At 46.2% G+C, this 57,671-nt stretch carries 53 protein-coding genes and 1 pseudogene (1 of these 54 running past the window's edge); 27 read left to right on the forward strand and 27 right to left on the reverse strand.

Translation table 11 applies throughout. The features are described 5' to 3' along the window. The 3 genes and pseudogenes from H6F77_RS18025 to H6F77_RS18035 all read left to right on the forward strand — a co-directional run. A pseudogene (locus H6F77_RS18025) lies at positions 1–305 on the forward strand (ABC transporter substrate-binding protein); the annotation flags it as partial. Positions 306–339: 34 nt separating this feature from the next. Continuing rightward, positions 340–1,341 carry an ABC transporter substrate-binding protein gene (locus tag H6F77_RS18030; protein WP_190489933.1) on the forward strand — a complete coding sequence of 334 codons (1,002 nt, stop codon included), beginning with the start codon at positions 340–342 and terminating at the stop codon, positions 1,339–1,341. A gap of 2 nt (positions 1,342–1,343) precedes the next feature. After that, a complete protein-coding gene (locus H6F77_RS18035) occupies positions 1,344–3,941 on the forward strand; it encodes an ATP-binding protein (protein WP_190489934.1) in 2,598 nt (865 codons plus the stop codon). Position 3,942: 1 nt separating this feature from the next. Here the strand turns inward: H6F77_RS18035 and H6F77_RS18040 are convergent, their stop codons facing one another. Both H6F77_RS18040 and H6F77_RS18045 read right to left on the reverse strand, forming a co-directional pair. Continuing rightward, the gene (locus tag H6F77_RS18040; protein WP_190489935.1) at positions 3,943–4,431 is read right to left on the reverse strand and encodes a GNAT family N-acetyltransferase; all 489 of its coding nucleotides are present in this window, start codon (positions 4,429–4,431) and stop codon (positions 3,943–3,945) included. Positions 4,432–4,595: 164 nt separating this feature from the next. Continuing rightward, positions 4,596–5,702, reverse strand: a complete 1,107-nt coding sequence (locus H6F77_RS18045; protein ID WP_190489936.1) for an RNA polymerase sigma factor, RpoD/SigA family — start codon at positions 5,700–5,702, stop codon at positions 4,596–4,598. A gap of 686 nt (positions 5,703–6,388) precedes the next feature. Here H6F77_RS18045 and priA point away from each other — a divergent pair. Next, complete coding sequence (gene priA, locus H6F77_RS18050; protein WP_190489937.1) at positions 6,389–8,917, forward strand: primosomal protein N'; 2,529 nt, start codon at positions 6,389–6,391, stop codon at positions 8,915–8,917. 112 nt (positions 8,918–9,029) lie between these two features. On the opposite strand, the gene H6F77_RS18055 is transcribed toward priA, so the two are convergent. Genes H6F77_RS18055 through H6F77_RS28940 form a run of 3 tightly spaced genes read right to left on the reverse strand, consistent with a single transcriptional unit; the run spans position 9,030 to position 10,441 of the window. Continuing rightward, positions 9,030–9,839 carry a pentapeptide repeat-containing protein gene (locus H6F77_RS18055; protein WP_190489938.1) on the reverse strand — a complete coding sequence of 270 codons (810 nt, stop codon included), beginning with the start codon at positions 9,837–9,839 and terminating at the stop codon, positions 9,030–9,032. A gap of 29 nt (positions 9,840–9,868) precedes the next feature. Next, positions 9,869–10,273, reverse strand: a complete 405-nt coding sequence (locus H6F77_RS18060) for a LuxR C-terminal-related transcriptional regulator (protein ID WP_375335952.1) — start codon at positions 10,271–10,273, stop codon at positions 9,869–9,871. A gap of 45 nt (positions 10,274–10,318) precedes the next feature. Further along, positions 10,319–10,441: a hypothetical protein gene (locus tag H6F77_RS28940; protein WP_375335953.1), complete on the reverse strand. Its 123-nt coding sequence runs from the start codon at positions 10,439–10,441 to the stop codon at positions 10,319–10,321. 12 nt (positions 10,442–10,453) lie between these two features. Between H6F77_RS28940 and H6F77_RS18065 the strand changes: the two genes are divergently transcribed. The 5 genes from H6F77_RS18065 (at position 10,454) to H6F77_RS18085 (ending at position 15,253) form a co-directional block, all read left to right on the forward strand. Then, entirely contained in the window at positions 10,454–10,660 is a 207-nt protein-coding gene (locus tag H6F77_RS18065; protein WP_190489939.1) for a hypothetical protein, read from the forward strand. A gap of 9 nt (positions 10,661–10,669) precedes the next feature. Further along, complete coding sequence (locus H6F77_RS18070; protein ID WP_199321403.1) at positions 10,670–11,101, forward strand: adenine nucleotide alpha hydrolase family protein; 432 nt, start codon at positions 10,670–10,672, stop codon at positions 11,099–11,101. Between the two features lie 280 nt (positions 11,102–11,381). Then, complete coding sequence (locus tag H6F77_RS18075; RefSeq protein WP_190489940.1) at positions 11,382–12,611, forward strand: anhydro-N-acetylmuramic acid kinase; 1,230 nt, start codon at positions 11,382–11,384, stop codon at positions 12,609–12,611. A gap of 284 nt (positions 12,612–12,895) precedes the next feature. Further along, positions 12,896–13,354, forward strand: coding sequence for a hypothetical protein (locus H6F77_RS18080; protein ID WP_190489941.1), 459 nt, complete (start codon positions 12,896–12,898; stop codon positions 13,352–13,354). 363 nt (positions 13,355–13,717) lie between these two features. Then, on the forward strand, positions 13,718–15,253 hold the full coding sequence (locus tag H6F77_RS18085; protein ID WP_190489942.1) for a serine/threonine protein kinase: 1,536 nt from the start codon (positions 13,718–13,720) through the stop codon (positions 15,251–15,253). Here the strand turns inward: H6F77_RS18085 and H6F77_RS18090 are convergent. The 3 genes from H6F77_RS18090 to H6F77_RS18100 form a co-directional block, all read right to left on the reverse strand. Beyond that, the gene (locus tag H6F77_RS18090; RefSeq protein ID WP_206753478.1) at positions 15,250–15,429 is read right to left on the reverse strand and encodes a hypothetical protein; all 180 of its coding nucleotides are present in this window, start codon (positions 15,427–15,429) and stop codon (positions 15,250–15,252) included. The genes H6F77_RS18085 and H6F77_RS18090 overlap by 4 nt on opposite strands. Before the next feature lie 332 nt (positions 15,430–15,761). Then, complete coding sequence (locus H6F77_RS18095) at positions 15,762–15,956, reverse strand: NblA/ycf18 family protein (RefSeq protein WP_190489944.1); 195 nt, start codon at positions 15,954–15,956, stop codon at positions 15,762–15,764. Between the two features lie 357 nt (positions 15,957–16,313). Beyond that, positions 16,314–16,685: an EamA family transporter gene (locus H6F77_RS18100; protein ID WP_190489945.1), complete on the reverse strand. Its 372-nt coding sequence runs from the start codon at positions 16,683–16,685 to the stop codon at positions 16,314–16,316. Positions 16,686–16,796: 111 nt separating this feature from the next. On the opposite strand from H6F77_RS18100, the gene H6F77_RS18105 reads away from it, so the two are divergent. Beyond that, positions 16,797–17,495 carry a Mo-dependent nitrogenase C-terminal domain-containing protein gene (locus H6F77_RS18105; RefSeq protein WP_190489946.1) on the forward strand — a complete coding sequence of 233 codons (699 nt, stop codon included), beginning with the start codon at positions 16,797–16,799 and terminating at the stop codon, positions 17,493–17,495. Positions 17,496–17,684: 189 nt separating this feature from the next. After that, the gene (gene obgE, locus H6F77_RS18110) at positions 17,685–18,689 is read left to right on the forward strand and encodes a GTPase ObgE (protein WP_190489947.1); all 1,005 of its coding nucleotides are present in this window, start codon (positions 17,685–17,687) and stop codon (positions 18,687–18,689) included. Between the two features lie 67 nt (positions 18,690–18,756). On the opposite strand, the gene H6F77_RS28735 is transcribed toward obgE, so the two are convergent. Both H6F77_RS28735 and H6F77_RS18120 read right to left on the reverse strand, forming a co-directional pair. Beyond that, a complete protein-coding gene (locus H6F77_RS28735; RefSeq protein WP_309228872.1) occupies positions 18,757–20,376 on the reverse strand; it encodes a serine hydrolase in 1,620 nt (539 codons plus the stop codon). 106 nt (positions 20,377–20,482) lie between these two features. Next, a complete protein-coding gene (locus tag H6F77_RS18120) occupies positions 20,483–21,250 on the reverse strand; it encodes an RNA methyltransferase (protein ID WP_190489948.1) in 768 nt (255 codons plus the stop codon). A 39-nt stretch (positions 21,251–21,289) separates the two neighbouring features. Here H6F77_RS18120 and H6F77_RS18125 point away from each other — a divergent pair, with 39 nt between their 5' ends. Then, complete coding sequence (locus H6F77_RS18125) at positions 21,290–21,445, forward strand: DUF2256 domain-containing protein (RefSeq protein WP_190489949.1); 156 nt, start codon at positions 21,290–21,292, stop codon at positions 21,443–21,445. 51 nt (positions 21,446–21,496) lie between these two features. Continuing rightward, positions 21,497–22,438 carry an isoaspartyl peptidase/L-asparaginase gene (locus tag H6F77_RS18130; protein WP_190489950.1) on the forward strand — a complete coding sequence of 314 codons (942 nt, stop codon included), beginning with the start codon at positions 21,497–21,499 and terminating at the stop codon, positions 22,436–22,438. 126 nt (positions 22,439–22,564) lie between these two features. Here H6F77_RS18130 and H6F77_RS18135 read toward each other — a convergent pair whose 3' ends face one another. The 4 genes from H6F77_RS18135 to H6F77_RS18150 form a co-directional block, all read right to left on the reverse strand. Continuing rightward, the gene (locus H6F77_RS18135; RefSeq protein WP_190489951.1) at positions 22,565–22,894 is read right to left on the reverse strand and encodes a YnfA family protein; all 330 of its coding nucleotides are present in this window, start codon (positions 22,892–22,894) and stop codon (positions 22,565–22,567) included. A 4-nt stretch (positions 22,895–22,898) separates the two neighbouring features. Then, a complete protein-coding gene (gene glmU / locus H6F77_RS18140; RefSeq protein WP_190489994.1) occupies positions 22,899–24,266 on the reverse strand; it encodes a bifunctional UDP-N-acetylglucosamine diphosphorylase/glucosamine-1-phosphate N-acetyltransferase GlmU in 1,368 nt (455 codons plus the stop codon). A 113-nt stretch (positions 24,267–24,379) separates the two neighbouring features. After that, positions 24,380–25,366 (reverse strand): response regulator, encoded by a 987-nt coding sequence (locus tag H6F77_RS18145; protein WP_242022288.1) that lies wholly within the window; start codon positions 25,364–25,366, stop codon positions 24,380–24,382. Between the two features lie 233 nt (positions 25,367–25,599). Then, on the reverse strand, positions 25,600–26,475 hold the full coding sequence (locus tag H6F77_RS18150) for a tRNA (5-methylaminomethyl-2-thiouridine)(34)-methyltransferase MnmD (RefSeq protein ID WP_190489953.1): 876 nt from the start codon (positions 26,473–26,475) through the stop codon (positions 25,600–25,602). 202 nt (positions 26,476–26,677) lie between these two features. On the opposite strand from H6F77_RS18150, the gene H6F77_RS18155 reads away from it, so the two are divergent. The 3 genes from H6F77_RS18155 (at position 26,678) to H6F77_RS18165 (ending at position 30,186) form a co-directional block, all read left to right on the forward strand. Beyond that, positions 26,678–27,520, forward strand: a complete 843-nt coding sequence (locus H6F77_RS18155; protein WP_190489995.1) for a sulfurtransferase — start codon at positions 26,678–26,680, stop codon at positions 27,518–27,520. A 378-nt stretch (positions 27,521–27,898) separates the two neighbouring features. Continuing rightward, positions 27,899–28,408: a LabA-like NYN domain-containing protein gene (locus H6F77_RS18160; RefSeq protein ID WP_190489996.1), complete on the forward strand. Its 510-nt coding sequence runs from the start codon at positions 27,899–27,901 to the stop codon at positions 28,406–28,408. A 164-nt stretch (positions 28,409–28,572) separates the two neighbouring features. Further along, positions 28,573–30,186 carry a 2-isopropylmalate synthase gene (locus tag H6F77_RS18165; RefSeq protein WP_190489954.1) on the forward strand — a complete coding sequence of 538 codons (1,614 nt, stop codon included), beginning with the start codon at positions 28,573–28,575 and terminating at the stop codon, positions 30,184–30,186. A 65-nt stretch (positions 30,187–30,251) separates the two neighbouring features. On the opposite strand, the gene H6F77_RS18170 is transcribed toward H6F77_RS18165, so the two are convergent. From H6F77_RS18170 to H6F77_RS18180, 3 genes are read right to left on the reverse strand one after another with little or no spacing between them, the layout of a single operon-like run. Next, positions 30,252–33,032 carry a pPIWI_RE module domain-containing protein gene (locus tag H6F77_RS18170; RefSeq protein WP_190489955.1) on the reverse strand — a complete coding sequence of 927 codons (2,781 nt, stop codon included), beginning with the start codon at positions 33,030–33,032 and terminating at the stop codon, positions 30,252–30,254. Further along, the gene (locus H6F77_RS18175; RefSeq protein ID WP_190489956.1) at positions 33,025–36,519 is read right to left on the reverse strand and encodes a pPIWI_RE_Z domain-containing protein; all 3,495 of its coding nucleotides are present in this window, start codon (positions 36,517–36,519) and stop codon (positions 33,025–33,027) included. Before H6F77_RS18175 ends, H6F77_RS18170 begins: the two co-directional genes overlap by 8 nt. Next, positions 36,512–37,831 (reverse strand): restriction endonuclease-related protein, encoded by a 1,320-nt coding sequence (locus tag H6F77_RS18180; protein ID WP_190489957.1) that lies wholly within the window; start codon positions 37,829–37,831, stop codon positions 36,512–36,514. Before H6F77_RS18180 ends, H6F77_RS18175 begins: the two co-directional genes overlap by 8 nt. A 199-nt stretch (positions 37,832–38,030) precedes the next feature. Between H6F77_RS18180 and H6F77_RS18185 the strand changes: the two genes are divergently transcribed. Next, on the forward strand, positions 38,031–38,831 hold the full coding sequence (locus tag H6F77_RS18185; protein ID WP_190489958.1) for a class I SAM-dependent methyltransferase: 801 nt from the start codon (positions 38,031–38,033) through the stop codon (positions 38,829–38,831). Positions 38,832–38,931: 100 nt separating this feature from the next. On the opposite strand, the gene H6F77_RS18190 is transcribed toward H6F77_RS18185, so the two are convergent. Further along, on the reverse strand, positions 38,932–40,248 hold the full coding sequence (locus H6F77_RS18190; RefSeq protein WP_190489959.1) for an outer membrane protein: 1,317 nt from the start codon (positions 40,246–40,248) through the stop codon (positions 38,932–38,934). Between the two features lie 121 nt (positions 40,249–40,369). Between H6F77_RS18190 and H6F77_RS28485 the strand changes: the two genes are divergently transcribed. Continuing rightward, positions 40,370–40,495 carry a hypothetical protein gene (locus H6F77_RS28485; protein WP_255515794.1) on the forward strand — a complete coding sequence of 42 codons (126 nt, stop codon included), beginning with the start codon at positions 40,370–40,372 and terminating at the stop codon, positions 40,493–40,495. Positions 40,496–41,071: 576 nt separating this feature from the next. On the opposite strand, the gene H6F77_RS18195 is transcribed toward H6F77_RS28485, so the two are convergent. From H6F77_RS18195 to H6F77_RS18205, 3 genes are read right to left on the reverse strand one after another with little or no spacing between them, the layout of a single operon-like run. After that, entirely contained in the window at positions 41,072–41,440 is a 369-nt protein-coding gene (locus H6F77_RS18195) for a hypothetical protein (RefSeq protein WP_190489960.1), read from the reverse strand. Positions 41,441–41,454: 14 nt separating this feature from the next. Beyond that, the gene (locus tag H6F77_RS18200; protein WP_190489961.1) at positions 41,455–41,889 is read right to left on the reverse strand and encodes a GNAT family N-acetyltransferase; all 435 of its coding nucleotides are present in this window, start codon (positions 41,887–41,889) and stop codon (positions 41,455–41,457) included. Further along, positions 41,886–42,635: a glycerophosphodiester phosphodiesterase gene (locus tag H6F77_RS18205; RefSeq protein WP_190489962.1), complete on the reverse strand. Its 750-nt coding sequence runs from the start codon at positions 42,633–42,635 to the stop codon at positions 41,886–41,888. The genes H6F77_RS18200 and H6F77_RS18205 overlap by 4 nt, the downstream gene beginning before the upstream one ends. 28 nt (positions 42,636–42,663) lie before the next feature. Between H6F77_RS18205 and H6F77_RS18210 the strand changes: the two genes are divergently transcribed. Together H6F77_RS18210 and H6F77_RS18215 are read left to right on the forward strand one after the other, a co-directional pair. Further along, entirely contained in the window at positions 42,664–44,133 is a 1,470-nt protein-coding gene (locus tag H6F77_RS18210) for a RecQ family ATP-dependent DNA helicase (protein WP_190489963.1), read from the forward strand. 140 nt (positions 44,134–44,273) lie between these two features. After that, positions 44,274–44,669 carry a hypothetical protein gene (locus H6F77_RS18215; protein ID WP_190489964.1) on the forward strand — a complete coding sequence of 132 codons (396 nt, stop codon included), beginning with the start codon at positions 44,274–44,276 and terminating at the stop codon, positions 44,667–44,669. Between the two features lie 31 nt (positions 44,670–44,700). On the opposite strand, the gene H6F77_RS18220 is transcribed toward H6F77_RS18215, so the two are convergent. Beyond that, complete coding sequence (locus H6F77_RS18220) at positions 44,701–44,850, reverse strand: hypothetical protein (RefSeq protein WP_190489965.1); 150 nt, start codon at positions 44,848–44,850, stop codon at positions 44,701–44,703. Positions 44,851–44,857: 7 nt separating this feature from the next. Continuing rightward, positions 44,858–44,947, reverse strand: coding sequence for a cytochrome b6-f complex subunit PetN (gene petN, locus H6F77_RS18225; RefSeq protein ID WP_190489966.1), 90 nt, complete (start codon positions 44,945–44,947; stop codon positions 44,858–44,860). A gap of 153 nt (positions 44,948–45,100) precedes the next feature. Between petN and H6F77_RS18230 the strand changes: the two genes are divergently transcribed. Then, entirely contained in the window at positions 45,101–45,523 is a 423-nt protein-coding gene (locus H6F77_RS18230) for a hypothetical protein (protein ID WP_190489967.1), read from the forward strand. On the opposite strand, the gene H6F77_RS18235 is transcribed toward H6F77_RS18230, so the two are convergent. Both H6F77_RS18235 and H6F77_RS18240 read right to left on the reverse strand, forming a co-directional pair. Next, complete coding sequence (locus tag H6F77_RS18235) at positions 45,510–46,187, reverse strand: SDR family oxidoreductase (protein WP_190489968.1); 678 nt, start codon at positions 46,185–46,187, stop codon at positions 45,510–45,512. The genes H6F77_RS18230 and H6F77_RS18235 overlap by 14 nt on opposite strands. Positions 46,188–46,296: 109 nt before the next feature. Then, positions 46,297–46,908: a class I SAM-dependent methyltransferase gene (locus H6F77_RS18240; protein WP_199321404.1), complete on the reverse strand. Its 612-nt coding sequence runs from the start codon at positions 46,906–46,908 to the stop codon at positions 46,297–46,299. Between the two features lie 57 nt (positions 46,909–46,965). Between H6F77_RS18240 and H6F77_RS18245 the strand changes: the two genes are divergently transcribed. From H6F77_RS18245 to H6F77_RS18255, 3 genes are all read left to right on the forward strand, one after another. Then, the gene (locus H6F77_RS18245) at positions 46,966–47,670 is read left to right on the forward strand and encodes a class I SAM-dependent methyltransferase (protein WP_190489969.1); all 705 of its coding nucleotides are present in this window, start codon (positions 46,966–46,968) and stop codon (positions 47,668–47,670) included. A 184-nt stretch (positions 47,671–47,854) separates the two neighbouring features. Then, positions 47,855–48,508 carry an ankyrin repeat domain-containing protein gene (locus H6F77_RS18250; RefSeq protein ID WP_190489970.1) on the forward strand — a complete coding sequence of 218 codons (654 nt, stop codon included), beginning with the start codon at positions 47,855–47,857 and terminating at the stop codon, positions 48,506–48,508. 2 nt (positions 48,509–48,510) lie between these two features. After that, positions 48,511–48,954: a hypothetical protein gene (locus H6F77_RS18255; RefSeq protein WP_190489971.1), complete on the forward strand. Its 444-nt coding sequence runs from the start codon at positions 48,511–48,513 to the stop codon at positions 48,952–48,954. A 120-nt stretch (positions 48,955–49,074) separates the two neighbouring features. Here H6F77_RS18255 and H6F77_RS18260 read toward each other — a convergent pair whose 3' ends face one another. Further along, positions 49,075–50,004 (reverse strand): cobalamin-binding protein, encoded by a 930-nt coding sequence (locus H6F77_RS18260; RefSeq protein WP_190489972.1) that lies wholly within the window; start codon positions 50,002–50,004, stop codon positions 49,075–49,077. 144 nt (positions 50,005–50,148) lie between these two features. Here H6F77_RS18260 and H6F77_RS18265 point away from each other — a divergent pair, with 144 nt between their 5' ends. The 3 genes from H6F77_RS18265 (at position 50,149) to rpsD (ending at position 56,798) form a co-directional block, all read left to right on the forward strand. Further along, positions 50,149–55,659: a PAS domain S-box protein gene (locus H6F77_RS18265; RefSeq protein WP_190489973.1), complete on the forward strand. Its 5,511-nt coding sequence runs from the start codon at positions 50,149–50,151 to the stop codon at positions 55,657–55,659. A gap of 17 nt (positions 55,660–55,676) precedes the next feature. Further along, positions 55,677–56,096, forward strand: coding sequence for a response regulator (locus tag H6F77_RS18270; RefSeq protein WP_309228873.1), 420 nt, complete (start codon positions 55,677–55,679; stop codon positions 56,094–56,096). A 93-nt stretch (positions 56,097–56,189) separates the two neighbouring features. Beyond that, positions 56,190–56,798, forward strand: a complete 609-nt coding sequence (gene rpsD, locus H6F77_RS18275; RefSeq protein WP_190489975.1) for a 30S ribosomal protein S4 — start codon at positions 56,190–56,192, stop codon at positions 56,796–56,798. A gap of 98 nt (positions 56,799–56,896) precedes the next feature. On the opposite strand, the gene moaA is transcribed toward rpsD, so the two are convergent. Then, positions 56,897–57,671: the 3' portion of a GTP 3',8-cyclase MoaA gene (gene moaA / locus H6F77_RS18280; protein WP_190489976.1), read on the reverse strand. Its footprint extends 212 nt past the window's final position; the window shows 775 of its 987 coding nt (coding positions 213–987); the start codon falls outside the window, past its right edge; it ends in the stop codon at positions 56,897–56,899.

A 57,671-nucleotide genomic window follows, 5' to 3' on the forward strand; every position in this document is an offset into this window, starting at 1 on the left:
AAGCATTTATTCGCGCTTGGTTTCAAGCTCAAGACTACTGGAAGGCGAATCCAGAGGAAAGCAAGACACTCATTGCGAAAACGCTATCCATCAAACCTGAAGAAGTTTCCACCGATGGAGTCCAGTTGTTCACCTTACAAGACAACTTAAAAGCTTTTACTCCCGGTTCTACAGCCGAGTCGTTGTACCATACCGCCAAATTGTACGCCGACTTTTATATTCGCACTGGAGGGCTAAACACTGCGCCGGACATTCAAAAACTACTCGATCCGTCCTTTGTGCAGCAGTTGCAGCCAGGAAGTTGACCGCCTTGAGTCACACACATCAACAGGTTTTAGCATGAAATCGAGATTTCTACGCTTTGTATCTCTTTTATTACTCAGCATTGTGCTAGTCACCGCCTGCAATGGCACGACAACCGTAACTTCCCGCCAACAGTCTTTGCCTCTTAGGGTCGGATATAGTCTCTGGGCTGGACACTTTCCAATAGCGATCGCTCAAGAAAAAGGGTTCTTCCAAGCGCAGGGTGTTAAAGTCGAACCCATTTATTCAGAAAACTTTCTCGTACCCGTGTCTAACTTCAGTGCTAATAAAAATGATGGGGTTGCTGTGCCATTAGGTAGCGTTATGAGTAAGCTTGGGCAAAACCCAGAGACAAAAATTGTTTTAGTAACTGACCAATCAGCTGGTGCTGACGCAATGGTAGTTCAGCGCGATATAAAAAGCGTGGCTGATTTGAAGGGCAAGCGAATCGGCACTAAGTTAGGTGATTTTGGAGAACTGTTTGTCACCAAGATACTAGAAACTAAAGGTCTTTCTACTCAAGATGTCAGCTTAGTCAATATAGAAGCGGGAGCAATTCCAGCTTTCTTAAAAAGTGGTGAAATTCAAGCAGGGCAAACCTGGGAACCCTATGTGTCTCAAGCAGTCAAATCTGGGGCTAAAGTGCTATTCACCAGTAAGCAGATGCCTGGGTTGATTGCAGATGTCATCGTGTTTCAGGGCAATGTGCTACGCGATCGCCCTCAAGATGTGAAAGCATTTATTCGCGCTTGGTTCCAAGCCCAAAACTACTGGAAAGCTAATCCAGAAGAAAGCAAAGCAATAATTGCCAAAACCCTGAATATTAAACCTGAAACCATTTCAATAGACGGCATCCAGTTGTCTACTTTGCAAGACAACTTAAAGGCATTTACTCCAGGTTCAACAACAGAGTCGCTGTATCATACAGCTAAATTGTACGCCGACTTTTATACTCGCACAGGAGGGTTAAGCACTGCGCCTGACATTCAAAAACTGATTAATCCGTCTTTTATTAAGCAGTTGCAAGGAGAAAGCTAACCGTGAAACCGTTCCACCTCTCTACCCTCCGCAGTAAGCTAATCTTTTCTTTCTTGGGCGTTGCCCTCCTCCCCCTGCTCGTGCTGGCATCCTGGAATCAACGAACTACGCAGCAAGCGCTAACCAAAAATGCCAACCAAACTCTCTTTGCAGCAGCATCCCAAACTGCTTTGAGTATTGATGCTTTCATCACTAGCAATATGGATGCTGTCCGCGTGGAGGCTCAGTTACCAGTTTTAGGCAAATATTTAAGTTTAACTGTCAAAGAAAGACAACGTATTACCGCAGAAGTTGAGGCGACCTTACTCTCTCTCAGCCGTAAAGATACTTTGAATATCTCCTCATACGCCCTACTCGACGATCGGGGGCGAGATGTTATTGATACATTTACACCGGATATAGGGAAAGACAAATCAGACCGGGATTACTTTCGAGAACCACTTAAAACAGGCTTACCTTATGTCTCCCCCATCACTTATTCCCCAACCAATAATACGGCTAGTCTTTATTTCAGCAGCCCGGTGCGGAATGCGTCTGGGAAGACGATCGGCGTCCTGCGTATCCGTTATAACGCTGCCGTAGTTCAACGATTAGTTACTCAAAATAGCGACATAATAGCAGGACGCGATTCGTTTGCGATTTTGCTTGATGAAAACCACATCCGTTTAGCTCACGGCAACGCACCAGAATTAACTTTTAAATCGGTGACGCCATTACCGCCTGCCCAAGTGAAAGCTTTGCAAGCAGCGGGACGGTTGCCGCATCGGTCGATGGCAGACCTCTCTACGAATCTGCCTGCTTTTGAGCGCGGTCTGGCAAACGCTACAAAAACCCCTTTCTTTACAACCCCCGTAGACGCTACTAGCAAGCTGGATTCAGCAGCAGCGGTTAAGTTAAAGACGCAAACCTGGTTTGTGGTTTTCGTCCAACCGCAAGCGGTATTTTTAGCGCCAATTGAAGCTCAAATCCGCGACACTTTGTTGCTTGCTTTGATTATTGCAGGTGCAGTTGTCATCACTGCTGTGACGACCGGACAACTGCTAGCTAAACCTTTGATTTACCTAACTGACAGCGTTAGCGAATTTACTGCTGGCAACCTCGCAGCTCGTGCTTACATTAAATCAAAGGACGAAATTGGCCTCTTAGCCTTCAGTTTTAATAAGATGGCAGAGCAGGTCGGTAAACTACTCCAGGGTTTAGAAGAGCGCACCCGCGAACTAGAGGCGAGTCAACGTGTAACCGTTGCGGTGAGCGAACTTTCGCGATCGCTCCTAGACTCGGAACTGCTGTTGCGCGAGGCGATCGCTTTAATGAAAAATCGCTTCGGCCTAGACTATGTTCAAATTTATCTGTTAGATAAATCTACGCACCAACTGCTCGCACGGGTTGACTCTGGCAACCACGATAGGATCGGGCAAGATCTAATTATCTCCCTCGACTGCGATCGCAGCGTGGTAGCCCGTGCAGCCCGAAACTATGAAACAATCTGGCTCAATGATAGCGACGCTGCATCAGTTGTGGCGGTGCCGCTGATCGCGCGGGGTACTCTACTTGGGGTACTTAACATTGAAGATAAACGTAGCGATCGCTTTAGTCAAACCGATCTCGAAACCTTCAACACTCTAGCTGGACAAATTGCCACCGCGCTGGAAAATGCCCGCCTATTTGAGGAGATCCAAAAGGCTGAAGCGCAATATCGCGACAAAGCCAAAGAGTTGGAGCAAACGCTACACGAGCTGCAACAAACTCAAAGCCAATTAATTCAGACTGAAAAAATGTCTTCGCTGGGTCATTTGGTGGCTGGAGTTGCCCATGAAATCAATAATCCAGTTAACTTTATTTATGGCAACGTCACGCCTGCCAATCAATACCTTGAGGAGTTACTAGATTTGGTGCATCTGTACCAGCGACACTACCCCACTCCCTCATTTGAAATTCAAGAGCATATTGAAAACATTGAACTCGACTTCCTCGCTGAGGACTTTCAGAAAATTCTGTCTTCTATGAAACTTGGCGCAGAACGGATTCGTCAAATTGTTCTTTCTTTGAGGAACTTCTCCCGTTTGGATGAAGCCCAGATGAAAGCAGTTGATATCCACGAGGGGATCGATAATACCCTCGTTATTTTGCAAAATCAACTCAAACATAAGCCGGGACATCCTGAAATTTTGGTTATTAAAGAATATGGAAATTTGCCTTTAGTCGAGTGCTATGCCGGACAACTAAATCAAGTTTTTATGAATCTTCTTACTAATGCCATTGATGCTATAGATGATTACAATAATAAACGCTTGCCAGAAGAAATTAAACACAACCCCGGTAAGATCTGCATTCATACAAGGGTGGGGACAAGAGGACAAGTTCCCCATCCTCAATTTGTAGAAATCCGAATTATTGATAATGGTTTGGGTATAACGCCAGAAGTTCAGCAAAGATTATTTGACCCATTTTTCACGACGAAAAAAATTGGCAAAGGAACTGGGCTTGGTTTAGCGATTAGCTACCAAATTGTTGTTGACAAACATGGGGGGAAATTGCAATGTATTTCAGCACCCGGTAAAGGTGCTGAGTTCATAATTCAGATTCCCACTAAAATTTAGCCTAACCTTTAGCCGCAAGAATCGCGATCGCATCGCCTTCTACGCGACAAATCCGCCAATCTGGTAAGACTGAAGCACCCATACGACGATAAAAAGCGATCGCTGGCTCGTTCCAATCCAAAACACTCCATTCCAACCGTCCGCAGTCGCGTTCAACTGCTAACCGCGCCAGATATCCCAGCAGTTCTTTCCCTATTCCCTGACGGCGGTACTCTGGTAAAACAAACAAATCTTCGAGATAAATTCCCGGCTTGGTTAGAAAGGTCGAATAGTTATGAAAAAATAGGGCAAAGCCAACCGCTTGCCCAGCATATTCAGCTAGAATCGCCTCTACATAAGAGCGATCGCCAAAAAGGTGTTTGTTGAGCGCATCAACACTACCAGTGACAGCGTGAGATAGTTTCTCGTACTCCGCCAACGCTTTTATTAAATTAAACAGGGCAGGTACATCACTTGGCTGGGCTGGGCGCAAAGTTAAATTGGAAGACATCTGTCAATTTTAGATTTTAGATTTTAGATTTTAGATTATCCTCCAAAATCCCAAATCCTTGTCTGCCAATCTTAAAGCTGAAGTGGATAGTTGGACAGTGCCCACCGTACTGAAGGGGCAATTTTAGATTTTAGATTATCCTCCAAAATCCCCAATCCTAAATCCTAGCTGAGCCAACCTTTCAAGCGTTTGGCAATTTGGGGGCGGCGCAGTTTTCGCATCGCTTTGCTTTGAATTTGACGCACCCGTTCGCGAGACAGATTGAACAAACAGCCCACTTCTTCTAGCGTGTAGGGTTCGCTGCTAGTCAAACCATAACGCAAAGCAATAACATCTTTCTCCCTCTCAGTCAGTACGTCGCCCAAAACCTCCCAAATTTCTTGGCGCATCATGGATTCGCTCATCTGATCTTCGGGAGACTGGTTATCGCTATCTTCGAGCAAGTCTACCAGTTCCGTCTCAGCGCCCTTACCAACTCTATGGTTTAGAGAGAGCGATCGCCTCCTCAACTGCAACAACTGGCGCAGATGTTCTGGCGAAATTTCCAGCGCCACTGCCATCTCCTCCTCGCTGGGATTGCGATGCAGCTTTTGCTTCAATTCCCGCTGGGCTTTTTTAAGTTTATTTAGCTTCTCGACAATGTGAATCGGCAATCTAATTGTCCGCGCATCATTTGCTATAGTCCGCGTGATTGCCTGACGAATCCACCAATAGGCATAAGTAGAAAACTTGTAACCTTTATCTGGATCGAACTTTTCCGTAGCTCGATTTAATCCCAGTGCGCCTTCCTGAATCAAATCTAGGAATTGAACGCCCCTATTCAAATACCTTTTAGCAATTGAAACTACCAGGCGCAAATTCGAGCGAATCATCTTGCGTTTAGCCACGCGACCGCGATATAGGCGATGTTCCAGCTGTTTTTCTGTCATTCCAGCTGCGGCAGCGACTTCTGCTTTGGAAGCCCCGTGTCCCAACTCTTTACGCAAGCGTTTTTCCAGCGCTTCAAATTCCACTAAAAATTGCACGCGATGGGCTAACTCTACCTCTTCTTCTGGTTTGAGTAGCGGATAGCGTGCCATTTCCTTAAAAAATGCTCCTACCGTATCATCGGAGACACTTTTGCGATATCCAGATGGGCGTGCTTCTGCCAATTCTTCCGCCAAATCTCCTAGTTCTGCTTCAACAGCACTAAGGTCGGTTTCTTCGAGATCGGGAGTAATATCGACTGTAGATTCGAGCGGTTCGATTCCGGTTAACGAGGCAATATTCATAACAAGCTCTTAGTATGGTTGGATAAACCGAGGGTTTTAGAACGGCTGCTCTGTATCTATGTAATGTTTACCGATAGCGTTTGCACAAACGCTACCAAGAGTCTGCTTGTACATATCCGTAGCGGACTGTACCTATACCGGGTATTTGCGACCCAGCGTCAAATTTTTTCTGTCGGAATTTTGCTAATCTTGATGTTTAAAACCATATCCCGACGGGCTATTAATGTCTGGGCGCGAAAATTGAAGATTGATTCCCCAAATAGAGGAAATTTGAAAATAATGTTTTCAAGGCTATCAAAAATTGCGCTGCTGATTGTCCTCCTGACTACAAAAATGTAAAAAGTTTTTTGTTTGTGCGATTTTTTGAAAATTAGCGCCCATCAGTAAAGGTTATCCTTCACTCAAGGCTAAAATGAGGAATTTTCTAGAAAAAGTAAGCAATACTACTCTAACTGAGTACATTTGCTACCTTTAATCTTTCCTCAGCGATGGAAGCTTTAAGCTTTTTAAAATTAAGTTGGTTACGAAAACAGGATCTCATATAATTCATAGCTTCACTCTCTATCAATGGTCAGAAAAGCACAAAGTCGTCAGGCATCGGAGATAAATATTATTAGTCGTTGGTTCAGCTAAAATAAATTGATCTAAAAAATCCGCCATTCGAGAGATCTTGAGACTAAACCCCCATGTCAAATCAGTATTTTGGTCTATATCCTCTGGTTGTGGCCGAGCCTGGGGGTTCATACGATACAAATTTGGCCGCCGTTGGTTTTGTAGAAGTTTTGGTAGATTGTCCGGGGGCGCAGGGACTATATACTTATAGGCTACCCGCTGAGTTGGAAGTAAGCCCCGGAGATATTCTGAGCGTGCCGTTTGGCCCGCAGCAGGTGGGAGCGATCGCTATCCGTCTTTTATCCGATCCGCCAGCAGATTTCCCAATCGAAAAAATTAAAAATGTAGAGGATGTAGCCGCTAAAGGGTTTTTCCCCCCTTGCTACTGGGAATTGCTAAATCGACTGGCTAACTACTACTATACGCCGCTAATTCAAGTGATTAAAGTAGCCCTTCCGCCTGGGTTGCTGGGGCGATCGCAACGGAGAATCCGCCTCAAAGATGAGCGATCGCCAGGGGGAACGGGAGCAGATGCTTTTCTAAGTCCAGCAGCGCGTCAAATTCTGCAACTCCTGCAATCTCAACCAGATGGAGACTATAGCTGGCAATACCTCCAGCGCGGGGTAAAAGGAGCGTATCGCGGCTTGCGCGAGTTGTTGCGCTCTGGTTGGGTGGAAAGCTACATGGAAGCTCCCAGAACCCAAAAACCGAAACTTCAGAAAGCGGTAACGCTAATAGTCGATGAATTCCCGGCTGAGGTGACGGTTCGCCAAAGGGAAATTTTGGAAGTGCTGCGGCGTCGCGGGGGCGATTTGTGGCAGACTGAGTTATTGCAGATTTGTAATGCCAGTTCCTCGACGCTCAAGACCCTAGAACAAAAAGGCTGCGTTGTCATTCAAGAGCGGGAATTGTTGCGGACATCGGCGGAACCAGTTTTGGCAGGCGATCGCCCGAAGGACTTGACAAAATCTCAGTCAGATGCACTAAAAGTCATAACGGGGTTATCGGGATTTGCCCAAGTGTTGTTGCACGGGGTAACGGGGAGCGGGAAGACAGAAGTATACTTGCAGGCGATCGCTCCCATACTCGCACGGGGGCAATCTGCCCTAGTCCTAGTTCCTGAAATTGGCCTGACGCCGCAACTTACAGACAGATTCCGCGCCAGATTTGGTAACAAAGTTTGCGTCTATCACAGCGCCCTTTCCGATGGCGAACGCTACGACACTTGGCGGCAAATGCTTACCGGAACCGCCCAGGTAGTAATTGGCACTCGCTCCGCCGTGTTCGCTCCGCTACCAAATTTGGGTTTAATACTCTTAGATGAAGAACACGACGACAGCTTCAAGCAAGACCAACCAGCCCCCACCTACCACGCCCGCACGGTTGCGCTGTGGCGTGCTGAGTTAGAGAATTGTCCGCTTGTTCTGGGTTCAGCTACCCCATCCCTAGAGACTTGGATAGAGGTAAGGGGAGCGGAGGACGAGGAAGCAGCCGAAAATCCAAAATCTTATTATCTTTCTTTGCCAGAGCGCATCCAATCGCGACCTTTGCCGCCAGTGGAAATAGTGGATATGAGGCAGGAGTTGCAGCAGGGGAACCGCTCAATATTTAGTAGGTCGCTGCATGATGCGTTGCAACAACTGCAAGATGAGGGCAAGCAGGGGATTTTATTTATCCATCGACGGGGACACAGTACCTTCGTTTCTTGTCGGAGTTGCGGCAATCCTATAGAGTGCCCTAACTGCGACGTATCGCTGGCATATCATCACACCCACGAGGGAGCGCCGGAACTGTTGCGGTGTCATTACTGTAACTTCGTGCGATCGCAGCCTCAAAGTTGCCCAGAATGCAGTTCCCCCTATCTAAAATTCTTCGGTAGCGGCACGCAGCGAGTCGCGCAGGAATTAGCCCAACAGTTCCCCGATTTACGCTTAATCCGATTTGACAGCGACACGACTCGCACTAAAGGAGCGCACCGCACCCTGCTAACGCGATTTGCCAACAAAGAAGCTGATTTATTAGTTGGCACGCAAATGCTCACCAAAGGGTTAGATTTACCGCAAGTGACGCTTGTGGGAGTTGTCGCCGCCGATGGATTGCTGCATCTACCAGACTATCGGGCGTCAGAAAGGGCGTTTCAAACTCTAACTCAGGTTGCAGGTCGGTCGGGTCGAGGCGATGACCCAGGTCGAGTAATTATTCAAACATACTCGCCAGAACACGCAGTAATTGAGGCAGTGCGGCGGCACGAGCATGCATCGTTTGTTGAGACAGAATTAATACAACGAGCGATGCTGAACTACCCGCCTTACGGTCGGTTGATTCTGTTGAAGTTAAGCAGCTTAGATGCAACAGAAGTAGCCAACGCTGCCCAGATAGTTGCAGCATCTTTGCGTACAGAAGAGGAGGGGCAAACTAGATATGAGATTTTGGGGCCAGCACCAGCGGGTATTATGCGAGTGGCTAATAAGTATCGCTGGCAGATTTTGGTAAAATTTGATGCCTCCGCGCTGCCCTCTTTGCCAGATTGGAATGAAGTGCGATCGCTCTGTCCTCCTGAAGTCAGCTTGACAATTGATGTTGACCCGCTGAATCTGATGTGATGGTAGCAGGTTAGTTTCTTTAGTGGTGGGCATCGCCGGACTAATGTTCGCTGCTGACCATCAAAGTTAAATCTGCTGTATGCAACGTCTCTAGTGTTATTTGGGGCGATCGCTAATTATGTACTGTGCCATCAGGCATAATTGCTCGCTGGAGTTTAGCCCCACTGAGATTAGCCTTGCTGAGGTTAGCCCCACTGAGATTAGTCCAACTGAGGTCAGCTCCGCTGAAATTAGCACTATCCACGTTAGCGTCGATAACGTTAGCGCCGATGAACTCAGCCCCACTGAGATTAGCCTTGCTGAGGTTAGCCCCACTGAGATTAGTCCAACTGAGGTCAGCTCCGCTGAGATTAGCACTATCCAGGTTAGCCCCGATGAACTTAGCCTGGGTGAGGTTAGCCCCGATGAACTTAGCCTGGGTGAGGTTAGCCTGGGTGAGGTTAGCCCCGATGAACTTAGCCTGGGTGAGGTTAGCCTGGGTGAGGTTAGCCCCGATGAACTTAGCCTGGGTGAGATTAGCTCTACTGAGGTTAGCCTGGGTGAGGTTAGCGCCGCTGAGTTTAACTCCGCTCAGGTCTACATCTAAACCCTCTAGGTTCCGACAATGCGCCCTCCACTTATTCCAAATAGCTACACCCTTCTCAAGTAGCGCAAGTTGTTCCACCCTGGTACGAAATACTAAGCAGGCAATATCCCGCACCTGCTTTGCGCGATCGTCAAGTGCCTGAATTATTAACTCCAAGCCTGCATCTCCATATTTGACTGCCTCGTTCAGCGCCGCAATCCGCTGCTCTACTGCGTTACTTGCGAACCGCTGCTTGACTCCAGGTAATCCTCCCAAAACTGCGCTACCTAATAGGGGGGAAATCTGACCGCCAAGTACAGCGTCGGAATCTTTGGGCCGATCGGAATTTTCTGGCATGGGATTAATGCGATCGCATTAATTCTATTCTATTTTGCTAACAAGTCGGCTGCTACCAGTTGTTTTTGGATGGCTAAAACGGCGGCTTGAGTGCGATCGCGTATTTCCACTTTCTGCAATATTGCATGGACGTGTACTCTCACGGTCCCAGCAGTAATATGCAAAAGAACGCCAATTTCCTGATTAGTTTTACCAGCAGCAATTAATGCTAAAATTTCCTGTTGTCGCCTAGTGAGCGGATTTGCTAAAAGTGGCTTTGGCTTTGAAGCAGTTGATTGATTAGCGCCAAAAGCAGCGCGAATTTCTGCTGTTCCAGTTGCATCCCACCACAATGCTCCCGCAGCGACAGAACGCAGCGCCAATACTAAAACAGATACTTCTATTCCTTTGAGACAGTACCCGTGTGCGCCTGCTTCAATTAGTCGCGATATCACTTTTTTTTCAGAATGAGACGTTAAAACTAATATCGGTAAATTTGGCTATTCTTGCTTAAGCAGGCGACAAGCTTCCACACCGCCAACTCCAGGCAATCCCACATCTAAAAGCAGATTCTTTCCCGTTCTAGCTTTAGGGCCAATTGCCCAAACATTTAATATTGCCAAGTGAGGTTAATTATGAATGCAATGATTAGTTTTATCAAAAGTTTCGACGGATCGCTAGCTGGACAACTGATATTAACTGCATCGCAGAATAATAAATTTGGAGGTAGCTTGAATGTAAGCAATTTAATAGGTGATGGCCCAGCGATGTTACTGTGGGGTTTGCTGGGATTAATTCCTCTTTTGATGGTAGCTTTTTTGCTTTGGCGTCGGAACTTATAGGCTAATTTAGTGCAATTCATTGATAAAAATTTCCTGTTGTGCATTTCCACTTATCCCAACTCGCTACAACTATTGCGACGCGGGGCACGTCTTGCTGGCTACATGAATGCCCCCCTTTATGCGGTTTTTGTCGCCCACCCAGCGCGATTCCTTACCAAGGAAGAAAGCTTGCATATTGAAACTGCCCAAAAGCTGTGCGTGGAATTTGGGGGTGAATTTTTGCGTATCAAAAATTATAATATTGCTCAGGCGATCGCTGATGTAGCTAAAAAATACCACATCACCCAAATTGTTTTCGCTGAAAGCCAGCGAGCGCGCTGGAAACTCTTAGTGCGAGGCTCTTTAACTCAACAGTTAGTAAGCTTGCTCAAAAACATTGATTTGCACATTATTGGTAGTGAAAAGCTCACTTCTTCCAACCGCTTGCCACCCGAAGAGTAAAACTTTCATTGCTATTTTTCTTCTTCACCCCGCGCACGGGACAAACGTCCCATGCGCGTCAACCACTTACTTTTGGCAAGCATTTGGTTAGACAAATACAATTACTATATTATGATGTTCTTTTGCACAACACAAGTAGTTTTACAAAGATTTACATAATATTTTTTGGGTAAAATTAGGATAGATTTACATACAACGTGTAAAGATAAAAAGGTTATTAGTTAATTAATAGAATAACCGTTCGCTGTTGATGTTTGACAGTCAACTAACACGCTAAAGAATGACAAAAGTAATTGGTTTAATCAGCGGCACATCAGTAGATGGAATTGATGCCGCCTTAGTAGAAATATCTGGTACGGATGCGGATATAAAAGTAGATCTGCTGGCTGGAGAGACCTACCCATATAACCCTGCCCTTCGAGAGAAAATCCTAGAAGTTTGCGAAGGTAAATGTGTTTCGATGGAGGAGTTTGCCTTCCTTGATGACGCGATCGCAGTTGCCTTTGCTAATGCCGCGATCGCCATTAACAGGGGCTATCCCCAAGCTGATTTAATAGGCTCTCACGGCCAAACTGTCTACCACCGACCTCCAAAAAAGGCATTGGGTACTGAGAGACGCAATAAATCGGCGTTGAGACAAGGACTGGAAATTACGAATTCCCAATCTCCAATTTTGGGCTACAGCCTTCAGATCGGGAGAGGTGCTTTGATTGCCCATCTCACAGGAATTGCTACTGTGAGTAACTTCCGAGTTGCTGATATTGTCGCTGGCGGTGAAGGCGCTCCCCTCGTATCTAAAGTAGACGCCTATTTGCTCAGTCATCCAACTGAGTCTCGTTGCATTCAAAACATTGGTGGTATCGGCAACGTGACTTATCTACCCGCACGGACGGGTAAAAATTGGGATGAAGGCATCTGCGGTTGGGACACTGGCCCCGGTAATGCTCTGCTAGATTTGGCTGTAAAACAGATATCTGGCGGGACAAAAACCTACGACGAAGGCGGAGCGATCGCAGCCGGGGGAACTCCCTGCCTAGAGTTGGTAGAACAATGGCTGCGTCAAGAATACTTCCAGCAGTCGCCACCCAAATCCACAGGTAAAGAGCTATTTGGGCCGGGGTATTTACAGCAGTGCTTGACAGATGCACAAGGTTATCAACTTAGTCCGTCCGATCTCCTAGCGACATTAACGGAACTGACGGTTGCTTCAATTGCCAGAGAGTACCGAACTTTTTTGCCAAAAATGCCAGACCGGGTTTTACTTTGTGGCGGTGGTAGCCGGAATGTATACTTAAAACAGCGGCTGGCTGCAACGCTTGCACCAGTGCCAGTTTTGACTACAGATGAAGAAGGGTTGAGCGCAGATTACAAAGAAGCGATCGCCTTTGCCATCTTGGGCTACTGGCGTCAATTGGGTATACCCGGAAATCTTCCCCAAGTCACCGGGGCACTCTCGGCAGTCCTGCTGGGAGAAATTCACCACTACATTCCCCCAGATGGCGTGTCTTGATTACCCCAGCAAGGCTATGGCAGTTGGGTTAGGGAATTAAGGGGAAAAAATATTGTATTAATATTAGTAATAAGTCAATTTGACAGTGAAAGGAATTTAAGGTTAAAGTACATATTAATTATGGTGGATAATCTTGAACCCCTTTCATTGACTTAATATACTTATACTTAATTTGCCGCCTTTCATGCTCATCTTGCAAGCTTAGTCATTAGCCTACCTGCTAATTGCTAATTGTTAATTGCGGTCATGGCGGTGTTCCAAATCCGGGGGCAAGGTGGACAATTGTGGCTCACACATTTTTAATGGAGGCAGGACGCTGGACGCTCCAGGGGAATTGGCTGGAGCGGAATGAGATGCCCATTACTGTAAAGGGCAAAACTTTAGTGGCCTGGGGGAAAGAGAACTGGTACACGATGGTAATGAAGTTGAGCTTTCCCGGCAGCGATCGCTCTGAGATTTCATTTCAGTATCGAGGTCGTTTAGATGCTGGGGAACGCCAGTATACATTTGTACTACAGCACAGCGTATTAGGGCGTGTTGAAGGTGAGGGCTGGGTTGCGCCGCAAACGATAGTGCAAAGGTATTGGGTACTGGGCGATCGCCAGCGACGCAGCGGCTTTGAAACCCTGCACAGGCTAGACAACAACACCTACTACCTCTCTTCCGGCATCATGGCAGGTCATTATTTAACCAGCTCGATGGAGGCAACTCTGGAGCGTCAGCCAGAATCACATTATTCTTAATCGTAGGTCGTCTTTATTTCGTGGCCAGAAACAGTGGTCGTGCTATACGTCAGGCTGAATTTGGGAGTTGTGCGGCAGAATGAAGAAATTCTTTATTCATCGTTTATCCTGCTTGCTGGATAAAGATCCCTACTCTCTACTCACAGACGGAAAATTGGCCAGCATTGGTTTGGTGTGAGGTGGGCAAGGTTTAAATTTTAAACTTTAGTAGGGGGCTGCGGGGCATCCCTGCACGGGTTCGTGCGGCTAGGGGATGATTCTGGCAACTTCTTTCAATCCAAAAATCCAACTCTCATGCGGAGCAATGGGAACCCCATCAATAAATAGCTTCTACAACTGCTCCAAAGTATCGGAGTCTTCATCATGACGACAGACCCCAACAATGGTCGCTTACTTGCCAATCGCTATCAACTCGTGGAGTTGGTAGGCAAAGGTGCAATGGGTCGGGTTTATCAAGCTAGGGATATGTTACTGGGAGGCGTTACCGTAGCAGTCAAGTTTCTCTCCCAGACACTTTTGAATAACAAAATGCGCGAGCGTTTTGAGCGAGAAGCTACCATCTGCGCCATACTCGGTGAAAAAAGCATTCACATCGTCCGAGTCAGGGACTATGGCGTGGACGAAAACGAAGTCCCCTTCTACGTCATGGAATTCCTCAAAGGGGAAAGTCTCAGCGATGTCATCAAGCCGCGCTCCCTGTCCATATCGCGATTTTTGAGTATCGTTCGCCAAATTTGTTTGGGGCTGGAGTGCGCTCACCAAGGGATTCTTATTGAGGGCGTACTTTGCCCAATTATTCATAGGGATATTAAGCCGAGCAATATTCTGGTTCTGCAAGACCACTCGTTCGGCGAGTTGGTCAAAATTCTCGACTTTGGAATTGCCAAACTTCTACAGTCCGACAGTTCTGGAACCAATTCGTTTATGGGCACTCTCGCCTATTGTTCGCCCGAACAAATGGAGGGGAGGGAACTAGACAACCGTTCTGACTTATACAGTCTGGGCGTGATGATGTTTGAAATGCTGACTGGTGAGATGCCTATCCTGGCAGAAACTCACTCGTTCGGTGCGTGGTACAAAGCCCATCACTTTACACCCCCTAAAACCTTTGAGTCGGTTAACCCGAACCTGAAATTGCCGCATGTGTTAGAAAATTTGGTGATGCGCTGTCTGGCAAAAGCAGCAAGCGATCGCCCCCAAAGCGCTAGTGAGGTACTGCAAGCCTTAGCGCCCTTAGAGCAGCGCTTTGGTCACGCCCGACAACTTGGTCAACGCATAGAGGAAAGGCTCTCCAAGCTGCCTGCGATCGCGATCGCGCAACCACAAGCTGCCCCCTCTGCCGATCAAGTGTGTCGGCTTACTTCCTGGCCGAAAGACAAACCCCACGCCGAAATCGTATTTCCCCATCTAATTCGTACCAGCAGGGAAGTTTTAGCAACCTTGTGGGTTATGCTGCACAAGCACGAGATTGAGAATCGCTCAATTACTACCCGCTACAACCAGTTTCTGTTTTTGATGTCTCCTCATCCAATGGTGCTGTGGATTACCGCGCTGCACAATCGTGAAATAGGCCCTCGCTGGCTGCCTTGCTACCTAGACCTCAAGACGCCTCTGGGTCAGGAAATGGCTCGACTGATGGGAGAATCTGGATGCTATCGTCTGTTGTTCTTTGCATTGGAAGAACCCCATTACTGTGCCAACGTGATGACTTCAACCATTGCACCTGCCCAACGTAAAATGCTGCAAGATTGGGCTAATACGAGCCAGACGCTGGTATCAGCTGCCCAACCGCAAATGAGTAAAACTCTGCTTAAGCAGGAGTTCGATAAACTCAAACCCAAGATTCTTATGAAGTTAGAAGCCATTCACACGGATTCTACCTCCGATATCTCAGGCTAGAGCAATTTTGTAGTGAATTGCGGACTAAAATCTAAAATCTGTGGGGTGGGAAAAATTGTAGCTGCGGCTCTTCTTAGCGTAGCAAATAGCGATCGCGCCAATATCCAAGGAGAATTCACTCTCCATATAATTAAAGCCTGTAGTTCCGGCTGCTGCTCTATTACCTTACTTGCCACAGAAGGGATCGGCAAGTTGCTTGCAAACAGCTTGGAGCAAATTTTGAGCGACGTTAATCTGTCCTTGGCTCTTTCGCGACTTGTCTCATAGAATATCTGTCGCTTATCAAGAAACTTGAACTATTTAATTAATTGAAAAATATCATCCTTCAGTTTTGCCCCTGAAATAGGCGGCGCAACTAACGCGCAAAACATAACAAAAAAAAGGCAGTTCAAAAAGGCAGTTCATTGGAATCGCCGTATTTTTAAGTTGACGCCCCAGCATCCCCAGCTCCTTTCCTCGGTGGAACAAAGCAAGAGACGGAGGTCGCCGACCCGCGATACCCATGCTATTAGTATCCAGCTCCAGGCTCTAAGCCCCATTGGTGCTTGAGAAGATGCTTATAGGTAGCTTCGCGCATAACCATTTGCTCATACAGCTTCACCAAGAAGTCTTGGGCTTGTTCGCGGCTCATGTTTTGAACCTGCGTTTCAAAAGAGCGGATGCTGAATTGTTGTTCCAGAGATAGTTCAATAGGTTGACTCATGGCTAACTCCGAGGTTTAAAAAATTAGAGTTTGTTTTTGGAAGGTATTATCAGCCCAGACAGGCTAGAGCTTTAAGGCCTTCACCGTTCTGTCTTTTCCCTTGTTATTAAGAAAGATAACAAGTATTTGACAAACTGCCCATCCGTCTAGGTAGGTACTTCCCTTAAATCCAAAGATGGAAAATCATCCTCATATGTTTCCATTAGAGGATGATGGTATTTTTATCAAGTTTTCAGCAGCTAAATTGCTCAAAATGAACAAATAGCTGAGTATATGTACTTAAGGTAGCTGCCTATAGAGGAAGACACCGATAGGGGGGCAGCAAAGAATTCTCACCTATTACCTATTCCCCATTAGCTATGCCTTTTTAAAAATCACCAAGATGACGCCAGCGACAATCAGGCCCAAACCAATATAGCGAGTAATAGGAATGACTTCTTTAAAAACGAACAAGCCCACTAAAAGTGCAAAAACGTAGGAGAGGGCGATCGCGGGGCCAGCAACGCTGAGATCCACGCGCGTAAGCACCAATATGTAAAAAACTGCACCCAAACCATAGCAAGTAAGCCCAGCCAAAAGTTCTGGTGTCTTCACGATATTCAAAACAAGGCTGACTGCATTGCTGGCATTGACTGCTCCCAGCTTATTTGCCCCGGACTTCAGAAAAAATTGCCCCGCAACACTAGCTAGGAGCGAAATGAGGAATAATCCCAACTCTTTTGGAGTCACAGCAACATCCTGGCATGATTAGTTCAGTCTCCTAGTTTACGCCAGATTTAGCCAAGCCAGAGTTAGGATTAACTCAGAAATTTCCTCCCTAGATTACATTCAGATATCCTAATGACGAAAGCTATTCAATCAAACTACACCAGCGAGCAAGTTGCGGCTTGGCTGCGTGGCTTACTTGCAATTGCGTGGGCAGATGGCGACTTTGATGCCGAAGAACAGAATTTAATTGCTGCGCTGACGACTGATGAACTGGCTCCTGCCATCAATTTTTGTTCCATAGAACCAATTACCCCCAAGGAATTGGCAGATGCTTTGGGTAATGACGCTAATATCACAGAAAATTTCTTGCGTACCGCGGTAATGGTAGCTGTTGCAGATGGCATATATTCCTTTAGTGAAGATAAATTGTTGCGGCAGTTTTTTCAGGCTCTGGGACACAAACCGAAGGCGTTAGAGGCGCTGCGGCATACTATGCACCATCCTCCGGAAAGTGAGGGTGGAGGCGAAAAAACAGCCCAGTTGAATCGTGAGCAATCATCTGCTTTACCACACCCAGATGTGCTGCGACCAGTGCGGGTATGGCTAGACGATCTAAATGTTGACGACCCCCAGGTGGCGCGATTTTTGTGCAAAATGATTCCCGCGCAGTGCCCGTTTGAGCGAGATATTAAGTTATTCGGCCACAAGGTTGTACACATTCCACCCCTGTGCAAGCTCAATCCCCTCTACGATCAGTTAGTAGGTCTACGCTTCCGTGCTTTGTCTTATCTGGCAGATGATTGCAAGGAAGATGTATCGAACTATTACTAATGGGGCATGGGGCATGGAGCAGGGGGATTGAGTTCTTAGCTTCGTTTTTTGAGTTTAATCTCGCACTCTCCCAGTGGGAAGAGGCGAACTTATTGGCGTTGAGACAATATTCTTCCAATCTCCCCTTCTCGCCGGAGTCCGGAGCCCGGACTCCCATGCCCAATTAGAAATTAACAATTAACAAAAATTATGCAATTTATCGATCAGGCAGAAATTCAGGTTGAGGCTGGCAACGGCGGCGATGGGATTGTGGCGTTCCGGCGGGAGAAGTACGTCCCGGCGGGAGGGCCTGCTGGTGGGAATGGCGGTCGTGGGGGATCGGTAATTTTAGAGGCGGTTGAAAATCTGCAAACCTTGCTGGACTTTAGATACAACCACCGATTCAAGGCTGAGGATGGAGGGCGCGGAGGGCCGAGTAATCGGACGGGTGCGGCGGGTAGCGATCGCATTATTCAAGTTCCCTGCGGCACAACTGTCTACGATATAGAAACCGAAGAACAGATCGGCGATTTAGTTTCGCCCGGACAGACTATAGTTATCGCCCAAGGTGGCAAGGGGGGACTGGGAAATCAGCACTTCCTAAGCAATCGCAATCGCGCACCCGAGTATGCTTTACCGGGTTTGCCCGGTGAACAACGGCAACTGCGTCTGGAATTAAAGCTGTTAGCTGAAGTGGGAATTATTGGTTTACCAAATGCTGGTAAGTCTACCCTGATTTCTGCCATTTCAGCTGCACGTCCCAAGGTAGCAGATTATCCATTTACAACCCTAGTGCCGAATTTAGGCGTGGTGCGTAAACCCAGCGGCGACGGTACTGTTTTTGCTGACATTCCAGGGCTAATTGCTGGAGCCGCCAGCGGAGCTGGTTTGGGTCACGATTTTCTGCGCCATATTGAGCGCACGAGGGTGTTGCTGCATTTGATTGATGCGACCCAAGAAGACCCGATTGCTGCTTATCAAACGATTCAGCAAGAGTTGCAAGCTTACGGACGCGGTTTATCGAGTCGTCCGCAAATTGTGGCGCTCAACAAAGTGGATGCTGTCTCGCCAGAAAGTTATGAAGCGATCGCTACCCAGCTCAAGAGGCTAAGTAAGTCGCCCGTCTTCACCATTTCAGCTGTAGCCCGCGTCGGGCTGGAGCCTCTGTTGCAAGAAATTTGGCAAACTCTAGATATGTTAGTTGTTACCAGTTAGGAGCCATGAGTTGAGAGTTAAGAGCTGGGAATTATTAACTCAAAACCCAAACCTCTCTTCTCAACTGTTAACCGTTTCTTGTAGCCGGAGGCTTAGCGACTGGGGTGGTAGTTGAAGGCGATGGAGGCAAACTGGGGGAAAACGCCCCAGTGTCAAAATATTGATAAGCGGCGCGAGATATTTTGCGAATTAGCTCTTGGGCGCGATTATCGTTGTGCGGGCGTTTCACCATAACCGCGGCGATGTAACGCTTGCCACTGGGCATATCAATTAGGCCAACGTCGGCGACGAGGGAGCCAATATCGCCAGTTTTGTGGGAAATGGTGGCACCATTTCCCAGCCCTTTGGGCAGCATGGAATTAGTCACGGTTCGTTGCATGATATCCAGCATGCGATCGCGCGATGGCATCGAAACTAAATCCCCTTGATTAACCAGTGCCATTACATTGGCCAATTCTTTGGGGCTGGTCGTGTTGGTTCCTTCCAAATCGGGTAGCGGATTCTGAATTGCTGTTGCTGTCAACCCCCACGAGCGAAACCGCTGATTGAGAGCTGAAGCACCACCCATACGAGCTATCAGCATATTAGTGGCGGTGTTATCGCTAATCGCCATCATCTTAGTTGCCACTTCCAACGCCGTGTACTTTGTTCCGAGCTTTTTGTATTGCAAATCGCCCGAACCGCTGCCAACCATTTGCCGCTTTAGCGTTAACTTTTCATCCAGACGAATTTTTCCCTCATCCACGTCCTGAAAGAAAGCAACGAGAATCGGCAGCTTAATTGTACTGGCGGCAGAAAATGTGGAGTCGCCCTCTGAATCGAAGTAAGCGCCCGTATCGATATCTACCAAAAACACGCCTGGTTGCAACTTAGGATTTTGCTTGACAAGAGCCTCTAGATATGAGGTAAAAGGTGTAATTTCCTGAGCGAGTTTGATAGTCCCTAGCGTGCTGGGAGCCGAGTGAACTAGCGCTTCCTGAGTTTTATCTGCTGACTTAGACGCGCCGAGCGATCGCGCCTCTACTCCTGACTTGTTAGAGGCATTTTTCTCATCTAGGTGAGCTGCTGGGTCGGAGGCGGATAAAAGAGTACCAGCGATCGCGCCTACTCCCACGCCCAAAATTAGCAAGCGGGCGGCGTACAAAAGCGGGGAAACGCGGCGGGTTGAATTCTTAGCTGGTGGTTTCGAGTTGTAGGGACGGGATTCATCGCGTCTAGGTTTGGCGTTTCTAGGGATAGAATCCTGATTTTTTGGGGCAATTCGTTTGCGATCGCCCTTGGCGTATGCCCTACTCTCCCCCACGTCGCGAACCGAACGACGATTGCGGGGGGGCTGGGACGGCTGCGTGAAGGGGGCTTGGATTACTGAGTTATCTGGCTGCCTCGTCAGGGGTACAGAGTTTAGCTGACCTGGCTTCGCCTGCGCCAACCTCGTTGAAGCAGATTGGCGTTCCTGCCGGGATACCCTACCAGACAGCCGCCCTATTCTGGCGCCCGACGAGCTTTGAGGTCTTATATCCGTGTGAATTATCAACTTCTGCAAGGGCGCTGTTCCTGCGGGCGTCCTCAATCGTGTCTCTTGCCTTTGTTGTAGCTGCTGTCGCCGTGCGGCGCGGGTTGTGCGTTCGCGCCCGGTAGAAGGCGGAGAATTTGCCCGATCGCGATCGTTGTCTATAGACGCTGCCACTACTAACTCCTCACTTTACCAATTATTAATTTTTCTATTAGTTCGCACGAACAAAATACCTTTTACTTTGCTTAATTTTACGAGCTGTTGCGTCCAGAGGCGATCGCTATTGCTTTTCCTGGTGGGGTAAAGATTTTAGTGCCCACTCCATCTGGCTGAGAATCCCTCGCAGCATACCCACTTCTGTCTCTGTTAGGCTTGCTCTATGAAACAAGCGTCGAAATTTTTCCATGCGGCTGGCAGCTGTGTGGGGATAAAGGTATCCAATCTTTAATAACACAGCTTCTAGCTGCTGATAATACTCCTCCAAAACTTCTAAAGGAGCTTCAGGAGACATTGGGGGAGCGGGAGAAGTTTCCGATGGACTCTGGAATCTTAACTGATGGGCATACTGATATAGCTCGTAACAGCAAATAGCCACAGCAGTGGCCAGATTTAAAGAAGGATACTCCGGATTTGCCTGAATGAATACAAATCGCTGGGCATAATTAAGTTCAACATTGCTCAGTCCCCGGTATTCTGGGCCAAAAATTAAGGCTGATGGCTCTGGTTCTTCCAATAACCAGGGCAATGTGCTTCTAGGGCTTTCTAGCTCGGTGGGGATCGTTCGAGGACGTGCAGTAGTGGCGATCGCTCTTTTGCATCCTTGCAAAGCTTGGGGCAAGGTCGGCACCTCTAGGGCAGATTCCAAAATATCGGCAGCATGAACCGCCATGTCTCGGGCTTCTTTTGATAGGCGATCGCACTGGGGATTCACCAGCACCAACTGCTCGATACCCATATTTTTCATCACCCTGGCGATCGCGCCGACGTTTCGCGCTCCCGCTGGTTCTACTAACACTATCCTCACCGCCGCTAATCTTTGCTCCCCCATATTTCTAAAATTAAAAGGGAATTGTATCGTTAACTTAACATGGCTAAGGCACGCTCTAAATCAGATTTGCCCACAAAAATTTGTCCGGTATGTCAACGTCCCTTCACTTGGCGCAAAAAATGGGCAGATTGCTGGGATGATGTGAAATACTGCTCGGAGCGTTGTCGCCGTCGTAGGTCTGAGGCTCAAAAATAAGAACGAACCGCAGAGGAAGCAGAGTAAGAGAAAGAAGAGATGGAGTTATAAGTGCAACCTAAGCTGATTATCCACGGTGGTGCTGGTAGTTCTCTCAAGGGTAAGGGAGGAGTTGAAGTGGTCAGGCGATCGCTCTACACGGTAGTAGAAGAAGTTTATGCTCTCCTTCTAGCTGGTGCAAGTGCGACTGACGCTGTAGTGCGCGGTTGCCAGATGTTAGAGGACGATCCCCGTTTTAATGCGGGGACGGGTTCGGTTCTACAATCCGATGGTCAGATCCGCATGAGCGCTTCATTGATGGATGGTGCTTACCAGCGCTTGAGCGGGGTGATCAATGTTTCTCGCGTCCAACATCCGATTGAGTTGGCACAAGCTTTGCAAGACTCCCACGACCGAGTTTTATCTGATATTGGCTCAGCTGAACTGCTGCGAGAACTACAAGTTCCTATCTACAATCCCCTGACTGAAATCCGTTTGCAGGAGTGGATTCAAGAGCGCGACGAAAACTTTGTCAAAGAAGCTGCTGGGGTGGTGGCTGAAACAGAATTGGTTAGCGAAACAACTGCTAGGGTCGGTACCATTGGCGTAGTAGCTCTGGACGAGCGAGGACGCTTGGCAGCAGGTACTTCAACTGGTGGCAAGGGGTTTGAACGGATTGGCAGGGTGAGCGATTCGGCTATGCCTGCTGGTAATTATGCTACGGCGGATGCTGCTATTAGTTGTACGGGAATTGGCGAAGATATTATTGATGAGTGTTTGGCGGCGCGAATTGTGGTGCGGGTAACTGATGGGGTGCCTTTGGCGCAGGCGTTTGAGAAGTCGATGGTTGAAGCACGCAAGCGTCAGCGCGATTTGGGGGCTATTGGATTAGATGCGACGGGCGCGATCGCTTGGGGTAAAACTAGCGAAGTCCTCCTCGCTGCTTATCACGATGGCAAACAAATTGGCGACACTTTGGAATGGTCTGATGGTAAGCTAACTGGCTCTTTGTAAATAGTTGAACGAGGCAAATCTTTCACGTTTTGAAAATTTGCCTCGTTCAGGAGCGCAGCGGCTGCTATCTTTGTTCTACTTTCCCAGATAAATAAGCAAGCGATCGCCATAGCAAACTTCTGTAAGTTAAACTCTTGGCGCATACATCATCACCAGTACGCCCAGCAGAGCGATCGCACTTCCTAATATGTCAAATTTGTCTGGACGTATCTTATCAACTTGCCATCCCCAAAGAATTGCCAGAATGATGAAGAAACCTCCATATGCTGCATAAATTCGCCCAAAATTAGCTGGTTGCAGGGTTGGTATTATGCCGTAAATAATTAGCGCTATTGCCCCAAATACAGCAAACCAGATACTTTTACCTTCCCGCAACCAAAGCCATATAAGGTAGCCGCCGCCTATTTCGCACAACCCAGCTAGTAAGAAATAGAGCAGAGACTTGACAATTTGCATCTTTTTACTGCGCTTTATCTGACTTGGATTTTAAACGCCAACCGGGTTTAACAACTTGATGGGCGCGAGCGATCGCCAAACTATCATCGGGTACATCTTCTGTAATTACAGAGCCAGCAGCTACGGTGACATCTTCGCCCAATGTTACAGGTGCGACTAGGACGCTGTTGGAGCCAGTTTTAGAGCGATCGCCTATCTTGGTTGGATGTTTGTTAACGCCGTCGTAGTTGGCAGTAATTGTCCCAGCACCGATGTTAACTTTATTGCCTGTTGTCGTATCTCCCAGATAAGACAAATGCGCGACATTAGTGCGATCGCCCAATTTGCTATTCTTCAATTCCACAAAGTTACCAATGCGGCAAGATTCGCCTACTTCCACATGACCGCGCAAATGGGCGTAGGGGCCAATTCGGGAGTTGTTTTGCACGACGCTATCGGTAACTACCGAATAAAGCACGGTGACATTTGCACCAATTTTGCTATTTTCAATAAGGCTACCAGGCCCGATGCGACAACCAGAAGCGATCGCTGTATTTCCGCGCAGATGCGTTTGCGGTTCAATAACCACATCCGCTTCTAATTGCACCGTGTCATCAATCGTAAGCGTCTCTGGATTAATCAGCGTCACCCCAGCCGCCATCCAACCATCCTTCACCCGCGTTTGCAAAATTTCATAAGCCGCCGCTAATTGCTTGCGGTCATTAATGCCGAGAATTTCCTGGTAATCCTCAACATCTACAGCCATTACTGGATTCAGGTAATTTACCGTGTCCGTCAGATAATATTCCTGCTGGTCATTGTTAGGCCTTAATTGGGGTAGCACAGTCGCCAATTCTGGCCAGCTAAAGCAGTAGACACCCGCATTAATGCGGCGATTTTGCTTCTGAGCCGCTGAACAATCGCGGTCTTCCACAATTTGTTTGACCATATTTTCGCCATTACAAAAAACCCGCCCATAACCTTTAGGATTAGGCATCTGGGCGGTTAATAGGGTGGCGGCGTTGCCATGCTGCTTGTGAGTTTGCAGCAGATGTTTGAGGGTTTGGGGTCGCAGTAAGGGCACATCCCCATTTAAAACAAGTAGATCGCCTGTGAATCCCTCTAGGTGGGGGATTAATTGTTGAATGGCATGACCTGTTCCGAGTTGCTGGTTTTGCTCGACAAATTCCACGCGCTCGAAGGACCCCAAGGCGCCTTTAACTTGTTCGCCTTGATATCCCACGATGATGAGACGCCGCGATGGATCGAGATCCAGACAACTATTAAGAACTCGTTCGACGAGACTGCGACCGCCCAAAGAATGTAACACTTTGGGAAGCTCCGATTTCATTCTCGTCCCACGTCCAGCCGCTAGAATTGCTACCGCTACCATAATAGTTTTGAGTCTTGTAGAGACGCGATTCATCGCGTCTGAGTTTTGAGTTTTGATTTTATTCAAAAGTCAAAATTCATAACTCCTAATTATTGCACGCTGACTGCTGCTGGCTACGTCTGTGGTAGGTGGGTAGTGCGAATAAAGGTGGTAAATTGCTCTATAAGTTTGGGATTGCGCCAACCTTTTGCTGTCTCTTCGGCAATAATTTCTAGGGCTTCATCTGGGGTAAAAGCTCTTTTGTAGGGACGTTCGCTTGTTAGGGCGTCGTAGATATCAAGAATTTGAAATACTTGAGCCAAATAGGGAATTTCATCGCCAACTAAACCATCGGGATAACCCGTGCCATCCCAACGTTCGTGGTGATTGCGAATGATGGGGATAACTCCACGCATGGTGCGAAGCGGCTTGCAAATGTTTTCGCCTATGATGACGTGCTGCTTCATAATGTCCCACTCTTCGGGGGTCAATTTGCCTTTCTTTAGCAGAACGGAATCGGGAACGCCTACTTTGCCTATATCGTGGAGATGACCCCCCCACATCAAGTCGCGCACTTCATTGCGGGGAAGGTTTAGGAAATTACCGAATGCTGCACCTAATGTGACGAGTCTTTCGCAGTGGTCGCCAGTAGCGGGATCTCGGCTTTCGACCGTTCCGGCAATAGAAAACAAAACCTTTTCAGCATGGTCTAGGTCTTCATTGAGGCGCTTTTGGCGGATGAGGGAGCGGACTCTGGCGCTTAGTTCAAGGCGGTCGAAGGGTTTGGTAAGAAAGTCATCTCCACCAGCTTCAATGCCCATAATGCGCGATCGCCTGTCATTCAAAGCTGTTATAAAAACAACGGGTATCAGGCGCGTCTGTTCTTCTTGCTTCAGGCGACGGCACACTTCAAATCCATCCATCCCCGGCATCATCACGTCTAACAAAATCAAATCCGGGTTGCACTCTCCCACTCGCACCAATGCCGCTGAGCCGCTATCTGCTTCTAATACTTCGTATCCCTCGACTGACAGGAGTGCGACTGCTGTCATCCGACTGGAGGGATGATCGTCAACAACAAGCACCTTTGGCCGATCGGAATCAAGGAAGCTTGCTGACAAAGACTGCTGTGTTGAAGAATCGGATCCATTTAATGAATGTAGCATAATATAGCGCCGCAATTTGCTTCCAGTATGGTGTATGAGCGTAACCGCGAAATCAGTTTTTTCACGTAAAAATTTTTGCGAATAAGCTACTATGGCTATCTGAAGTTTTATTAATATTCTTGATGGTTGGCCTTACTCGGAGGGGCTGACTATAAATTACTTTATTTACTTACATAGATCGATTAATTTTAGTGGGTAGAGTTTAACCAGCGTCTTTTCCAATGGGAGCTAGGTTCTAGAGTACTGGCTTGTTGCTCAATTTGACGACGAAGCAAAATGGCGGCGGCTGAGTCGCACAAATTGCGATCGCGGTAGGGAATGGCAGCCTTTGTTTGTAAATGTTCTTCTTCTTGTTTAGAAAGTGGCGGTAAATCCTCTGTTGCGAAGCTTGCGACAGTTCCGGGCGATCGCCTACCTACTCGTGCGGAAGATGCAATTTTTAACCCAACTGCCCTAAGTGCTGTCCGCACGGCAGCGGCACACGAATATGTAGCCAGTCTACCATCTGGCTTGAGGCATTTTGCTACCTTATCCAGAAACTCGACTGTCCACAATTGCGGACATTTCCTGGGTGAAAAGGGGTCGAGAAAAATGGCATCTGCAAGGACGCCTGACTCAACTATTTGCCCAATTGTTGTTCTTGCATCACCGATGAGCAAAGTTGCTTGCAGTCTGTCTGTTTTAACTTGGTGAGATGTCGCCAAGGCTGTGACAATTTGGATGATATTTGGGTTCCAGATATTAAGTAGGCCGCCTTCGATCGCTGCTTTTGGCACATCGGAATCTAGTTCTAATCCTACCAACTCCACGCGGCAATTGGGATTAACTTGCCAAATATTTTCTAGTGCAGCAGCCGTGTTGTAGCCAAGTCCATAACAAACATCCAACACCCGCAAGGTGGGTTGCTGAGCTTTGTGTTGAATTTGCGCGGTGTCAACAAACTTAATCAGGCTTTCTGCACGCGCACCCCAATGGGTGTGAAATGACTCTCCAAACTCATTTGAGAATAAAGTGAATGAACCATCTGCTGTTAGTTGTGGTGTGAATTTATCCCATTTATTCATAATTAATTGCTAGTGGCGTAGCTTATTCCAAGAAGCGATCGCAATCTGTAACGATCAATTTTGATGTTCGCCACAATTATGTTTAGATAAAGAGTATTCAGCTCTGTTATATCGAGGCGAGTGGGGAAGCAGATGGGATTGACAATCAGCCTGTATGCATCCCTCAGACTTTACACTGTTTATGATTGCATATATCAAGCCAATGACCGATACACCGTTTGTAGTTTCCGCTGCTTGGCTTCACGAACACCTCAACGATTCGCAAGTGGTAATTGTTGATTGTCGCTTTTCCTTAGCAGATCCAGAATTGGGACGTAAGCAGTATCTCACCAACCACATTCAAGGCGCTCATTATTTAGATCTAAATAAAGACCTTTCGGCGACGGTGGGACGACATGGAGGACGGCATCCATTGCCTAACGCAAGTGAGTTAGCCAACAAGTTAGCAAATATAGGGATAAATTTCCAAGAAACCTTTGTTGTCGCTTACGATGATTCGCGATGTGCCTTTGCTGCGCGTTTGTGGTGGTTGCTACGCTACTTGGGACACGATCGCATCGCGATTTTAGATGGAGGCTTGACTGGCTGGCTGACCGCTGGGTATCCTGTGACTGAAGAAATACCTTCACCATCGCCAGGGTCATTTGTGCCCCAAGTGCGATCGCATCTTGTAGTTGATATTCAAACTGTAAAAGCCAGAAAAGACTTACCGGAAGTTTTACTGGTTGATTCGCGAGAGAGCGATCGCTACCGAGGCGAACGAGAACCCATCGATCCTATTGCTGGTCACATTCCAGGCGCGGTAAACTACCCCTGGCAAGAAGCTACTAACGAACGCGGCAACCTCCATAATGAATCCTTGCAACGTCAGCGGTGGGCAGACTTAAAGCCAGCAGACGAAATTATGGTTTATTGCGGTTCTGGTGTCACCGCTTGCGTCAACCTATTATCCTTGGAAATAGCAGGGATTGACACTGGCAAGCTTTATGCTGGAAGCTGGAGCGACTGGTGTTCCTATTTGGTAAGTGAGGAGAGCGATCGCTGAGCTATAAAATCATACCTTCACAAAACTTTCAGTTGCCAAAGCATAAACTCTCTCATATGATTGGTTTTACAGTAAAATGTCTATTCTAAATCCAAAATCTATAGGAGTCGTGGGTAACAAGTACAACAGTTAGTTAGTCCTCAACTGAGGTAAAGTTTATACGCACAGTTTTTTGCAGGCTTTGCCCAAAGTTTTTAAAATTGCGGCTTTTATTCCCCATTTTGCGCTATTGCCTCCCGGCTGCTAGCAGAACTATTGGGAGTAAAAATAAATTGGATATCAGCAATAAGTAGCATTAACCCTTATCCTGGTAATTGCTAAAATAAATTATTCCGAATAAATTTCTACAAATTTTAGGTCTTAGTTTCTATGGCTCCAATGAACCGTCTGTCTATTTTTGTAGACGGCAACAATATGTTCTACGCTCAACAAAAAAATGGCTGGTTTTTCGATCCCAGAAGAGTGTTGGAATACTTCAAAAAAGAACAAGACGATACGATGCTGATCAATGCCTTCTGGTACACCGGATTAAAAGATCCGCAAGATCAACGGGGCTTCCGAGACGCACTAATTAGCTTAGGTTACACCGTCCGCACTAAAATTCTTAAAGAATACTACGACGATAGTTCTGGTCGATACTCGCAAAAAGCAAATTTAGACATAGAAATAGTCGTAGATATGTTTAATACAGTAGATCAGTACGACAGGGTAATTTTATTTAGCGGCGATGGCGATTTTGAACGAGCTATTGAATTATTACGGTCTAAAAGCACTCATATTACAGTTGTATCTACCGAAGGAATGATTGCCAGAGAATTGCGAAATGCTACAGACCGCTATATAGACCTGAATGATATTCGGGAATATATTGAGAAAGTTGAATATTAAGTAATTGGCAAAATTTAGTAGTTAAGAGTTAAGAATTAAGAGTTAGGAGTTTAAAAAAAATACCATAAATAATCAATATCAGTAAGAACTCATCATTCAAAACTCATAACTATTAAAAAAACATTGCAGATTAACCAAATTTGGAGGAAATGTTCTTTAGCACTATGGAAGTTCAACCTAACGGGGATCGGATTCTTATTTTTGATACCACGCTACGGGATGGCGAACAATGCCCCGGAGCTACGCTGAATGTAGACGAAAAGCTAATAATTGCCAGACAGCTAGCTCGTCTGGGAGTGGATATAATTGAGGCGGGTTTTGCTTATGCTAGCCCAGGAGATTTTGAGGCAGTTGAGAAGATTGCTAAGACAGTAGGGACAGAAGATGGCCCGGTTATCTGTAGTTTAGCAAGAGCAATTAAAGCAGATATTGAAGCAGCCGCAAAAGCCTTGAAACCTGCGGCAAAGGGTAGAATACACACCTTTATTTCTACTTCAGATATTCATCTGGAGTATCAGTTGAGGAAGTCAAGGGCAGAGGTATTAGCGATCGCAGAAGAAATGGTTGCATACGCCAAATCCTTCATGGACGATGTAGAATTCTCGCCCATGGATGCAGCCCGCTCCGATCCAGAATATTTATATCAAGTACTAGAGCGCACTATTGCTGCTGGCGCCAAAACCATCAACATTCCCGATACCGTCGGTTACATGACTCCCAGCGAGTTTGGTGACTTAATTCGGGGAATTAAAGAAAATGTCCCTAACATCAACCAAGCGGTTATTTCCGTTCACGGACACAACGACTTAGGCTTGGCTGTCGCTAACTTTCTAGAAGCCGTAAAGAACGGCGCACGCCAACTAGAATGCACCATCAACGGCATTGGCGAACGCGCTGGAAACGCATCTTTAGAAGAATTGGTGATGGCGCTTCACGTGCGGCGATCGTATTACAACCCATTTTTGGGACGCCCCGCCGAGTCAGAAGAACCGCTAACTAATATCGACACGCGACAAATTTACAAGACTTCTCGCCTAGTTTCCAACTTAACAGGAATGCTAGTGCAGCCGAATAAAGCAATTGTAGGCGCTAATGCCTTTGCTCACGAATCTGGCATTCACCAAGATGGCGTGCTAAAGAACAAGCTAACCTACGAAATCATGGATGCCCAATCCATCGGATTGACAGACAATCAGATTGTACTGGGCAAACATTCAGGACGCCATGCTTTCGGCGCTCGCTTGAAAGAATTGGGATTTGAACTATCAGAGGATGATATCAATAAAGCATTCGTCAAGTTCAAAGACATGGCGGATAAGAAGAAGGAAATCACCGATTGGGATTTGGAAGCCATCGTCAATGATGAAATTCAACAGGCTCCCGAACTATTTCGTGTTGAATTAGTGCAGGTTTCTTGTGGTAGCAACTCTCGTCCTACAGCAACGGTGACGCTGCGGACGCCAACTGGTGAAGAACTGACAGATGCAGCTATTGGCACTGGCCCTGTGGATGCAGTATACAAGGCCATCAACCGCGTTGTTAACGTACCAAACCAACTGATTGAGTTTTCCGTTCAGTCAGTGACTGCGGGGATTGATGCAATCGGGGAAGTGACGATTCGCCTGAAGCACGACGAACGGATATTTTCCGGTCATGCTGCCAACACGGATATTATCGTCGCTTCTGCTCAAGCTTACGTCAACGCCCTGAATAGGCTGTATGCGGCTACACAGAACTCAGGGGAAAATCCTGCGACTGCTGTGGGTAGTACCGTGTAACCCCACACCGGGCATCGAAGACCTAAATCCCTGCATACCCTAATGACTTGAAGTATCTAATACTATTAAGTAATTAGGGATTCGTTGGATTCGCTGGCTTCCACAGTATCCTTGGCACTAACAGCATATTCTTTGGCTTTGGTTGCAAAGGGAAAAGGAAATGGCAGGGAAACATCATCGGCAAAATAAGGCCAACGACTCCTGAGACTGTGGACGAAGCAAGCTAGACGAGCGGGTGCGATTTCTGGATTTGGAGCGATCGCTATCTCTAATAATCTCGCCTTCCCAGCTTGTCGGTTGCCATTATCAAGCCGAGACTGCGATTTGCGTAATAAGTCCTGTTCAGTAGTTAAAGGCTTTCTAACGCTGAGGTAGAGCGTATTTTCTCCATCATCACACACATCTTGCCAGCAGAATAGACCGCTGGTTTTGCTGCCTGGAGAATCCTTAACAATAGCTACGGGTACTTCACCGCTGTCTGCAATTCGTAGCCGCACAATCCACAAGCGATTTATTTCTCCCGGTTTTGTAATTTGCAGCTGCTTCAAAGCATCGGATAGATTTGGGTTTTGTAGCCAAGGTAACTTCAATCGGGCATTTTGTGCTTCAGCCATGAATAGTATTTTGGGAGATTTATTATCTGCAATTGGAGTATTCAGGCAATCGCGCAAACAGTCAGCAACGAATTTATTAATAAGCCGTTGTTCGCGTTCTTTATCCCAAGGCTGTTGTTCATCGCCGATGTCTTCAGTGGTTTCATTGAAATAGGAATCTGGGTTCCATTTTTCACTCAGAAGGTGTTTCAGTCCAACTGGATAAGATACCCATTTTGTTAATAAAGAAGGGGTTGTCATTTCTACTTTTCCCGTTACTGGGTTAACTCGTACCATCAGCACGGCAGTATTGGGATTGTTGCTGGCAGTTGTTTTTTTAGTGCGCCGCAGGACATAGAAACACGTCAGCCACACATGAGGCTCGATACCATCAATTTCCAACTTGATTAACGGAGGAGCAGGTAGAATTCCGCACTGTCGTAGCAAGTCTGATACTGCTCGTTTAACCCGTTCTCGGCCAGAGTTAGTAATTTTTTCCTTGCCTTCCTTAGTAGTAAAAGTTATGCGGTGGATGTGCTGATTGACATAGCCTTTTTGCATCGGTGCAATTCGCCATGCCAGCTTCGCATCGTTTTCTGGTATGAAGGGTTTAGGCTTAATTTCGATTATTGTACCGCTGAGTCCTTCAGGTGCAGGTAGGAATGAAACAATCTTTTTAATGCGTTCTTCTAGCAAATGATCGCGTCGTTTTTGGCGGTTATTTCCGGGTACTGAGGTATCATCAACATTAAAGTTTTGCGTGAGGTCTTGAACGTGCTGAGTCTTGATACACAGCGAACCATGAGAGCCTTTATAGATATTTTCTTCTCCTGTTGGTGATAAAGAAAGTAGCTGACAAATTTCAGCAATGAGAGCATCTCGACATTCTTTGGTTTCCCAGAGAATAAGTATGGTGCATAGGGTATTTTCAGTTTCACGAAATACGGCGGGTGCTGCGATTTTCGGTCGCAGCATTGTGGTAGATAACTCGTCGGAAACCTTCACTTTCTTAGGCTTTTTTTCCTTGGTGGCTTGGTTTTGGTCGTCAACAATATTGGCAATTTTGGGCTTTTTGGGTTTATCAAGCGGCCAGAAAGGCTTAACAGAACCTGACACTTTTACCGCCTCACCCACTCGCTGAACGGGTAGACGTTCTTGAATAGCTTTATCGAGGCTGTATAAATCCAGCAGACTGACACCAGGTTTGCTGGGTATTTCACCGGTATGTCGAGTGTCATAGGAGATCGCAGCTTCTATCCCACTGGAGATAGTACCGTTCCCCATCCAGTTGTAAGTTGGGTTTTTAACTAACTCAATGGGGTCAGGAATTTTGCAGTCGTTTATAAGAAGTAATTCGTTGATGGCTTGAGGCCATTTCAGTTCCTTTTCTTCCTTTCCTTGACGCTTCATAATGAGTGGAGTAAAGCAGAAAGGTTGACGCTGACCATCCAACCAACGACGGCGATCGCCAATATAAGCGGTGGCTCCTTTGTACGGTACGTTATTCTTTTTCTCCCTAATCAGAGGTTCCGCGAACCATCGCCGAATTGAAAGTTCGTGGTAGATGATGGGTTGAGAGCGCCAGGGGACTGTTTGTAATTTAAAACTGATGACAAACGAGATGTAGGCGCGGTCTTCTCGTACTTCTCCCTGGGAGTTTAGTAGCACAACTGGATCGGGAGGCCATGACATTAATTCGGCTCCTTTGAGACGAACAACCCGATAGAATGTCAGTTTGTATTTATCATCTGCACCAAAGGCAACTGTCGGTTTTTCGAGAAACTCTTGTGCAAGGTAATCTGGAATTGCCTGGTAGAGGATATTTTTTTCTGCTTGGTTTCGGGGATGAAGTAAGGAATACGTTTGTGGATCTTCCCAGTGCCAATCGTCATCGTTAAGATTGTCGAGAACAGAATTAACTTCATCTTCTCCCAGACACCAGCTAAATTCAGATCTTAGCCAATCTTTGATTAAATCTCCCAGGTTAGAAAGGTCTGCGGTTTCTGTTGCGAACAACCAAGGTACACCGGGTTTTTGCCAGCCATTACGCACAGTTTGGATGATTTTGGGAAAGCTTGCAGCTATTAAAAGATCGAGGGAGTAGACTGGCACGCCTCGATAACCTTTTTTGGCACGCTTCTGAGCAAGGGAGTTGGCAATTTGCCGCCAGGAATTAGGAACATAGAGTCCAAAAATATCGCGTTGCACATCTTTTGTGAGTTCCCAGGCGCCGGGGAGAATGATTTTAGTCATAGTTTAAATCCCTTCCTTTCATTTGTTGGAGTGCGTTGAAGAAATCTTCGTAGAGCGATCGCGCTAGCGTTATTTCAAAAGGTCGCTTATCATCACGCTCAATATAAGGTTCAAGCACCTTGATGATTCCGACCAAAAGTGAGGTGGTTTTACTGTCGATATCGCCCTTAGCTGAGTTTGTTTTACTGTCGATATCGCCCTTAGCTTTAGCTGAGTTGGGTGCAAATTTCACATCCATGAAATAAACTAGAGCAGGCACATTACCGCGCACCAACCGCCCGATAATTTGCCAAATACTCACTGATTGGGTTGAGCAGAGTACGCGGCGTTCTTTTTCTGTTAACTGCTGGAATGACATCGCCGTACAGTTCAATTCGAGCATTTCGTTAACTGCATCTCGATAGAAGATGTCTGCAACTTTGGTAAGTGTTAAGGTTTCTCCGCTGCATATAGCTTCCTCGTATAGAGTGGTATTTGCTTCATTGTCCAGCGCCCAGTTGTTAAGTTGTCGGACAATTGATTGCCAGTCATCGGGTACCGGCATAGGTCGATTCAAAAATATCGCCCCACCAAAAGCAGCTTTGTCTTGATTGTTCAGGATGTTGTGACCTCGCTCTAGTGCCATCAAAGGGGCGACTACAATCTGGGTGGGGGTGTTTTTTACATCGCGAATTTTGCCCCTACGAATACCACGTAGATGAGCGGGAGCATTATCGCGGCGGAGAGTGGCAATTCCCTCATCGTCAAAAATTTCAAGGCGGTAGAGGTAGAGGGATTTTAAGATAGACGTAACCCAGTCAGCTTCATCGTAGCTGCCAGTTATTATTAGGATGCGATCGCGAGCGCCCCACCATTCATCATTCTCCTCTCCTCGCTGTTTTAAATCCTGGAATATCTCATCAAGAAAGCTGGGTACATTTCCAGAAGATTGACACATAGCCTTCACCAAATTTTCAGCAGCCAGCTTCCTTCTTGCAGGCGGAAGTCCTGATAGAGCAATATAATTTCCGTTGCTCTGCATCGGTCTAAAGAAAAACTCACTCTCGCCGATACCTCCATTGCCACACGAGCCATTATTAGTTGCGGTTTTTAGCAATATAGTGGGTTGAATCCTGATGTTATAAGCAGGAGAACCAGGAGCATAGCTAGTGCCTGATACCAGCACAGTATGCGGCCCATTCCAATCATCAACTGCAAAGAGTGTAGGGAAGTTTAGAAGTAAGGCGCGACCTACACCGACATAGCGAAAATATTCCAGCTTACCTCCTTTTTGATGGTTGGAGCTGCGGCGATCGCGAATATACCGGAATCCTAAAATATTACCGACTGGCGACTCTGGCACAACTGGCAGATAATCAAACGGTGGGCGATGCAGCAAGTCTTGGCTCAAGTCGTGCAAGTTGACTACCTGACTAATAGGGCGAAGATTATCAACTAAAAAACCCAAGCGATTATCTAGCACTGTAGTTAAAATCGCCAAGTGTAAGTTTCGGAGCAGTTCTTCATATTTAGCTTCATCTGCTAGGCAAATATGGTTTGCTTCAAGCCATCTTTTACACCATGAGTCAACTTCAGCTAATGCAAGGCGATCGCTATCTGTCGTCAATAATGTTAATGCCAGGTCTGATAGTTCTTCCCCACGACTGCGAGTTAGAGGATGTTGCAAAAATCCGTCTAGCGCCTGCATCAAATCCTTTCGATGGCGACGTAACTGTGAATTATTAGTAATTTCTTGGGGCAGTTGTTCGGTAAGTTCGCGGATAATTCGAGCAAATAGGGAACGAGCCGTGAAGGGGTTTCGTCCCAACCATTCAACGAGTTTCGGGTGGTTGAGGAGCAAGTGGTAGATGCGGTTAGTGGCATTTTGCGTGTGGTACTGTGCGCCAGTCCAAGCAACAAAGCGATCGCCTGCCATGTTGCTGCGATCTGAGTTGTAAATATTGGCAGCGTTGTTGAGCCCGAGTTTATTTAAAAACGAGTTTTGTGAAATATCAACTAAGATTTCATTGGGTGCAAAGTCTTCATCAAGCTGCACCTGTACCCTATCGGCTTCGTCAACAAATAGAAACTCACACTCTCGATAAACTGCTTCAGCAAAAGTAAGGTCTTCTTCAAAAATCTGACGAGGTACGCGGGTATGAATAAAACTTGCTGTTGTCAGAACCCAGACTTTTGCCTTGCCAATATCTTTTTCTAGCTGATGACGCGGACATTTATAATACAAAGGACAGGTATATTTGTCTTTTTGCTCTTCCAAATCATCATCTCTATCGGGGTCGCCATTTGCTGATACTGCAACTTTTTGGTAAAGATTGTGGCAGGGTTCTTGTCCAAATTCCCACTTATCTTCTGATTGCACCAAAGCTAATAATGGGCAGACTGGGCTAAACCAACGCAGTGCTGGATGCATTCCTCCTTGAGTTATTTCCTCGCCCTCATTGGCAAGAATCGATTCATAGACTTTTTCAAGTTGTTCGGCGCGATCGCTCCCCAATACTGGTGCCGCTGGAATTCCCAGTTTGTGCCAAACCAACGAGGCGATCCGCACAGCCGCCACCACATCATTTACTATCAACGCACACCGATATCCTTGCTTGGCGAAGTGGTAAATCAGAATTTCCAGCAAAGTAGACTTGCCCACATTTAAAAGACCGACAATGTGGATAATTCCCTCTAGTGTTAGGCTGCTACCACGACAAAAATCATCAGAATAAGCATCGTATAGTTGTACTTCAATGCCTAACAGACGGCTATGATAATTTTCTGGCTTCTGCCCAGAGCCAGCTAGTTGGCGATCCATTTCCTGGGCTGCTAGCAGCAATTTATCAAAAGTGACAGTATGCTGTGGATTATCGGCTGCGCGGGTACGATGAAAAGATACCAAGGAATTGGGTGCAATGTTAGCAACTGCTTGGGGAATGTGGATGGGAATCTCAACTGGTGAGTGACCCTTTTGGGAAATCTTGGCATACCAACGTCCCTCAGTTGCTAGTTTGACTTCTCGTTTTTTGTGCTGTGGGGTTGTTAATAGAGTTTGGCGATATAGCTGCAAGCGAGTCGGGTAGGTACTTGATGGAATTAACTGGGGAACTTGGTCAACTTCTGTCAGGCTGTAGATTCTTAAAATCTCAGGTAAGTTGATATATTCAGAAAGCGATCGCAACCATTGTCTTCCCTTGCGACGAATTAGATAGAAACGGCATTTTTGTACAAGTTGCCAGTTATCCTCACATTGAATTTGTTCAACAGGAAATCGATATCCTTTAAGCAGCGCTTCGACAGAAGTAGCAGGTTCTTCTGGTGCAACTTGCTGAAGTAAGGTAAGCCCCAATTCCACATCTGCAATCAGTTGGGCAAGACGCATAATTTCGCGAAATTGTGCCTTAGCATCTGCGTTAGGCAAACCACATACCACATACTCTTTTAGGTCATCTGAGTTACGCAGTGCTTTGCACAGTTGTTTGCACCAGCTAGTAGTATCACGCATGATTTTTATTCTCCCTAATTTCTTTAGCCTTGGCTATGATTTCGCTAAATAGCATCAAACGCACTCCGCCCAATTCAGGTTCAAACTGTTCGCGCACCACCTTGATTCGCAAAGACTCTTCTCGCTCATGTGGGAAAACCACAAAGGTTTCTGTTGCATCAGGACGATGTTTCACCTTCTGCAAACGTTCCTCATCCAGGCATGACCAATCTTTAACATCAATCGCCCAGCGGACTTTGCGGCTTAACTCTACGAGTAAGTCAAATTCATCAACATTCGGCCATAGAGTGACACGAACACCCAGTTTTGTGAGTTCTTCTGCCAACTTTATTTCCCAAATTCCCGGCAGTGTTCCGTACAAATGCACGCCTGGAGTAACAGCTTTCCAATCCTCAGCTTCCTCTTTGGTAATAGATCGCAGCGGCGCGAGTTTGAGTTTTGCACACAGCCGTTCGCACCATGCGTTTCGGCAGCTATAAGTATCATCGGCGCGTCGTCGCTGGACATACTTGCAGCGGGGGCATAAATGATATGTATTTTCAGAAGCCAACTTAACCATATCGACATAGATATCCAGCCCCGACAACAATTCGCGCAGTGGCCTGAGTTGGGGTGAAGATAGCAGTTTCCGATATTCTTTGTATTCAAGAGTGGGCTTAGTAATAATCAGCTTGCGAAATTCTCGATAGGCATCTTCCAGCTGATGTCCCCTGCAATATTCCAGTACATCTTTAAGTGCGGCTTCCTGTACCTGCGCCGCCACATCTTTGCCTGAAACTTGCCAAAGTGTCGCAAAATCGGAAACTAGCCCGTCTTCTATGAGGGTGACATCCGGTGAAATGTTTTTGATTTCCTGGGTTGATTTCCAGTTAGTAATTGGTTGTTTTGCCCAGTCGAAAAATTCGGGAAGGTTCGCTGGGGTATTTTCTTCTTCTCCCCTCAGCAGGGAAGTTAAATACATCCTGGACATCCCGATGCGGAGTGCTTCTGGTGGGTGTGCGCGTTTTACTGGTTCTTGTTTTTCCCACTCCACTACGCCAGTCGCCAGATACCGAAGAGTTTCTTGTACAGGTATCTGCATTGGGGGTTCCTCCGGTTCCGATCTCAGGAGGCGGAGACTTCGTGCAGCGTGATCTTCCCACTCCACATCAATGCCTCGCATCGTCTGCAACCACCGCTGAAGGGTTGCTTTCTGGCTTGGTTGCATTCCCAGTTCTTGACACAACTCTTCCAGGGTTGGCCCCTCTTTATGGATGCGAAACCACTCTTGCAGAGCATCCAGGATTTTCTGTCGGTGCTTGGTAATCTTCACTGGCTTCCCTCCTTTTTTCTAGAAGTTTTCCCAAGTGTGACACCCGCACAAGTCAGCGTCAAGAAAAAGTTTCTATGTTTCTATTAAGTTTCAATAGTTTCCATTTTTTAATCAGGGAAACAAAGCGGACAAAACCACTCTCAAACGTGCTGTATGATTACGAATAATTCGACACAGGTGGGATTGAGGAGTCGGTAAAATGACAGAAGAAACCCTAGAAAAAGAGCGGCGATTCCATGACGACTGGGCATCAACTATCGATGTAGAAGGAATCAAAGTTCAGGATTATTTTGAAGCTTGCACTGCACCGGAAAATCGCTTCATCGTGGAACATATGGGCGATATAAGGGGGAAACGTCTCTTAGATTTAGGGTGCGGTGCTGGCGAAAATAGCGTCTATTTCGCTAAAAAAGGCGCTCTTTGTGTTGCTGCGGATTATTCCCCTGGCATGGTGGAAGTGGCGTTGCAACTGGCGGCGGCTAATGGCGTGCAAATTGAGGGTTGCACTGCGAATGCAATGCAGTTAGATTTCCCAGATAACTCCTTTGATGTGGTGTATGCGTCTAATTTGCTGCACCATTTGCCAGATCCCAAGGCGTGCATCAAGGAAATGCATAGAGTTTTGAAGCCGGGTGGTAAAGCTTGTTTTTGGGACCCTTTAAAGCACAATCCAGTTATTAACGTGTATCGGCGGATGGCGACAGAGGTGCGGACTGATGATGAAACGCCCCTTGATATTAATATTGTGAATTTCGTCAAGTCTCAGTTTTCCCAAACTACTTACGATACGTTTTGGCTAGCGACGCTGTGGATTTTCTTGCGCTTTTATTTGATAGAAAAAGTTAATCCAAATAAAGAGCGTTACTGGAAGAAAATCATCATTGAACAGCAAAGACTGGAACCGCAATATCGGAGTTTAGAAAAGTTAGATATAATTGTGAAAAAGCTGCCTTTAATGAAGCGGTTTGCTTGGAATATAGCTGTAGTTGCAACTAAATAACAGTAGTAGGGTGGGCGTTGCCCACCTTATAAAGGTAGCGATCGCTCTCAACTTTCGTGGCTTTGTCGGTTACGCGATCGCCCGCTCCACCCTAACAAAACTAAAACCTGAACCTCAGACCGAGTTCAATATTGTTGACACCCAAGCCGTCGGCGGTTGCTGTCCCACCAGAACCCAACTCAAATGATTGCGATGCTACATTAAAGTACCGATAACCTAACGTAACTGCTGTTGTCGGACTTACATTGTAGGCAAGGCCAGCCATAAGTTGATAAACAAACACCGTACTGGTGCCACTTACTGTAGTAGTAAGGCTGGTTCCGGGATAAGTAGCCGTTAAATCATTGGCTGAAGCCCTCGACACGCCCACTCCTGCACCTATGTATGGCTCTAAATCTGAGCCTGTAGGAATGTCAACGTAAAGGTTGATTAGCCCCGATAGTGTAGAAATACTACCGCTCGCTGACACAGTGGTTGCGGGAACTGCTGGCGTAGTGTTTGTGGTAGTTACTGGCGTATTGGTTGTTGTCGTAGTCCCTCCCGCAGTGGGTACTCCCCCTGGGAACACGTTTATGGGCGTGTTTGCCGGAATGGTGATTCCTGGTGCAACATTTATTACTGATGCAGTCGTTGGGGGAGTTCCTGGATTAAGGACTGCTCCTGCTGTGGGAATGACCGTCCCTGCTGGAATCAACCCCACTCCCGGAATATTTACTGTCGTAGGAACGGTTACGTTTGACGCAATGGTTAGGGGAGTCGTTGTCGTAGTAGGCACTATGTCAGTCACCGTAGTAGTGGCGCTGGGAATCCCTGGCAACCTGACATCGCCGATCTCGTTAGTGCCATAGGAAACCTGGCCTTCTAGGCGAAGGTAGTTGTTAAACTTATAGCCGAGAGCTGCATTTATCCCGTATCCAGTGTTAAAGTCGATTCCCACACCAATTGGTTGAACGGTTGTTGAATTTAGGAATCTGACATCTCCACTGATTGCGCCGTAGAAACCCTTCGTAGTTTGAGGCTTTTTAATGGGAGGCTCCTGAGTTTGAGCTGGCTGAGTTTCAGGCTCCTGAGTTAGAAGATCCTTAGCTTGATGCGGCTGAGTTAGCAGCGCCTTAGCTTGAGGCTGCTGAGGAATAGCCTCCTGAGTTTCAGGTTTGTGAGTGTGAAGCTCAGAAACTAGAGTCTGCTGAATTTCAGGCTGCCTCATTTGAGATTCCCTCATTTGAAACTCAGAAGCTAGAGTTAGTTCAGTTTCAAGTTGCTGAGGAAGAAACTCAAGAGTTTCACGCTGCCTCATTTGAAGCTCAGAAGCTATAGTTAGCTCAGTTTCAGGCTGACTCATTTGAGCAAGGCTCTTAGCTGGGGCGATTTCTGTGGTAGCTGCCACAGTTAGAAGAGCAAAACACATCCTGTTCATTAGGTTCACTCCTGATAGTCTATAAATTGGTGCGCTATAAATTGCAAGCTCTAGCTGAAAGTGGCGCGTCCGCGTAGCCTCAAGCCAAACCTCTAGTCAGGGTAGTTTTACCTGCCTCTTGGTGGGAGACGATCGCAAAATTCTGTCGATGCACAACGTTTTGGGCGATCGCACCCTATACATCAGATGGCATCACAAGCATGGCAATATCTTAAGAATGGCTCTATCTCACGACATCAACCTTTGAAGCGATTGCCTGAACTCTGCATCCAAGCCAGAGTCTGCACAAGCAAATCGGCGCGACTACGCTAGAACACGAAATGGTGAAGAGAAGATCAATTTTAGGGTGGACAATCGTTGCCGACGTTCAAGCAGATTCGATGTGTCTTTGTGACGAGATGGTGACTCACTGCTTAGTACCACAGTTTTGTTGGGTTAATATTACCAGATTTACTCGCAATTGCAACAGCGATTTATTGCCGTAATTTGTATTTGTTAATACTTACGCATTAACAAGTTAGTGGTAATAGCCTAATAGTTTACTGGAACTGTAATGTTGGCTTGTGCGTGAGTCATCTGAAGAACATGCTTCAGATATTGTAAGGAAGTGAATGATAAGTGAGGTGTTTGGTAATTTGGTAATTTGACATTACCAAATTTAGTTTTAATTTTATTTTCCACCCCCCCAGCAGAAAAGAAGAATAACTGATTAATGGATGGGGATAATTGCTAGTACATTAGGTGACAACCAGACATCATATTAAATCTTCCTGTGCTTTCTATTGTAGGGGGAGATAAAAGAGCAAAGAGTGCTTACGCGCAATTAAATTACTTTTTCCAGGCGATTAAGATATTCCCCTAGCAACAATTCAGGAATTACAGACGTTAAACTGGCTCCTTGTCTGTGCTGCGAGTACTTCTGTATCCCCACACCAACTAATATCTCTGGTTCGTTATCATAACCGGAATCAGGATCGGGGTTCGGAACTCGTTCTATTGAATATAGATAGTTTCTTGCTTCGCAAGCTTCCAACATTGCCACAATTAAAGTACCGTGACTCGATGGATGGCGCGTGTTAACAGGATACCAGTGACCTTGGTACAAAACCTCAAATATATCTCCCCCTTCCCACTGACAGCGCTGCGGTTCAAGATTACTCCATTTGTGCAGGCTTTCTTCTAAACTATTCACTTTAATCTCAACTTTTATTGGTTATAGATATTCGATTTAAGTATTGTCATGCATCCAGAATTTTCTAGCTCTTGGAATCCGAATTTACGATAAAAATCCTGTGCATCTGCTGTAACTAATAACCATCTCCGCAAACCTTGAAGATCTGGATGTTCTAAAATAGACGCTATCAGCCACTTGGCTAAACCCAGGCCACGATATTCTTCTAAAATAAAAACATCTGAAAAATAAGCAAAGGTAGCATAGTCGGTAATAACTCTAGCAAACCCAACTTGGTTGCAGCCTTCATAAACCCCAAAACATAAAGAATTTTCTATTGATTTTTGCACTGTAGCTAAGGGGATGTTTTCAGCCCAATAGGTGCGGCTCAAAAAATTATGTATTACCGCTAAATCTAATTTAGATTTATCCGTACTAATTGAAAAATTATTGTTAAATTCCGCTGTCATGTCTTAATAAGAGAATTCGTAATTACACGAACCACACCTATATTAGCCAATTTATGCAAATCCTTTTCAGAGTCAACCGTCCAAACTACCACATCAACACCTTGACTTCTACTGGCTTGAACTAGCGAAGGATTGCCAAGTAAAACAGAGTATTTGCTAATTATAACAGCGTTGCCATCAGCGATCGCAGATGGCAATATCTTTCTGTAACCCCATGCAGAACGAACTGAATATCCCAAAACGATGCGGCTGGAGACTTGCCGAACCTGCTTGAGAAAGTTATGGTTAAAACAAGCAACAATACATCTATCTTCCCATCCAGTTTCAATTAGCGATCGCACAAATTTATCTATATCAGTTTCGCTCCAATAACGGGATGACTTCACCTCTGGATAAATAAAAGCGGGGATATCCTTGAGGGCGTTCAAGGCTTCTGCTAAGGTGGGAATTGGCTCCCCTTTAAATTGGGAACCGAACCAAGAACCAGCATCAAGCGCCTTTAGTTGATCCAGCGTTTTGTTTCTTACCTTGCCCCTAGCGTTGGTTGTTCTGTTTACAGTAGCATCGTGGATGATGACGGGGACGCCACTTTTGGATAACTGGACATCGAACTCAATAGAATCAGCCTGATGTTGTATGGCAGCAGAGAAGGCTGCTAATGTATTTTCAGGCGCGATCGCAGAAAAACCGCGATGAGCAATTATCTCAGTTTTATCTGCGGCGGGGCGGTTTAAATTATCTTCCATTTCCTCTCCAAATTCGCATCTACTGATTATGAATAATTCTGAAACAACATCTTGGAACGATGTCCGCGCCGCCTTTAAGAAAATATGGGGATACAACGATTTTCGCCCACCGCAAGGAGAAATTATTCGCAGTTTGTTGCAAAACCGGGATGCATTAATTGTGATGCCGACTGGTGGGGGAAAGTCGATTTGTTTTCAACTTCCAGCATTGCTGCAAAATGGATTAACCCTTGTGGTTTCGCCTCTGGTGGCGCTGATGGAAAATCAAGTACAGGAATTGCGCGATCGCAATCTGCCAGCCGCCCTTTTGCACAGCGAATTGTCAACTTGGGATCGTAAGAAAACTCTACAACAAATAGAGCGACAACAGCTAAGATTATTGTACCTGTCCCCAGAAACTCTGCTAAGCCAGCCAGTTTGGGAAAAGTTATCCCAACCACAGTTAAAAATTAATGGTTTGATTCTCGATGAAGCCCATTGTTTGGTACAGTGGGGAGAAACATTTCGCCCAGCTTATCGCCGTCTGGGTGCTGTGCGTCCGGCATTGCTAAAATCAAAACCAGTTGGTACAAAAATAGCGATCGCAGCCTTCACCGCCACCGCCGATACAGCCGCCCAACAAACTATTGGGAAAGTTTTAAAATTACAACAGCCAGCATCATTTAAAATTAGTCCTTATCGCTCTAATCTGCATCTCAAAGTTCAAACTATTTGGACGCCGCGCGGACGCCGCCAAAGCCTCTTAAACTTCATTAAAGCTAGACCAAAACAAGCGGGATTAGTCTACGTCCGCACTAGGAAAGATAGCGAAGAATTAGCTACTATGCTAGGGCAGTTAAATTATCCAACAGCAGCTTATCACGCTGGACTTAGTGCATCGGAACGCAGAGAAATTGAAGCAAATTGGCTTAGTGGAAAATTGCCATTTGTGGTGTGTACTTGCGCGTTTGGCATGGGGATTAATAAATCAGACGTGCGCTGGATAGTTCACTTTCATACGCCTTTTTTGCTTTCAGAATACGTGCAGGAAGTGGGGAGAGCGGGGAGAGATGGCAAACCTGCGGATGCGCTAACATTGGTGAGCGAGCGGACAGGTTGGCTGAACCCGGAAGATAAGCAAAGAAGGGAATTTTTTGCCTCAAAAATGCGATCGCACTATCAAGAAGCCAAAGCGATCGCGTCTAAAATTCCACCCCAAGGTGAAGTAACATCTTTAGCGAAACAGTTTCCAGATAGTGCCATTACTCTTGCCCTCCTTCACAGCACCGGACAGCTAGAGTGGCAAGATCCTTTTCATTATATTAGGCGCGATCGCGGTAATTCTGCCTCGTTTTCCGACCTCAATTCCCAGCAGCAACAAGTCCAACATCAGATGACTAAATATCTCACAACGAGGCAATGTCGCTGGCAGTTTTTATTACAAAGTTTTGGCTTTACTGCTGAAGCGACTGGGTTTAAATGCGGACACTGCGATAATTGCGATCGCAGGCTAAAGTAGCAATATAGCAATCATATTTTGATTTGTGAGGGATTTTTTTAACAAACCGCGAAGACGCATTAGCGAAGCGAAGGCGTTAGCCGTTAGAGCGCGAAGGAAAGAGCTTTATAGAGATTTTACAACTGATTTAGGATTGCTATATGTATGAATCTATCGGTCGGTTGCACTATTACCCAGTTGTGTCCAACGATATCAAGGATAATCCTTGGTGGTTGGTAGTGCAATGCTGCGACGACTTGATTAAATATTATCGATGGCTAGTTCTTAAAGCAACTGGCATTAAGTTAGCGAAACCTGCATGGGGAGCGCACATCTCTGTAATTAGAGGAGAAAAACCCCCAACTGATGAACTTTGGGAGAAGTATCAGGGAAAGTCTATATCGTTCCTCTACTCACCTATTATCTATACAGATAAAAAATATTGGTGGTTAGATGTAGAGGCTCCTTTTTTATTAGATATCCGCCAAGAGTGCGGACTTAAAAGAGAGCCTGAGTTCGCCTTGCATTTGACAGTAGGATTAATGATTGCAGGGTAGGCGGAAAGTGCCTACCCTGCACTGCTAGAAACTAGCGACGACGACGAGCTTTCTGCTGCTCTTGATCTCGGCGACGGCGATCGCGCCACTCTTGTAGCGTTAAATAAATTACGCCTCCTGTAACAGTCAGCAAGAGGCCAAAAGCTGCTAAAACTAGAACATTCTGGATGGAAGTTTCCACGACTTTTTTACAAACCGTTACGACCCCAAACTACCATTGCAATCGACCAAGTAAACACAACCAGAACCGAAACCCAACCTAGTGACAGGATATCCATATTTGTATGTAAAGACCAACCGTGTAAATGACTTCAAGCCTTATCATAGTTCAATCTGAGGTATATATCGATCCCCCCAGCACCCCCACATTCCGAGGCGGAAGCTGGTAACTAGAGGGCGATTTGGACGGATATTGGGCAAAATAGTCTTTTATGGTTGATTCATTAGAACGAATAGAATCTCTAAAAGCTGGAACCTTGGCGGCTTTGTCGGTTTCCCTAGCTTATGGAATCGCCCTGTTGAGCAATAGTTTGGTGCTGGCAGAGTTGCAAGTCACGGATGGCGTTAACTTTCTGGTTCGGGTGGCGATCGCTTGGCTGAGTGGCTTCCTATTCGGCGTCACCTACCGCTACATTATCCGCGATGACAGCAACCCGCACCTGAAAACAGGCGCAGTTTTCGCCTTTGGGTTGGTGCGGGGATTGGCACAAGTAGACGTAGGGTTAAGTTTCCCCGACGCCTTTTGGTCGTTTGTGCTTATGGGAGGAGAGAGTATTTTATTGTTTGCGATCGCTCGTCTTACTCTCGATTTTGCCATCCGCAACAGTTGGGTAAAACCCTTTAAATCAAATTAAACTCCTCAAAATCAGGCTGACCGTACATCATATTTCTGTCAATAGCTGACAGAACTTTATTATTAGCGCACGAGGACTCAAGACACCGACAAACCAAATCCGCCACATCAGCACGATGAATTGTCCCAGCAACTTGCGGATCTTCCGTGAGAATACCATTACCCGTTGCCGCTTCCGACTTCAATCCGCCGGGGCGAATAATAGTATAAGTTAGTCCGCTGGCAATCAAATGTTGCTCTGCTTTTTCTTTTTCCAGCAAAACTGGTCGCAGGGTTTCCAAAGCTTGCGGCGGAATCGCACCAGCAGTATTTCCACTACCAATAGAAGAAACTAAGATAAACTTTTTTACGTTAGCTTTTACAGCAGCATCAATGAGATTTTTGTTGCCTAGATAATCTGCCCTTTCACCATCTTTGGGTAAACCGCCGATCGTACTGATAACAGCGTGGATTGGTTCATCACCTAGCATTGAGCTTTCCACTTCAGCAACATTCAAAGCATCGCCGAAGACGATGTTAATTCCCATCGTCTCCAGTTCACCCTTAGTTGCTTCTGTCCGCAGCAAGGCTTTTACCTTTTTGTTTTGAGCTATTAAGCGGTTAGCGATTTCTCGACCCACACCGCGACTAGAGCCTGCGAGAAAAATGTAAGATTCAGATGTCATTTTCAGTTTATGGTTAGGACTGTTTCATTGTAATGCGGCCATTTTCGGGCTACACCTTATACCATTTTGGATTTTGGATTCTGAAAACCAAACCCAAGTGGTATTACTATTATTTACGAGCGACGATGACAAACCAGGATTGCTCTGAGAGGGGCAAACCAGGGGGACGATAATAGTGGTGTAAAATTTCAAATCCAGCTTCTTTTAAACAAGGAACCAGAGTTTCATATTCCCAACCGACAACATAGCGAAAACCTGTCGGACGTTGGTTATAGCCTTCGCGATCGCCGCGACACATAGACATGAGAATTGCACCTTTGGGAACGAGCGATCGCCACAAATCCTTCAGCACCCTCACCATATGTTTGCGCGGAACGTGAATCAGCGACGCATTCGCAAATATCCCATCAAACGTCTCCGGCGGCAAGTCAAGGCTGAGAAACGATTGCTGCCAAACCTCACAACCAGAAGCCTGTTGCGCCATCTCCACAAACGCTGGTGCTGCATCCAAACCAATCGGCGTATGCCCCAGACGCTTGAAATTCACCAAGTCACGCCCAGGTCCACAACCCACATCAAGGATTTTACCCGGATTTCGGGGCATAGCCGCTATCAGAGCATTGATATTTTGCGAGACATCATGATTCCAAGTACCCACCCTGAAAGATTCCGCCGTCAGTTGATACTCTGCAATTGTCAGTTTCTCGTGTTGCTCCACCATCCTTAAACCTTGTGACACTCTAGAAAATAATAGTTATCACCATTTACCCCATAAAATATGTTTCCCGGAGAAGTTTTTGCCAATACAGCTGATTTTGACAGCGGAATTCGCCAGTTGTTACCCCGATATGACGAAATGCTCGATGTCTTGGTGCGTTGCATCCCCTCTGGTGCCCAACGTATTCTAGAACTTGGTTGCGGCACTGGCGAACTTAGTCTAAAAATACTCAAGCGCTATCCATCTGCCCAATTGATTTCCGTCGATTACTCACCCCGGATGATCGAGTTTGCCGCCGATAAAGTCCGCTCGGCGGGATATGCTAACCAGTGGAAGGGCATAGAAGCCGACTTTGGCGACTGGGCTAACTACGAGATAAATCTCATTGACGGGTTTGATGCCTGTGTCTCATCCCTAGCCATTCACCATCTCACAGATGAGATGAAATTTAAGCTATTTCAGCGCATCTACGACAGTCTTAAAAAACCAGGTAGCTGTTTTTGGAATGCTGACCCCATCCTGGCAGAATCCCCGGCACTAGCTGAAGTTTACCAGAGTGCGAGAGACGATTGGGCATCTGGCCAGGGAACGACGCTGGCAGAGATTCGCTCGAAAATTGGTAAAAGTACGCCTCACGGTTACTCCAATCCCGACCAGTTGGCTACATTGTCGGCCCATTTGGAAATGGTTGAAAAAGCTGGGTTTAAAACTGTAGCAGTGCCTTGGAAATATTATGGTTTAGCCGTGTTTGGTGGATTTGTTTGAAGGGAAAAAAGAAAAATATTTCCTCGTTCCCAGTCTCAGACGGGGAACGAGCATTTAGATGTTAAATACTTTTCAAAGTAAAGAGGATTAATTATTAAATGGGAGCGTAGAATTAAAAATATAGGTAATGCTATTTATTAAACTTAGCTGCATAGCAGCTAAGTGCTGCAAGTAGGTAATAACAATGGCTGAAAAAACGTTTCTTAAGGATATGTGGGATACAATTCGCCAGGGAGACCTGGAGCGAGTTGTGGCTTTAATTGATGCGGATAGAGAACGTTTACACATGACAACTGTGTTTGGTACATGGCTACACTTTGCCGCCAGTGAAGGGCAATTAGAAATTGTCAAATATTTCATTTCGCAAGGATTAGATGTCAACGCACGCAGCGAGTCTGATAGCAGTGGATACACACCAATAAACGCAGCCGCCTCTAAAGGCTATGTTGAAGTTGTTCGGTATTTGCTTTCTTGCGGAGCAATCCTTGATGTTAGCAGAGGTGGACAGGAGAACCCTTTATTTAGAGCAGTGCTTAATGGACATACAGAAGTTGTCAAACTGTTGATTGACAGCGGAATTGATACAAAAATTAAGTATAATACAAAAACCATGAGAAATATGGATGCGCTGGCACTTGCCTATGAATGGGGACAAAGTGAAGTGGTTAAAATTTTGAGACCTTATTCCCTCGGCGAACCAGTATTTTGGGATCGCAAGGGCTATTGTACTCCTGTTATTGACGATTGCTATATTTTTCAAGGCTGGAAAGATTTCGATCTCCAAGGAAATAGGCTGGGAATATATAATTCAAATGCAAAAAAAAGAGTTAGAGATTAAAAATGTTTTTTATTAGTTTTATTGAAAATTCACCCCAATGTCAACTCAATAATATACAAGTTGGTGAAATTATTATTGGCGAATTTCGAGAGTTTTTTCACTCATCCTTATCTTATTGGAATCAACAACAATATTTAGATCAATGGAGAGCAGGAATTAATAGAATATGTAGGGGTGAAGTAAATTCATCTCTGATTACAGATATGTATGACCCAAATTCATCTAATATCGTTCAATGGTGGGTTTTACGCTGTAATAACGATATAGTCCGCGTGCGTAATGAACTTTTATTTTTAGAAGTGTTAAAGCAGCCATTTATCGTTGCAGATATTTACAAATATATTGAAGAGCGACCAGCCGTAAATAAGAAGGGTAAAAAAATATCAGAATGGGAAGTAAATATATCTGATTTACATGAGTTTTATTTAAAAATTTCCGATAAATGATGTGGAAATAAGGAGGTATTTAGACAAGCCTCGAAGTCAGCTTGCATCGGTAGGAAGCAAAAAAGGCAAAAGAAAGAAAAAATATTTTCTCGTTCCCAGCCTCATACTGGGAACGAGAATTTAGATGTTATGCTTCGGTTTTAACTGTTCCCATCCCATCCCTTGATAGCCAAATTGAAAGATTTCAGGATGGAGAATTTCTGCCAAAATTTCTAGGGAATCTACCAATCTTGGCCCTGAACGATTAAAGTAAGAATTCCCATCTGTGAAGTAAATTTTGCCTGTTTTTACTGCCTGCAAATTTTGCCATTCAGGACGATTGCTTAGCTGCATTGCTTCAGTGCGCGTGCGTTCTAAATCGAATCCGCAGGGCATGAAGATAATAACATCTGGGTCTGCTGCTGTGAGTTCTTCCCACTTTAACCAGGGGGAATGCTGCCCTACAACACCAAACAGCGATCGCCCCCCCGCTAATTTCACTAATTCTGGAATCCAATTCCCCGCCGCCATCAGCGGATCTGTCCACTCAATACACGCAACACTTGGAACCGCATCTGCGCCTAAAAATTGAGTTTTTTGTTCGCAAACATTGACACGAGATTGTAAATACGATAATGCTACTTTACATTCAACTTGCAAGGTTTCGGCAACTCGTTGGATGTCCGTCCAGATGTCAGCTAAAACATTTGGCTGTAAGGAAATAATCTGGGGTTGAGAGTGAGTAAGGGCTGCAACAGCTTTCTCGACATCGCTAAGGCTGACAGCACAAACTTCGCACTGAGCTTGCGTCAAAATGTGAGTTGGTTGCAATTGCTCTAAAATATCGGTTTTTACTTTATATACACTCAGAGCAGATTGCAACAAATCGTTAACGCGATCGCCAATTTCCCGGCTAGTACCTTCGGGGTTGAACTTGGGTTCGGTGCAAACAGGTCGGTCTTTGATTTCTAGGGGATAATCGCATTCATGCGATCGCCCTACTATAGCGTCAGTCAACCCCAATGTCGCTAAAATTTCCGTAGCACTGGGAATAAGAGAGATAATTCTCATATAGGCAAATTAAATGTGGAACATCTTATTATCTCTTTGCGGACTATTGCGATGCCTTTATAAGACAAGCACGCCTTAACCAATCGTAAATTTTCTACAGACATTTTCATCACAGATTTATTACTCAAGGCTAAATCAGCGATCGTGGCTCAATCTAATACTCGTCTTACCACATCCCTCCAATCTATATCTCAGGCTGCTAGTTTAGCCGTCTGTGCGATTGGCTGTCTTGTCATGCTGGGTTGGATACTCGACATTCCAGCGCTTAAAAGCGTTTTCCCCGGATTGGTGACGATGAAAACCAACGCAGCTTTGGGCTTTATTTTGAGCGGTGCTGCATTGTGGCTGTGGCATAAGGAAGGCAAAAGCGAAAAGCGCCCCCAAGCTGAGTTTAGCTTTGCTTCCCCAGATTTGGGGGCAAGACAGCAACAAGTAAATAGAAATAAATTCTTTATTTTGCCTTTTGCTTTCTGCCTTTTGCCTTTTGTAATTGGTTTGCTGACATTAATTGAATATCAATTTGGTGTAGATTTCGGCATCGACCAATTACTCTTCAAAGAACCACCAAATGCCATTGGAACTTTGGCTCCAAATCGGATGGCTCCTAACACTGCCTTGGATTTTATCCTACTTGGCGGTGCAATGCTGCTGATGCAAACGCGGGGTTATCGCTATCATGTTGCCCAGTTATTGAGCCTTGTAGCATTTTTAGTAGCATGGCTGGGTTTTTTGGGCTATATCTACAACATCAAAGAGTTTTACGGGATTGCCACTTACACCCGCATGGCACTGCACACGGCGATCGCGTTTATCCTCCTGAGTATTAGCATTCTATTTGCTTGTCCAGACAAAGGATTAATGGCAATTGTTACCAGCAACAGTGCGGGTGGCATCATGGCGCGGCGGTTGTCCTTAGCAGTTGTTGTGATTCCGCCGTTTTTGTCGTGGATAATTATTAAAGGTTATCGCCAACAGCAATACGATAGCGACTTTGGATTAGCGATCGCTGGTGTGATGAACCTAGTAATTTTTAGCATTTTAATTTGGTGTAATGCCAAGTCGTTAAATGCTATAGACGAACGCCGTCAAAAAGCCGAAGAAGAACTGCGATCGCTCAATGCAGAATTGGAACAACGAGTTAGCGATCGCACTTTAGAATTAAGCCGCTCAAACGAACAATTAGCAAGTGAAATTGCCGAACGCAAACAGACAGAAGAAGCCCTCATAGAAAGTGAAAAGCGCTTTCGTCAAATTGCTACTAATCTCCGCGAAATCTTCTGGATGATTGACGTTGATAGCCAGCAAATGCTGTATGTAAGTCCCGCCTACGAGGAGATATGGGGTCGCACGCGCCAGAGTCTTTACGAACAGCGAGAATCATTTCTAGATACTATCTACGCAGAAGATCGACCGCGTATAATTGCCGCCTTTGAGAAACTAATCCCAGAAGATTATGACGAAGAATATCGAATTTTGCGGCCTGACGGCGGACAGCGCTGGATACGCGATCGCGCCTTCCCAGTTCGCAACGAACACGGACAAATCTACCGCATCGTCGGCATTGCAGAAGATATAACTCAGCGCAAGCAAACTGAAGAGCGGTTGCGGTTGCTTGAATCTGTCGTAGTACATGCCAATGATGCCGTACTTATTTCCGAAGCTGAACCAATTGATAATCCAGGCCCCCGCATTATCTATGCAAATGCCGCCTTCACGCGCATGACTGGCTATAACCTTGAAGAAGTTATAGAACAAACGCCGCGCATTTTACAAGGCCCAAAAACTGACCGTCAAAGCCTAGATAAAATTCGCGTGGCGCTGCAAAATTTGGAGCCTGTGGTTGTTGAGTTAATTAACTATCGCAAAGACGGTTCAGAATTCTGGGTTGAACTTAGTATTGTTCCAGTAGCAGATGAGACAGGCAATTACACCCATTGGATATCGCTCCAGCGGGACATTAGCGAGCGCAAGCAAGCTCTTGAAGCTTTACAAAAAGCTGCCCTCGAATTAGAAATTCGCGTAGGGGAACGAACTGCCGAGCTAGCAAAAGCGAATGCAGACTTGCAATTACAAATTGCTATTGCCGAGCAAGCAGAGGCGTCGCTAAATGAAATAACCAGGCTTCAACGGGCAATTTTAAATAGCGCCAACTACTCGATTATTTCTACTAATGTAGACGGCACAATTCTCACCTTTAATCGAGCTGCTGAGCGCTGGTTGGGATATGCCGCCGCAGAAGTAGTTGGGAAAACAACCCCTGCCCTATTCCATGACAAAGACCAAATAGCAAAACGTGCCCAAGAACTATCGCAAGAGCTGAAAGTAACCATCGAGCCTGGGTTTGAAGTTTTTGTTGCCAAGGCTCGCCAAGGAGAGCCAGACGAGCGCCAATGGACTTACATCCGCAAAGATGGCACCCGCTTCCCCATCCTGCTGTCGGTGACAGCTGTACGAGATGGCGAGGGCAATATTACAGGCTTTATGGGAATTGCCAGCGACATCAGCGATTGCATCGAGGCAGAAAAAGCTCTGCGCGATAGCGAAAGGCGATTCCGCGCCATCTTCAACCAAACATTTCAATTCATTGGATTGCTCAACCCTGACGGCACCGTTTTAGAAGTGAATCAGCCAGCACTAGAGGCGGGCGGGCTTAAGCATTCGGATGTTGTAGGTCGTCGAGTTTGGGACGCAGGATGGAAGTTCACGCCCGAAGATCGCCAGCTTTGGTTATCGGCTATTACTGAAGCAGCGCAAGGAAAATTTGCTCGTTTTGAAGTCCATCTACCATTTGGGGAAGACATAAATTTAACTATTGATACCTCGGTTAAACCTGTTAAAGACGAGACAGAGCAAGTAGTTTTCCTAATTGCAGAAGGTCGGGACATCAGCGATCGCAAACGAGCAGAAGAAGCGCTCTACCAAAGTCAACAGCAGCTACAGGCTATCTTAGATAATTCTCCGGCTGTCATTTATGTTATAGATGTTCAAAACAGATATTTACTAATCAATCGCAAGTTTCAAAATCTCTTTAACCGCAACCGCGAACCACTCATCGGTAAAAGTATCTACCATACCTGGCCTCAGAATATAGCTGATAAGTTTGTGGCCAATAATCGCCAAGTAATTGAAACTGACGCGCCCCTAGAAACTGAAGAAATTGTCCTTCAAGACAATGAAATTCATACCTACCTTTCAATTAAGTTTCCTCTTTATAACTCTAGTGGCGTACCCTATGCAGTTTGTGGTATCTCTACAGACATCACAGAACGCAAACAGGCTGAGGAAGCACTAAAAAAGGCGCACGACGAGTTAGAAATTCGCGTTCAGGAACGGACTGCGGCATTAGCACAAGTAAATAACGAATTGCGAACAGAAATTGTAGAGCGGTTGCTAACTGAGCAGGCATTGCGGCAGAGTGAAGAGCGCTATCGTTCTCTAGTTGTAGCCACTGCACAGAATGTTTGGACGACCGATCCCTCTGGCTTAGTTGTGAGTGATTTGCCACTGTGGAGAGCGATTACTGGTCAGACTGAAGTGGAAATTCAAGGCTGGGGATGGCTCGAAGCACTGCATCCAGGCGATCGCGAACAAACCGCACAACTCTGGATGCAGGCAATTGAAACTAAAAGCCTTTATGAAACTGAATATCGAGTGCGGTTGCACGATGGTAACTATGGCTATTTCTTTTGTCGCGGGGTTCCAGTTCTGGAAGCCGATGGTTCTATTCGCGAATGGGTTGGCATCCATCACGATATCACAAGTCGCAAACTAGCTGAGGAAGCGCTAAAGGAAAGCGAGGCGCGGCTACTGGCAATTTTAGATAACTCCCCGACTGTCATCTACCTTAAAGACACTCAGGGGCGATTTATTTTGATTAATCGCCAGTTTGAAATGCTTTTCCACGTCGATAGAGAGCAGGTCAAAGGTAAGAATGACTACGATTTGTTCCCAGAAGAGATGGCAGAAGTATTTCAACGTAACGATCGCCAGGTACTCGAAGCCGGAAGCCCGCAGATGTGGGAGGAAGTGGCTCCTCAAGATGATGGAATGCATACTTACACTTCGATTAAGTTTCCCCTGTGCGATGCTTCCGGGGTTCCCTATGCATTGTGCGGTATCTCAATCGATATTAGCGATCGCAAGCAGGCTGAGGAGCTAGTCAAGCGAAGCGCTGCGGAGATTACTCAAATTTTCGATATGTTGCCTAGTTTTGTCTGGAAATTCTGTCCTGCCTCCAGACAGTTTATCTATGCTAGCGGTGTCGTAACCGAAATCAGCGGAATTTCTAGAGATGCATTTTTTGAGAATTATCAAGTCTGGGATGATCGCGTCGATTCCGGATACGAGTCGCTTGAAGCACTTAAGATAGCCTGGGAAGCTATTAACAAAGGCGAACCTTACAGGGTTGTTTATCTTTTTCACACGTTTCACAAAGGGGCGCGTTGGTTTGAAATCATCGGTCGTCCTGCTTATGAGGACGGCGTACTTTATTACTATGGCAGCACAACCGATATCACCGAACGCAAGCAAGCAGAAGAGGCTCTGCGGGAGAGCGAATCGCGGTTTAGGCGCGTGGTTGACTCTAATATGATTGGGATTATTTTCTGGAAGGTTAATGGCAACATTACAGAAGCTAATGACGCTTTTCTTGAGATGGTGGGCTACACCCGTGAAGATCTGCTTTCAGAAAAGGTGAATTGGATACATATCACTCCTGCGGAATACATTCATCTGGATGAGAAAGGAATCCAGGAGATGGCAGCTAATGGGGTTTGTACTCCCTTTGAGAAGGAATACATTCGTAAAGATGGCAGCCGCATCCCCGTTCTCGTCGGCGGTGCCATATTGGAAGGACATGAGGATACTGGCGTGTGTTTTGTCATTGACATTAGCGATGCCGTGGCGGCGGCTACGCAACGCAAGCGAATGGAGCATGAATTGGCAGAACAGGCAAAGGAATTGGCTCGTTCTAATGCCGATTTAGCACAATTCGCTTATGTTGCTTCTCACGATTTGCAGGAACCGCTGCGAATGGTTGCCAGTTACACGCAACTTTTGTCGCGACGTTACAAAGGCAAACTAGATGAAGACGCCGACGAGTTTATTGCATTCGCGGTTGATGGTGCTAACCGGATGCAAAAACTTATTAAAGACTTGTTGGAATATTCGCGCATTGGGACGCGGGGCAAACAGTTCGCGCCAGTGGAATGCGAAAGTATATTCGAGGATGCGATCGCTAATCTGCAAATAGCTATTGAGGAAAGCGGTGCTATTGTAAAGCGCGATGCTTTACCAACTGTCTGGGGAGATAGCACGCAACTGGGACAACTTTTGCAGAACTTAATTGGGAATGCTATAAAGTTTTGTGGAAATCCCCCCCCCCGGATTCACGTTTCTGCCCAAAAGGGAGAAAATGAATGGATCTTCTCAGTCCGCGATAACGGTATTGGCATCGAGCCAGATCAGCGCGATCGCATTTTTGTCATCTTTCAACGCTTGCATAGCCGTGCAGAATATCCAGGTACTGGCATTGGTTTAGCCCTCTGCAAAAAAATTGTTGAAAGGCACGGCGGGCAAATTTGGGTACAGTCGCAACCAGGACAGGGGAGTGTATTTCACTTTACTATTCCCTTAACAGGAGTTGATGTTAATTGAATACTGGGGGTAAACCAGTGGAAATCCTGCTAGTAGAAGATAACGAAGGAGATATTCGCCTCACCCAAGAAGCGTTTCGAGAGAGTAAAGTTTGGAATCACCTGCACGTTGTCAAAGATGGACTTGAGGCGATCGCTTTCCTGAAAAAAGAGGGCACGCACGTAAATGCTGTTCGTCCCGACTTGATCCTGCTGGATCTAAATCTACCCAAGCGCAATGGTATCGAAGTTCTCCAAGAAATCAAAAACGATGACAAGCTTAAACGAATTCCCGTCTTAGTTCTCACATCCTCTGAAGCCGAGCGAGACATTGTGGGAAGCTATAATCTGCATGCAAACTGTTTCATTACCAAACCACTTGACCTCAATGATTTCCTACAATTAGTGCAGGCAATAGAAGACTTCTGGCTTACCATTGTCAAACTCCCGCGAGAGTAAATCCTCTTTCCCTACTACTAGACTATAAAGGTTTTGCAGCGTATAATGATAGTTTTGCGTAAAGTTTAAGCAGGATACAAAACAGGAAGCTATATGTCCCGATATCGAGGCCCACGGCTAAGAATTGTACGTCGTTTGGGCGATCTGCCCGGTTTGAGTCGCAAATCGCCGCGCCGTGCCTACCCACCCGGTCAGCACGGTCAAGCCCGCAAGAAGCGCTCTGAATATGCTATTCGACTTGAGGAAAAGCAGAAACTCCGCTTCAACTACGGCTTGAGCGAAAAACAGTTGCTGCGTTACGTGCGTAGAGCCAGACGCGCTACAGGTTCAACTGGTCAAGTGCTGCTGCAACTGCTGGAAATGCGCCTTGATAATACCGTCTTCCGCATGGGGATGGCTCCTACTATCCCCGGCGCTCGCCAGTTGGTGAATCACGGTCACATTACAGTCAACGGGCGCGTGGTCAATATTGCCAGCTATCAGTGCCGTCCTGGCGAAACGATTACCGTCCGCGATCGCGACCAATCCAAACGGATCGTGCAACAAAACCTGGAATTTCCTGGCTTGGCGAATACACCCAGCCATCTAGAGTTTGACAAAACTAAGCTTAGTGGCAAGGTGAACGGCGTTGTTGAGCGCGAATGGGTAGCGTTACAAGTCAACGAACTGTTGGTGGTTGAATTCTACTCGCGCCAAGCGTAAGAAAAGGCAAAAGCATTCCCAGGCCGCAGCCCTGGGAACGAGGGCAAAAGGCAGAAAAGGATTTACTTTTGCCTTTTTACTTTTGCCTTTTTACTTATTTACCCGCCGATTTGCGACATGGTGCGGGTATAAATGCCAGTCGTGCCGGAATTACGTTGCTTGTAGTTAATTTCTGGCTTAATTTGCAGCAAATCCTGCACTTGCGTTCTTAGTTCCGCTGGATCTACACCGCTACGGAGAGCAGTTTTTAGGTCTATTTGACCAGTTTCGTTGAGCAGACAGGGGCGGAGCCAGCCATCTGCTGAGAGGCGCATCCTGTTACAGCGATCGCAAAAACATTCCGACATCTGGCTGATAAATCCCAGCGTGCCTTTGGCTCCGGGAATCTTAAATACATCGGCAGGGCCATTACCACGTATAGCTGATTCTGTCAAGCCCCAGCGATCGCTGATGCGTTGTCTCAACTCGGCAGAAGAAAGCCAACCGCGATCGCCAAACAAATCGCCATTGCCAATTGGCATAAATTCAATAAACCGCACGTGCCATTGGCGGTCAATGGTCAAAGCAGCTAAATCTAATATTTCATGGTCGTTGACACCGGGAATTACAACCACATTCAGCTTTAGCGGGTCAAAACCAACGCGATGAGCGGCGAGAATGCCGTCCCAGACTTGCTGCCATCGCGAACGACCGCGATTGCCACTAATATTGTCAAAAATTTCAGAATCGAGCGAGTCGAGACTGATATTAATGCGGCGCAACCCAGCATCGTAGAGATTTTGCGCCATTGGGGCGAGTAAAAACCCGTTGGTAGTCATCGAGAGATCTTGGGTTTGAGGGAGAGATGCGATCGCTCTTACCAACTCCACCAAG

Origin of the sequence: Microcoleus sp. FACHB-831, assembly GCF_014695585.1 — a bacterium.
Classification (GTDB): Bacteria; Cyanobacteriota; Cyanobacteriia; order Cyanobacteriales; family FACHB-T130; genus FACHB-831.

Bases quoted from the DNA above. Each gene is read 5' to 3' on its own strand.
- H6F77_RS18030 (WP_190489933.1), top strand. From the start codon at position 340: ATGAAATCGAGATTTCTACGCTTTGTATCTCTTTTATTACTCAGCATT.
- H6F77_RS18040 (WP_190489935.1), bottom strand. From the start codon at position 4,431: ATGTCTTCCAATTTAACTTTGCGCCCAGCCCAGCCAAGTGATGTACCT.
- H6F77_RS18045 (WP_190489936.1), bottom strand. From the start codon at position 5,702: ATGAATATTGCCTCGTTAACCGGAATCGAACCGCTCGAATCTACAGTC.
- priA (WP_190489937.1), top strand. From the start codon at position 6,389: ATGTCAAATCAGTATTTTGGTCTATATCCTCTGGTTGTGGCCGAGCCT.
- H6F77_RS18055 (WP_190489938.1), bottom strand. From the start codon at position 9,839: ATGCCAGAAAATTCCGATCGGCCCAAAGATTCCGACGCTGTACTTGGC.
- H6F77_RS18065 (WP_190489939.1), top strand. From the start codon at position 10,454: ATGAATGCAATGATTAGTTTTATCAAAAGTTTCGACGGATCGCTAGCT.
- H6F77_RS18075 (WP_190489940.1), top strand. From the start codon at position 11,382: ATGACAAAAGTAATTGGTTTAATCAGCGGCACATCAGTAGATGGAATT.
- H6F77_RS18085 (WP_190489942.1), top strand. From the start codon at position 13,718: ATGACGACAGACCCCAACAATGGTCGCTTACTTGCCAATCGCTATCAA.
- H6F77_RS18095 (WP_190489944.1), bottom strand. From the start codon at position 15,956: ATGAGTCAACCTATTGAACTATCTCTGGAACAACAATTCAGCATCCGC.
- H6F77_RS18105 (WP_190489946.1), top strand. From the start codon at position 16,797: ATGACGAAAGCTATTCAATCAAACTACACCAGCGAGCAAGTTGCGGCT.
- obgE (WP_190489947.1), top strand. From the start codon at position 17,685: ATGCAATTTATCGATCAGGCAGAAATTCAGGTTGAGGCTGGCAACGGC.
- H6F77_RS18120 (WP_190489948.1), bottom strand. From the start codon at position 21,250: ATGGGGGAGCAAAGATTAGCGGCGGTGAGGATAGTGTTAGTAGAACCA.
- H6F77_RS18125 (WP_190489949.1), top strand. From the start codon at position 21,290: ATGGCTAAGGCACGCTCTAAATCAGATTTGCCCACAAAAATTTGTCCG.
- H6F77_RS18135 (WP_190489951.1), bottom strand. From the start codon at position 22,894: ATGCAAATTGTCAAGTCTCTGCTCTATTTCTTACTAGCTGGGTTGTGC.
- glmU (WP_190489994.1), bottom strand. From the start codon at position 24,266: ATGGTAGCGGTAGCAATTCTAGCGGCTGGACGTGGGACGAGAATGAAA.
- H6F77_RS18150 (WP_190489953.1), bottom strand. From the start codon at position 26,475: ATGAATAAATGGGATAAATTCACACCACAACTAACAGCAGATGGTTCA.
- H6F77_RS18155 (WP_190489995.1), top strand. From the start codon at position 26,678: ATGACCGATACACCGTTTGTAGTTTCCGCTGCTTGGCTTCACGAACAC.
- H6F77_RS18160 (WP_190489996.1), top strand. From the start codon at position 27,899: ATGAACCGTCTGTCTATTTTTGTAGACGGCAACAATATGTTCTACGCT.
- H6F77_RS18165 (WP_190489954.1), top strand. From the start codon at position 28,573: ATGGAAGTTCAACCTAACGGGGATCGGATTCTTATTTTTGATACCACG.
- H6F77_RS18170 (WP_190489955.1), bottom strand. From the start codon at position 33,032: ATGACTAAAATCATTCTCCCCGGCGCCTGGGAACTCACAAAAGATGTG.
- H6F77_RS18175 (WP_190489956.1), bottom strand. From the start codon at position 36,519: ATGCGTGATACTACTAGCTGGTGCAAACAACTGTGCAAAGCACTGCGT.
- H6F77_RS18185 (WP_190489958.1), top strand. From the start codon at position 38,031: ATGACAGAAGAAACCCTAGAAAAAGAGCGGCGATTCCATGACGACTGG.
- H6F77_RS18190 (WP_190489959.1), bottom strand. From the start codon at position 40,248: ATGAACAGGATGTGTTTTGCTCTTCTAACTGTGGCAGCTACCACAGAA.
- H6F77_RS18200 (WP_190489961.1), bottom strand. From the start codon at position 41,889: ATGACAGCGGAATTTAACAATAATTTTTCAATTAGTACGGATAAATCT.
- H6F77_RS18205 (WP_190489962.1), bottom strand. From the start codon at position 42,635: ATGGAAGATAATTTAAACCGCCCCGCCGCAGATAAAACTGAGATAATT.
- H6F77_RS18210 (WP_190489963.1), top strand. From the start codon at position 42,664: ATGAATAATTCTGAAACAACATCTTGGAACGATGTCCGCGCCGCCTTT.
- H6F77_RS18215 (WP_190489964.1), top strand. From the start codon at position 44,274: ATGTATGAATCTATCGGTCGGTTGCACTATTACCCAGTTGTGTCCAAC.
- petN (WP_190489966.1), bottom strand. From the start codon at position 44,947: ATGGATATCCTGTCACTAGGTTGGGTTTCGGTTCTGGTTGTGTTTACT.
- H6F77_RS18230 (WP_190489967.1), top strand. From the start codon at position 45,101: ATGGTTGATTCATTAGAACGAATAGAATCTCTAAAAGCTGGAACCTTG.
- H6F77_RS18235 (WP_190489968.1), bottom strand. From the start codon at position 46,187: ATGACATCTGAATCTTACATTTTTCTCGCAGGCTCTAGTCGCGGTGTG.
- H6F77_RS18240 (WP_199321404.1), bottom strand. From the start codon at position 46,908: ATGGTGGAGCAACACGAGAAACTGACAATTGCAGAGTATCAACTGACG.
- H6F77_RS18245 (WP_190489969.1), top strand. From the start codon at position 46,966: ATGTTTCCCGGAGAAGTTTTTGCCAATACAGCTGATTTTGACAGCGGA.
- H6F77_RS18250 (WP_190489970.1), top strand. From the start codon at position 47,855: ATGGCTGAAAAAACGTTTCTTAAGGATATGTGGGATACAATTCGCCAG.
- H6F77_RS18255 (WP_190489971.1), top strand. From the start codon at position 48,511: ATGTTTTTTATTAGTTTTATTGAAAATTCACCCCAATGTCAACTCAAT.
- H6F77_RS18260 (WP_190489972.1), bottom strand. From the start codon at position 50,004: ATGAGAATTATCTCTCTTATTCCCAGTGCTACGGAAATTTTAGCGACA.
- rpsD (WP_190489975.1), top strand. From the start codon at position 56,190: ATGTCCCGATATCGAGGCCCACGGCTAAGAATTGTACGTCGTTTGGGC.